This window comes from Senegalimassilia anaerobia JC110, from assembly GCF_000236865.1.
GTDB classification, from domain to species: Bacteria; Actinomycetota; Coriobacteriia; order Coriobacteriales; family Eggerthellaceae; genus Senegalimassilia; species Senegalimassilia anaerobia.
The window spans coordinates 560,987-617,409 of the sequence record NZ_HE611015.1 but is presented as its reverse complement, the minus strand read 5'-3'; the positions used below and the strand labels follow the sequence as shown (position 1 = coordinate 617,409).

Annotated in this window: 50 protein-coding genes and 1 tRNA gene (1 of these 51 cut by a window edge); 42 read left to right on the top strand and 9 right to left on the bottom strand. The window is 64.1% G+C overall.

Going from position 1 to position 56,423, the window contains the following annotated elements; genetic code table 11:
* The 8 genes from SFHG_RS06025 to dxs all read left to right on the top strand — a co-directional run.
* On the top strand, positions 1–1,070 hold the 3' portion of the coding sequence (locus SFHG_RS06025; protein ID WP_202898117.1) for a M24 family metallopeptidase. The gene continues 88 nt to the left of window position 1, outside the view; only the last 1,070 of its 1,158 coding nucleotides appear in the window; its start codon lies beyond the left edge, outside the window; the stop codon is at positions 1,068–1,070.
* Positions 1,071–1,124: 54 nt separating this feature from the next.
* Positions 1,125–1,685, top strand: a complete 561-nt coding sequence (gene efp / locus SFHG_RS06020) for an elongation factor P (protein WP_042434932.1) — start codon at positions 1,125–1,127, stop codon at positions 1,683–1,685.
* A gap of 401 nt (positions 1,686–2,086) precedes the next feature.
* Positions 2,087–3,973 carry an acetyl-CoA carboxylase biotin carboxyl carrier protein gene (accB, locus tag SFHG_RS06015; RefSeq protein ID WP_042434928.1) on the top strand — a complete coding sequence of 629 codons (1,887 nt, stop codon included), beginning with the start codon at positions 2,087–2,089 and terminating at the stop codon, positions 3,971–3,973.
* Between the two features lies 1 nt (position 3,974).
* Positions 3,975–5,327 (top strand): acetyl-CoA carboxylase biotin carboxylase subunit, encoded by a 1,353-nt coding sequence (gene accC, locus SFHG_RS06010; RefSeq protein ID WP_042434925.1) that lies wholly within the window; start codon positions 3,975–3,977, stop codon positions 5,325–5,327.
* Positions 5,324–5,677 (top strand): Asp23/Gls24 family envelope stress response protein, encoded by a 354-nt coding sequence (locus SFHG_RS06005; RefSeq protein ID WP_042434922.1) that lies wholly within the window; start codon positions 5,324–5,326, stop codon positions 5,675–5,677. The genes accC and SFHG_RS06005 overlap by 4 nt, the downstream gene beginning before the upstream one ends.
* A gap of 32 nt (positions 5,678–5,709) precedes the next feature.
* Positions 5,710–6,180, top strand: coding sequence for a transcription antitermination factor NusB (gene nusB, locus SFHG_RS06000; RefSeq protein WP_042434919.1), 471 nt, complete (start codon positions 5,710–5,712; stop codon positions 6,178–6,180).
* Between the two features lie 12 nt (positions 6,181–6,192).
* Complete coding sequence (gene xseB / locus SFHG_RS05995) at positions 6,193–6,513, top strand: exodeoxyribonuclease VII small subunit (protein WP_042434916.1); 321 nt, start codon at positions 6,193–6,195, stop codon at positions 6,511–6,513.
* A gap of 45 nt (positions 6,514–6,558) precedes the next feature.
* The gene (gene dxs, locus SFHG_RS05990; protein ID WP_042434912.1) at positions 6,559–8,445 is read left to right on the top strand and encodes a 1-deoxy-D-xylulose-5-phosphate synthase; all 1,887 of its coding nucleotides are present in this window, start codon (positions 6,559–6,561) and stop codon (positions 8,443–8,445) included.
* A 176-nt stretch (positions 8,446–8,621) separates the two neighbouring features.
* Here the strand turns inward: dxs and SFHG_RS05985 are convergent, their stop codons facing one another.
* Positions 8,622–9,128: a GNAT family N-acetyltransferase gene (locus SFHG_RS05985; protein WP_042434910.1), complete on the bottom strand. Its 507-nt coding sequence runs from the start codon at positions 9,126–9,128 to the stop codon at positions 8,622–8,624.
* Between the two features lie 195 nt (positions 9,129–9,323).
* Between SFHG_RS05985 and SFHG_RS05980 the strand changes: the two genes are divergently transcribed.
* From SFHG_RS05980 to rpsA, 4 genes are all read left to right on the top strand, one after another.
* Entirely contained in the window at positions 9,324–10,598 is a 1,275-nt protein-coding gene (locus SFHG_RS05980; protein ID WP_042434908.1) for an ammonium transporter, read from the top strand.
* A 30-nt stretch (positions 10,599–10,628) separates the two neighbouring features.
* Positions 10,629–10,967 carry a P-II family nitrogen regulator gene (locus tag SFHG_RS05975; RefSeq protein ID WP_042434907.1) on the top strand — a complete coding sequence of 113 codons (339 nt, stop codon included), beginning with the start codon at positions 10,629–10,631 and terminating at the stop codon, positions 10,965–10,967.
* A 281-nt stretch (positions 10,968–11,248) separates the two neighbouring features.
* On the top strand, positions 11,249–11,668 hold the full coding sequence (locus SFHG_RS05970; RefSeq protein WP_042434906.1) for a Fur family transcriptional regulator: 420 nt from the start codon (positions 11,249–11,251) through the stop codon (positions 11,666–11,668).
* A 368-nt stretch (positions 11,669–12,036) separates the two neighbouring features.
* Positions 12,037–13,239: a 30S ribosomal protein S1 gene (rpsA, locus tag SFHG_RS05965; protein WP_042434903.1), complete on the top strand. Its 1,203-nt coding sequence runs from the start codon at positions 12,037–12,039 to the stop codon at positions 13,237–13,239.
* A 435-nt stretch (positions 13,240–13,674) separates the two neighbouring features.
* Here the strand turns inward: rpsA and SFHG_RS05960 are convergent, their stop codons facing one another.
* Positions 13,675–15,843: an acyltransferase family protein gene (locus SFHG_RS05960; protein WP_081468953.1), complete on the bottom strand. Its 2,169-nt coding sequence runs from the start codon at positions 15,841–15,843 to the stop codon at positions 13,675–13,677.
* A 187-nt stretch (positions 15,844–16,030) separates the two neighbouring features.
* Between SFHG_RS05960 and coaE the strand changes: the two genes are divergently transcribed.
* Together coaE and uvrB are read left to right on the top strand one after the other, a co-directional pair.
* Positions 16,031–16,639, top strand: coding sequence for a dephospho-CoA kinase (coaE, locus tag SFHG_RS05955; protein ID WP_238318279.1), 609 nt, complete (start codon positions 16,031–16,033; stop codon positions 16,637–16,639).
* A 237-nt stretch (positions 16,640–16,876) separates the two neighbouring features.
* Positions 16,877–19,000 carry an excinuclease ABC subunit UvrB gene (uvrB, locus tag SFHG_RS05950; protein ID WP_272941449.1) on the top strand — a complete coding sequence of 708 codons (2,124 nt, stop codon included), beginning with the start codon at positions 16,877–16,879 and terminating at the stop codon, positions 18,998–19,000.
* 332 nt (positions 19,001–19,332) lie between these two features.
* Here uvrB and larE read toward each other — a convergent pair whose 3' ends face one another.
* Both larE and SFHG_RS05940 read right to left on the bottom strand, forming a co-directional pair.
* Positions 19,333–20,172 carry an ATP-dependent sacrificial sulfur transferase LarE gene (gene larE, locus SFHG_RS05945; RefSeq protein ID WP_042434897.1) on the bottom strand — a complete coding sequence of 280 codons (840 nt, stop codon included), beginning with the start codon at positions 20,170–20,172 and terminating at the stop codon, positions 19,333–19,335.
* Between the two features lie 89 nt (positions 20,173–20,261).
* Complete coding sequence (locus tag SFHG_RS05940) at positions 20,262–21,134, bottom strand: glycoside hydrolase family 25 protein (protein WP_081468952.1); 873 nt, start codon at positions 21,132–21,134, stop codon at positions 20,262–20,264.
* 516 nt (positions 21,135–21,650) lie between these two features.
* Between SFHG_RS05940 and SFHG_RS05935 the strand changes: the two genes are divergently transcribed.
* The gene (locus SFHG_RS05935; RefSeq protein ID WP_042434894.1) at positions 21,651–22,067 is read left to right on the top strand and encodes an RrF2 family transcriptional regulator; all 417 of its coding nucleotides are present in this window, start codon (positions 21,651–21,653) and stop codon (positions 22,065–22,067) included.
* A 269-nt stretch (positions 22,068–22,336) separates the two neighbouring features.
* Here SFHG_RS05935 and SFHG_RS05930 read toward each other — a convergent pair whose 3' ends face one another.
* Positions 22,337–23,848: an ATP-binding protein gene (locus SFHG_RS05930; protein WP_042434891.1), complete on the bottom strand. Its 1,512-nt coding sequence runs from the start codon at positions 23,846–23,848 to the stop codon at positions 22,337–22,339.
* Between the two features lie 27 nt (positions 23,849–23,875).
* Positions 23,876–25,417: a vWA domain-containing protein gene (locus SFHG_RS05925; RefSeq protein ID WP_042434888.1), complete on the bottom strand. Its 1,542-nt coding sequence runs from the start codon at positions 25,415–25,417 to the stop codon at positions 23,876–23,878.
* 95 nt (positions 25,418–25,512) lie between these two features.
* Here SFHG_RS05925 and SFHG_RS05920 point away from each other — a divergent pair, with 95 nt between their 5' ends.
* On the top strand, positions 25,513–27,546 hold the full coding sequence (locus SFHG_RS05920; protein ID WP_202898115.1) for a leucine-rich repeat domain-containing protein: 2,034 nt from the start codon (positions 25,513–25,515) through the stop codon (positions 27,544–27,546).
* A 175-nt stretch (positions 27,547–27,721) separates the two neighbouring features.
* Positions 27,722–29,398 carry a DNA repair protein RecN gene (gene recN, locus SFHG_RS05915; RefSeq protein ID WP_042434886.1) on the top strand — a complete coding sequence of 559 codons (1,677 nt, stop codon included), beginning with the start codon at positions 27,722–27,724 and terminating at the stop codon, positions 29,396–29,398.
* Between the two features lie 415 nt (positions 29,399–29,813).
* Here the strand turns inward: recN and SFHG_RS05910 are convergent.
* Positions 29,814–29,888, bottom strand: a tRNA-Val gene (locus SFHG_RS05910).
* Between the two features lie 446 nt (positions 29,889–30,334).
* Here SFHG_RS05910 and cpaB (SFHG_RS05905) point away from each other — a divergent pair.
* From cpaB (SFHG_RS05905) to SFHG_RS05795, 22 genes are all read left to right on the top strand, one after another.
* On the top strand, positions 30,335–30,988 hold the full coding sequence (gene cpaB, locus SFHG_RS05905; RefSeq protein ID WP_042434883.1) for a Flp pilus assembly protein CpaB: 654 nt from the start codon (positions 30,335–30,337) through the stop codon (positions 30,986–30,988).
* Between the two features lie 32 nt (positions 30,989–31,020).
* The gene (locus SFHG_RS05900; protein WP_042434880.1) at positions 31,021–32,550 is read left to right on the top strand and encodes a CpaE/TadZ family protein; all 1,530 of its coding nucleotides are present in this window, start codon (positions 31,021–31,023) and stop codon (positions 32,548–32,550) included.
* A 2-nt stretch (positions 32,551–32,552) separates the two neighbouring features.
* Positions 32,553–33,881: a TadA family conjugal transfer-associated ATPase gene (locus tag SFHG_RS05895; RefSeq protein WP_042434877.1), complete on the top strand. Its 1,329-nt coding sequence runs from the start codon at positions 32,553–32,555 to the stop codon at positions 33,879–33,881.
* Positions 33,842–34,789, top strand: a complete 948-nt coding sequence (locus tag SFHG_RS05890) for a type II secretion system F family protein (protein ID WP_042434874.1) — start codon at positions 33,842–33,844, stop codon at positions 34,787–34,789. Before SFHG_RS05895 ends, SFHG_RS05890 begins: the two co-directional genes overlap by 40 nt.
* Positions 34,789–35,712, top strand: coding sequence for a type II secretion system F family protein (locus SFHG_RS05885; protein ID WP_148514769.1), 924 nt, complete (start codon positions 34,789–34,791; stop codon positions 35,710–35,712). The genes SFHG_RS05890 and SFHG_RS05885 overlap by 1 nt, the downstream gene beginning before the upstream one ends.
* Before the next feature lie 186 nt (positions 35,713–35,898).
* The gene (locus SFHG_RS05875; protein ID WP_042434871.1) at positions 35,899–36,135 is read left to right on the top strand and encodes a TadE/TadG family type IV pilus assembly protein; all 237 of its coding nucleotides are present in this window, start codon (positions 35,899–35,901) and stop codon (positions 36,133–36,135) included.
* A gap of 27 nt (positions 36,136–36,162) precedes the next feature.
* Positions 36,163–36,672, top strand: coding sequence for a TadE/TadG family type IV pilus assembly protein (locus SFHG_RS05870; protein ID WP_042434869.1), 510 nt, complete (start codon positions 36,163–36,165; stop codon positions 36,670–36,672).
* Positions 36,669–38,798: a hypothetical protein gene (locus SFHG_RS10415; RefSeq protein WP_052297821.1), complete on the top strand. Its 2,130-nt coding sequence runs from the start codon at positions 36,669–36,671 to the stop codon at positions 38,796–38,798. Before SFHG_RS05870 ends, SFHG_RS10415 begins: the two co-directional genes overlap by 4 nt.
* Positions 38,789–39,241: a hypothetical protein gene (locus SFHG_RS05860; protein ID WP_202898114.1), complete on the top strand. Its 453-nt coding sequence runs from the start codon at positions 38,789–38,791 to the stop codon at positions 39,239–39,241. The genes SFHG_RS10415 and SFHG_RS05860 overlap by 10 nt, the downstream gene beginning before the upstream one ends.
* A gap of 77 nt (positions 39,242–39,318) precedes the next feature.
* Positions 39,319–39,798 carry a hypothetical protein gene (locus SFHG_RS05855; protein ID WP_042434866.1) on the top strand — a complete coding sequence of 160 codons (480 nt, stop codon included), beginning with the start codon at positions 39,319–39,321 and terminating at the stop codon, positions 39,796–39,798.
* A 20-nt stretch (positions 39,799–39,818) separates the two neighbouring features.
* The gene (locus SFHG_RS05850; protein ID WP_202898113.1) at positions 39,819–40,124 is read left to right on the top strand and encodes a DUF192 domain-containing protein; all 306 of its coding nucleotides are present in this window, start codon (positions 39,819–39,821) and stop codon (positions 40,122–40,124) included.
* Positions 40,121–40,735 carry a hypothetical protein gene (locus SFHG_RS05845; protein ID WP_042434859.1) on the top strand — a complete coding sequence of 205 codons (615 nt, stop codon included), beginning with the start codon at positions 40,121–40,123 and terminating at the stop codon, positions 40,733–40,735. Before SFHG_RS05850 ends, SFHG_RS05845 begins: the two co-directional genes overlap by 4 nt.
* Entirely contained in the window at positions 40,732–41,622 is an 891-nt protein-coding gene (locus SFHG_RS05840; RefSeq protein WP_081468950.1) for a prepilin peptidase, read from the top strand. The genes SFHG_RS05845 and SFHG_RS05840 overlap by 4 nt, the downstream gene beginning before the upstream one ends.
* A gap of 95 nt (positions 41,623–41,717) precedes the next feature.
* Positions 41,718–41,966, top strand: coding sequence for a hypothetical protein (locus SFHG_RS05835; RefSeq protein WP_042434856.1), 249 nt, complete (start codon positions 41,718–41,720; stop codon positions 41,964–41,966).
* Positions 41,967–41,980: 14 nt separating this feature from the next.
* Positions 41,981–42,514 (top strand): TadE/TadG family type IV pilus assembly protein, encoded by a 534-nt coding sequence (locus SFHG_RS05830; RefSeq protein WP_262362167.1) that lies wholly within the window; start codon positions 41,981–41,983, stop codon positions 42,512–42,514.
* Positions 42,501–42,959 (top strand): pilus assembly protein, encoded by a 459-nt coding sequence (locus SFHG_RS05825; protein WP_148514763.1) that lies wholly within the window; start codon positions 42,501–42,503, stop codon positions 42,957–42,959. Before SFHG_RS05830 ends, SFHG_RS05825 begins: the two co-directional genes overlap by 14 nt.
* A complete protein-coding gene (locus SFHG_RS05820) occupies positions 42,956–43,543 on the top strand; it encodes a hypothetical protein (protein WP_042434847.1) in 588 nt (195 codons plus the stop codon). Before SFHG_RS05825 ends, SFHG_RS05820 begins: the two co-directional genes overlap by 4 nt.
* Positions 43,544–43,559: 16 nt before the next feature.
* Positions 43,560–44,417, top strand: coding sequence for a Flp pilus assembly protein CpaB (cpaB, locus tag SFHG_RS05815; protein ID WP_052297819.1), 858 nt, complete (start codon positions 43,560–43,562; stop codon positions 44,415–44,417).
* Positions 44,407–45,726: a TadA family conjugal transfer-associated ATPase gene (locus SFHG_RS05810; protein ID WP_202898112.1), complete on the top strand. Its 1,320-nt coding sequence runs from the start codon at positions 44,407–44,409 to the stop codon at positions 45,724–45,726. The genes cpaB (SFHG_RS05815) and SFHG_RS05810 overlap by 11 nt, the downstream gene beginning before the upstream one ends.
* A 13-nt stretch (positions 45,727–45,739) precedes the next feature.
* A complete protein-coding gene (locus tag SFHG_RS05805; RefSeq protein ID WP_042434841.1) occupies positions 45,740–46,657 on the top strand; it encodes a type II secretion system F family protein in 918 nt (305 codons plus the stop codon).
* Between the two features lie 29 nt (positions 46,658–46,686).
* A complete protein-coding gene (locus tag SFHG_RS05800; RefSeq protein WP_081468948.1) occupies positions 46,687–47,610 on the top strand; it encodes a type II secretion system F family protein in 924 nt (307 codons plus the stop codon).
* Positions 47,611–47,794: 184 nt separating this feature from the next.
* Positions 47,795–50,251 carry a hypothetical protein gene (locus tag SFHG_RS05795; protein WP_042434839.1) on the top strand — a complete coding sequence of 819 codons (2,457 nt, stop codon included), beginning with the start codon at positions 47,795–47,797 and terminating at the stop codon, positions 50,249–50,251.
* Positions 50,252–50,434: 183 nt separating this feature from the next.
* Here the strand turns inward: SFHG_RS05795 and SFHG_RS05790 are convergent, their stop codons facing one another.
* Together SFHG_RS05790 and thrC are read right to left on the bottom strand one after the other, a co-directional pair.
* Positions 50,435–50,785, bottom strand: a complete 351-nt coding sequence (locus tag SFHG_RS05790; protein ID WP_042434836.1) for a winged helix-turn-helix domain-containing protein — start codon at positions 50,783–50,785, stop codon at positions 50,435–50,437.
* Positions 50,786–50,816: 31 nt separating this feature from the next.
* A complete protein-coding gene (thrC, locus tag SFHG_RS05785) occupies positions 50,817–52,373 on the bottom strand; it encodes a threonine synthase (RefSeq protein WP_042434833.1) in 1,557 nt (518 codons plus the stop codon).
* A gap of 443 nt (positions 52,374–52,816) precedes the next feature.
* On the opposite strand from thrC, the gene SFHG_RS05780 reads away from it, so the two are divergent.
* The 3 genes from SFHG_RS05780 (at position 52,817) to feoB (ending at position 56,251) form a co-directional block, all read left to right on the top strand.
* Positions 52,817–53,107, top strand: coding sequence for a FeoA family protein (locus tag SFHG_RS05780; RefSeq protein WP_238318277.1), 291 nt, complete (start codon positions 52,817–52,819; stop codon positions 53,105–53,107).
* A gap of 130 nt (positions 53,108–53,237) precedes the next feature.
* Entirely contained in the window at positions 53,238–53,474 is a 237-nt protein-coding gene (locus SFHG_RS05775) for a FeoA family protein (RefSeq protein WP_042434827.1), read from the top strand.
* 182 nt (positions 53,475–53,656) lie between these two features.
* Positions 53,657–56,251: a ferrous iron transporter B gene (gene feoB, locus SFHG_RS05770; RefSeq protein WP_042434823.1), complete on the top strand. Its 2,595-nt coding sequence runs from the start codon at positions 53,657–53,659 to the stop codon at positions 56,249–56,251.
* Positions 56,252–56,423 lie beyond the last annotated feature (172 nt).

Below are 56,423 nucleotides of genomic sequence, written 5' to 3'. Positions count from 1 at the left end.
TACGCGACACGGCAAGCATCGAATGGCTGACAGCCTTTGATGGCGTTTTCGACGACGAACAGGCGCATGCGCTCCTGGTCACGCCGCATGACGCGGTGCTGCACACCGATTCCCGCTATAGCGGTGCGGCGCGAAAAGCGGCGCAGGGCGAAGGCGTTATCGTCGTCGATGACGCGCGTCGGGGCCATGGCGAATGGGTTGCCGACGTGTTCACGGCCCGTCACGCAAGCGCGCCCGCCGGATCGCCGGCGCCCGAGAGCATCGTGCTCGGCATCGAGGACTCCATGACGCTTGCGGCGTTCCGCGCGCTCGAGGGCGCCCTTGCCAAGGCGCCCGCGTCCCCGCAGCTGCTTGAGACCTCGGGCTTCGTCCGCTCGCTGCGCGCGGTCAAAGAGCCGTCGGAGGTTGCGCGCATGAAGGCGGCTCAGGCAATCACCGATGCGGCGTTCTCCTATATCGTCACGTACATGAAGCCGGGCATGACCGAACGGCAGGTGCAGATCGAGCTTGAGGACTGGATGCTGCGTCATGGTGCGTCCGGCCTGGCGTTCTCCTCCATCGTGGCCTGCGGCGCCAACGGCGCGAGCCCGCATGCCGTTCCGGGCGAGGCAAGGCTTGAGGCGGGGCAGTGCGTGGTCATGGACTTCGGCGCTCGCGCCTACGGGTATTGCTCGGATATGACCCGCACCGTGTTCGTCGGCCAGCCCGATGCGCGGATGCGCGCCGCCTACGAAACGCTGCGCGAGGCCAATGAGCGGGTGGAGGCCGCGATAAAGCCCGGCGTCACCGGCGCGCAGATGCACCAGATGGCCGAGGACGCCCTTGCCGCGGGCGGATTCGCCGGCAAGATGGGCCACGGGCTGGGTCATGGCGTGGGCATCGACATCCATGAGGAGCCCGTGCTGTCGCCTCGCAACAAGGAGCCGCTTGTCCCCGGAAACGTGGTCACGGTGGAACCGGGCATATATCTGGAGGGCGATTTCGGCATGCGTTTAGAGGATTTCGGCGTGGTTACCGAAACGGGATTCCAGGTTTTCACGCAATCTACGCATGACATGGTTATAATTTAAGGGTTGAACTAAAGGGGCGGCCTTGGTCGCCTGAACGGTTGAAAGGATCTACCAGTGGCTATCTCTACCGCCGATTTCAAGAACGGAATGTGCATCGTCAACAACGGCAAGATGTGCACCATCGTCGAGTTCCAGCATGTCAAGCCCGGCAAGGGCGGCGCCTTCGTCCGCACGAAGCTTCGCGACATCAAGACCGGTCGCGTGGTCGACTACACGTTCAACGCCGGCACGAAGTTCGACACCGTGCGTCTGGAAACCCGCAAGATGCAGTACCTGTACAACGACGGTTCCGATTTCTACTTCATGGATCCCAACACCTACGACCAGATGAGCATGCCCGCCGAGACTGTCGGCGACACCGCCAAGTGGCTCAAGGAGAACGACGAGGCCAGCCTGCTGTACGCTGGCGAGGAGCTCATCAGCATCGAGCCGCAGATGTTCGTCGAGCTGGAGTGCACGCACACCGAGCCCGGCTTCAAGGGCGACACCGCCACCAACACCACCAAGCCGGCAACCTTCGAGACCGGCGTTGAGCTGCAGGTGCCCACGTTCGTCGAGATCGGCGACGTGCTGCAGATCGACACCCGCGACGGCCGCGTCATCAAGCGCGTCTAGCTCGCATCGCATCGGCGATCGACGACCGCGGTTTTCGCCTCGAACGGCTTTTGCTGCGCGATTGAAGCATGGCAATAGGCGTTTGCGGAAGCCGGCATCCGCTCATGTTGGGCGAGCCAAAACACATGAATCAAGGTTCGTCGAGTGCGACGATATCTCCGAATGCGCCCGTTCAGGGCGCATTCGCTGTATTCGGGGCCGTTCCTTCTGGTGTGCGAAGGCCGCCGCCGTAAGCGGACCATCGCGGCTGCAGGGCTTGCGAAGCGCGCCGCCTGGGCGGCGTTTCTGTTTCTTGCCCGTGAATTCGCCGCGCGCGCACGGTATCGGCTCCGGTATCTTCTATAATCCTGGTTTCGATCAATACGGTCTGTATCACTTGAAAACGAAGGGGGTGCGAGTTCATGTCAAGGCTTCAGATCATGGATACCACTATCCGTGACGGCCAGCAAAGCCTGTGGGCCACGCGCATGAGCATCGGCGACATGCTGCCGATCCTGCCGAAGATGGATCGCGTCGGCTACTGGGCCATCGAGGCATGGGGCGGCGCGACGTTCGACTCGTGCATGCGCTTTTTGGATGAGAATCCGTGGGACCGCCTGCGTTCCATCAATGCGGCAACTCCGAACACGCCGCTGTCCATGCTCACCCGAGGCCAGAACCTGGTCGGCTACAAGCATTATTCCCGCGAGATCGTGAACCGCTTCATCAAGGCGTCCAAGCGCAACGGCGTGCACGTGTTCCGCGTGTTCGATGCGCTCAACGATATCCGCAACGTGGTGGATACCGCCGAGGCGGTCAACGAATGCGGCGGTCACTTCGAGGGCGCCATCTCCTACACCATCTCCCCGGTGCATACGCTTGACAGCTACCTTGAGTATGCGCAGCAGCTCAAAGAGCTCGGCGCCGACTCCATCTGCGTGAAGGATATGGCCGGCCTTATGACGCCGTATCGCGCCGAGCGCATCGTGAAGGCCCTCAATGCCGAGATCGGCCTGCCCGTGCATCTGCACTGCCACTATGTCGGCGGCATGGCCCCGGCCAACTACCTCAAGGCGGCCGAGGCGGGCGTGTCCATCGTCGACACCGCATCCGCTCCGCTGGCTTTCGGCAACTCCCAGCCCGCCGTCGAGATGATCGTGGCGGCGCTGCAGGAAAGCCGTTACGACACCGGCCTTGACCTGGACCTGCTCTTCGAGATCGCCGAATACTGGGAGGAAGTGCGCAAGCGCAGCCACTACAAGCGCGGCGTGTCCTCGCTTATCCATATGCAGGTGTATTCGCATCAGGTGCCCGGCGGCATGATGTCCAACCTCATGAGCCAGCTCGAGGTGCAGAACGCATCCGATCGTCTGCCCGAGGTCATGAAGGAGATCCCGCGCGTGCGCGCGGAGGTGGGCTATCCGCCGCTCGTCACGCCCATGTCGCAGATCGTGGGCACGCAGGCCGTGTTCAACGTGCTCACCGGCAAGCGCTGGGGCGTCGTGTCCAAGGAGATGAAGGACTACATCTGCGGCTACTACGGCAAGGCCCCGGGACGCATCGACCCCGAGATCATGAAGAAGGTCGCGGGCAATTCGCAGGTGCTGCCCGACGACGTGCCGCCGTCGAGCCTGGTCACCACCACCTATGACGAGGTCGCCGAAGAGGTCGGCGATCTGGCCCAAAGCGAAGAGGACGTGCTCATGTACGCCCTGTTCCCCAACGAGGCGCGCACCTTCCTGAGCAAGCACCGCGCATCCGAGAAAGTCGACTTCCTCATGCAGGAGGAGTCCAGCAATATCAAGGAGGACGATTACGTGGATATCAATCAGATTCGCGAATTGGTTCGCGTTGCCGAGGAAAGCGGCGTAGGCGAGATCGTGGTCGAGGACGGCGGTCAGCGCATCGCCGTGCGCATGCCCGGCGCTATGCCGGCAGCCGCACCGGTTGCAGCCGCTCCGGCGGTCGCCGCCGCACCCGCAGCTCCCGCAGCGGCACCTGCCGCTCCGGCCGCCGCTGCCGCCGAGCCCGAGCGTCCCGCCAACTGGTATGCCGTGAAGGCTCCCATGGTCGGCACGTTCTACGCTGCTCCCGCACCGGGCGAGCCCGCGTTCGTGAAGGTGGGCGACGAGGTTGCCGCCAACCAGACCCTGTGCATCGTCGAGGCCATGAAGCTCATGAACGAGATCACCGCCGAGGAGATGGGCACCGTCCGCGAGGTGTGCGTCAAGGACGCCGACCCCGTCGAGTTCGGCACCGTGCTGTTCTACATCGAGCCCCATTCCGTCCAGCCCGTCTCGGAGCAGTAACATGTTCAAGAAAGTACTCATCGCAAACCGCGGCGAGGTGGCCCTGCGCGTCATGCGCGCCTGCAAGGAGCTGGGCGTGAAGACCGTGGCGGTGTACTCTACCGAGGACGAGAACACCTATCCCGTGCAGTATGCCGACGAGAAGGTGTGCATCGGCCCCGCCCAGGCAACGAAAAGCTACCTGGTCATGTCCAATATCATCGCGGCGGCCACCATCACCGGCGCCGACGCCATCCACCCCGGCTACGGTTTCCTGGCGGAAAACGCCGACTTCGCCCGCGCGTGCGCCGACAACGACTTGGTGTTCATCGGCCCCTCCGCCGAGTGCATCGAGCGCATGGGCGACAAGTCATCCGCCCGTGAGACCATGAAGGCCTGCGGCGTGCCCACCGTCCCCGGTTCCGATGGCTGCATCGATACCGTGGAGGAGGCTCGCCGGTTCGCCGAGAGCGTGGGCTATCCTGTGCTCATCAAGGCGACCGCCGGCGGCGGCGGCAAGGGCATGCGCGAGGTCCACGACCCCGCCGACCTTGAGTCGCACTACAAGGCCGCCCGCGCCGAGGCCGGCGCCGCGTTCGGCAACGACGAGGTCTACCTGGAGAAGCTCGTGCTGCGTCCGCGTCACGTCGAGGTGCAGGTGCTCGCCGACGACTTCGGCAACAACGTGGCCCTGTGCGAGCGCGACTGCTCCGTGCAGCGTCGTCATCAGAAGCTCATCGAGGAGGCGCCTTCTCCGGCGCTGACCGACGAGCTGCGCCGCGCTATGGGCGTTGCGGCCATCAAGGCCGTGCGCGCCGTGGACTACCGCAATGCCGGCACCATCGAGTTTCTGCTGGACACCACGGGCAAGTTCTACTTCATGGAGATGAACACGCGCGTGCAGGTGGAGCATCCGGTATCCGAGCAGATCACGGGCACCGACATCATCAAAGAGCAGCTGCGCATCGCATCCGGCGAGCCCATGAGCTGCGCCGATAGGGCCCCGTTCACGCCGTTCGGCCATGCCATGGAGTTCCGCATCAACGCCGAGGATCCCGAGCACGGTTTCCGTCCGTGTCCCGGTACCATCACGCGCTTCGAGCCCCCGGCGGGCCCGGGCGTGCGCGTGGAGGCCTATGTGCATTCCGGCTCGAAGATCAGCCCGTTCTACGACTCCATGGTGGCCAAGCTCATCGTGTACGGCCAGGATCGCGAGGAGTGCCTGGCGCGCGGCCGCCGCGCCCTTGACGAGTTCGTCATCGAGGGCATCCCCACCACGCTGTCGTTCCATCGCCGCGTGCTGGATAACCAGGTGTTCTGCGCCGGCGAAGCAACCACGGACTTCATCGAAACCCAGATGGGAGATGTGTTATGAGCGATTTGACCGTTGACGGCATGGCGCTTGCGCCGGGCGTCGTCGAGACCATCGTCTCCATCGCCGTGGCAGATGTGGACGGCGTCGCCAGCGTTGGCAACGCCCCCGCGGCAAGCCGCGGCATCCGCGGCGTGCTCGGCGGCAAGCCCTCCACGTCCGGTATCGAGATCGCAGCGGACGAAAACGACAAGCTGCAGATCTCGGTGCGCATCGACGTTTATTATGGACACGTGCTGCCCGACGTGGCGGCTGCGGTCCGCCAGTCCGTGGCGGACGCCGTGGCTAGCCAGGTAGGCGCGCAGGTTGGATCGGTCGACGTCTACATCGACGGCGTCCAGTTCAACCGTTAGGAATAAGAAGAAGCACAGGGGATTATTTGCACATGGCATCGAAAAGACACGAGCGCACGACGGCACGTCGCGTCGCGCTGCAGGTTCTGTACACCGCTGAGATCAAGGGCGCATCCGCAGCTCAGATCGTGGCTGAAGGCGTCTTCCCGTCCGAGGAGGGCCCGCTTTCGGAATATGCTCAGGACCTGGTGCGCGGCGTCGAGCAGAACCGCATCGTCATCGACGGCAGCCTGAAGGCCGCTGCGGAGAATTGGTCGCTGGGCCGCATGCCCATCGTCGACCGCTCCATTCTGCGCTTGGCCGCCTACGAGATCATGTTTGTGGAGGATGTGCCCACCAGCGTCGCCATCAACGAGGCGGTGGAGCTGGCGAAGGATTTCGGCGGCGAGGATGATTCCCCGCGCTTCGTCAACGGCGTGCTGGGCCGCATCGCCAAGGACATCGACGATGGGGTCGCTGCGGCTCCCGCAGGCGATGACCCGGCGCAGCCCCTGGTGCTGTAAGGGCGCGATTCGGTGGCATTGGAATCGTACGGGTCCTTCGAGGAGCTCAAAAGCCGCCTGGATGAGATCGTCGAAGCGGTAAACGATAAGGATTTGCCCTTGGACCAGGCGCTTTCCCTGTATGAGGAAGCGGTTGGGCTGGGGCTTCGCGCAAGCGATCTGCTTGAGCAGGGCATCGACGAGGCCAGCGTCCAAGAGGCGCTGGCCTCCGAAGCCCCAGCAGGGCTTGCCGATGATTCGGCGCAACCCGCGGTATCTGCGGCGAGCGCGCATAAGGAAGGTCAAGCGGACGGCGGCGCGGCGCAGCAAGGCCAGGCCGCCGCTTCCGTCTAGGTCGCGCAAGGCGATCGGATGGCATGACAAAAGGAAAGGCGCAGCATGAGCGATAAGCGCATTCTGGACATAATCGCATCCCCTGCCGACCTGAAGCTCCTCAGCAATGAGGAGCTATCTATACTTGCGGGCGAGATTCGTCAGGAGATTGTGGCCACCACCTCGAAAACCGGTGGTCACGTCGCCTCATCTTTGGGCGCGGTCGAGATCATCCTGGCTCTGCACAGCCTGCTCGATTGCCCCAAGGATAAGATCGTATTCGATGTGGGGCATCAGGCGTATGCGCACAAGCTGGTCACCGGACGCTTGAAGGACTTCGGCACGCTTCGCACCTATGGCGGTCTCTCCGGCTTCCCCAAGCCCAGCGAGAGTCCCTACGACGTGCACTATTCCGGGCATGCATCCGACTCGCTTTCGGTGGCGCTCGGCTTGGCGGAGGCCCGTGATCTGGCGGGTGCCGACCAGAAGGTCGTCGCGCTCATCGGCGATGCGGCGCTTTCCGGTGGTATGGCCTTCGAGGCCTTGAACAATATCGGCCAGGCGCAAACGCCCATGGTCATCATTTTGAACGACAACGAGATGTCCATCTCGCACAACGTTGGCGCGCTCATGAAGCACTTGGGTTATATGCGCGCATCTTCGCAGTACCGTCAGGCGCGCGACAACGTGCAGGAGCACCTGGAGAGCAGCGGGCCGGTGGGCAAGGCCATCACCAACTTCGGCCGCAGCATGAAGGAATCGATGAAGCAGTTCGTCATTCCCCATTCCATGATCTTCGAGCAGCTGGGCATCGTATGCACGGCGCCGATCGACGGGCACAACATCGCGCAGTTGCGGGAAACGCTGCGAGCCGTGTTGAATGCCGACGGCCCGGTGCTCATGCATGTGGTCACGCGCAAAGGCCAAGGTTATATGCCCGCTGTGCGCAACCCCGAGAAGTTCCACGGCATCGCGCCCTACAACATCGCAACCGGCGAGGTCATCAAGTCGGGCAAGCCCTCCGCGCCGAAGTACACCAACGTGTTCGGCAAGGCATTGGTCGCCGAAGCGGAGAGCAATGCCGATATCGTGGCCATCACCGCTGCCATGAAGGGCGGCACCGGCCTAGATGAGTTCGCGGAGAAGTTCCCGGAGCGTTTCGTGGACACGGGCATTTGCGAGGAGCATGCCGTCGGTTTCGCCGGCGGCTTGGCGGCAAACGGCAAGAAACCCGTGGTGGCGCTGTATTCCACGTTCATGCAGCGCGCCATCGATCAGATGATCATCAACGTGGCGCTGCCGAAGCTCGATGTCGTCTTCGCCATCGACCGTGCCGGCATCGTCGGTGCCGACGGCCCCACGCACCATGGCGTGTTCGACCTGGTGTACGCCCGCATGGTGCCCAACATGCGCGTGCTGGCGCCTTCGAACGAGGCCGAGCTCGTGCATGCGTTGCATACGGCGCTTGCGATGGGCGGCCCGTTCGCCATCCGCTATCCGCGCGGCGAGGGCGAGGGCGTTCCGCTGCCCGAGGCTGCCGAGGTGCTGCCGGAAGGAAAGGGGCGTGTGGTACGCGAAGGCGATGACGTTGCCATTTTGGCGTTCGGCCGCATGGTCGGCCAGGCTTTGGGCGCTGCCGATACGCTTGCCGAGCAGGGGGTTTCCGCTCGCGTAGTGGACATGCGCTGGGTCAAGCCGCTGGATGTGCAGGCTATTCAAGCTGCCGCCGAAACGAAGCTGGTCGTCACGGTGGAGGAGGGCGTTATCGCAGGCGGCGTCGGTGAAGGCGTTCTCGGCGAGATGGCCCGCATGGGCTTGCACACCCCGGCTTTGAACCTAGGCATCCAGGATGCGTTCGTCACGCAAGGCGGGGTAGGGCAGCTGCTTCACGAACAAGGGCTTGATGCCGAGGGCATTGCTGCCAGCGTGCAAGAGCGCTATCGGGCATTGTAGCCCGCGGTTCCGCTAAGTTCGCGAACAACGAAAGGCCCCACGTCATTCGAGGTCCGTTCAAGCAAGTTGAGTCAGGTGCGCTTGCATTGCCGACAAGGTCGGCGAACGGAATCGAAGGCGTGGGGCCTTTTTCGCTGCAAGGCCATAAAGGCTTCACGGCAGATAGGCGAAAGCGCTTACGCTTCCTTTTCCATCACGTAATCATCCATGGCAAACCCGTTGCCGATATCGTTCTTGACGGATTCGATGGTGACGAATCCTTTGCCGTAGTAGGCTCGAATACCCAGGTCGTTCTGCTTGTTCACGGTCAGATACATGCTATGCAGATCGCGAGACCGGCATAAGTCGGTATAGAATCCGATGATCTGCGAAGCATAATGCTTGCCGCGCTCCTCGGCCAGCAGATACATCTTCGAAATGAAGTAGCGGCTGGTCTCGGGTTCCTCGCAGCCGCCGGTGTAGCCAACGGTTTTGCCGGCTTCGTCAATCACGAACCAGTATTCGTAGGCATGCTCGGTCATGTCTCGCTTGATGGCTTCCAGGCTTTGAAACTTTTCGACCATGTAATCGGTTTGCGCATCGCCGATGATCGCGGGCCAGTATTCGTGCCAAATCTCGTCGGCAAGCTTCGCCAGCTTTTCCTGATCTTCATCCGTTTCAACGGCAACGAATCGCACGCCCATAAGCTCGTTCCTTTCAACAAAGTTCGCCTGTTTCCACATTGTAACACCCGCGTCTCACGCTCGTTACAAAGCGTTTCCCAGAGCGTTAACAATGGCATATTGCGCAAAAGGCCAGGTCAATCAGTGGCAGTATCGAATGCGTAAGAGAAAGGTGCTCAGAGGGAATGGGTATCGGAAAGCGAAGGAGGTAACGTGATGTATGACACGGGTTCAACGGCATTCATGCTGGTATGCGCCATGCTCGTCTTGCTCATGACGCCAGGCTTGGCGTTTTTCTACGGAGGCCTGTCGCGTCGAAAGAACGTTGTGAATACGATGATCATGGTGTTCTCGGCCATCGGCATCGTGGCGATCACGTGGACGATCTGCGGCTGGTCGCTGGCGTACGGCGGGGACGGCTCAAGCCCGTTCTTCGGGGGCTTCGATCAGCTTGGCTTCCTGGGCGGCGTGACCGATATGCTCGCCGAGGCCGAGGCGGTTCCGGAGGATGCGGCGTATCCGACCATCATCGACTTCATCTTCCAAATGGCGTTCTGCATGATCACCACAGCCATTATCACGGGCTCTCTTGCCGGCCGTATGAAGTTCGGTGCGGTGTGCGCATTCGTGGCAGTGTGGACCATTGTGGTGTACCCGCCGCTTGCCCATATGGTTTGGGGCGGTGACGGGAGCCTTATCGGCGACACCATCGGCGCGCTCGACTTCGCAGGCGGCGATGTCGTGCACATCTCCTCTGGCTTGACCGGCCTTATCCTGTGCCTCATGCTCGGCAAGCGCAAGGGCTTCGGCATGATGAGCTACCGTCCGCATAACGTGCCCTTCGTGGCCCTGGGCGCAACCCTTCTATGGTTCGGATGGTTCGGTTTCAACGCCGGTTCCGAGTTCGTCGTCGATGGCGTTGCAGGTCTTGCCCTGATCAACACCGTGGTCGCCTCCGGCGCGGCGCTCGTATCCTGGATGATCGTCGAGCGTGTGAAGGTAGGCAAGCCCACGCTCGTCGGCGCCGCCACCGGCCTTGTCGCCGGCCTGGTCGTCATCACCCCGGCTGCTGGATTCGTCGAGCCTTGGGCCGCGATCATCATGGGCCTGATCGTTTCCCCGATCTGCTACTTCGCCATCTCGTTCTGCAAGGCCAAGATCGGCTACGATGACGCGCTCGACGCTTTCGGTTGTCATGCGGTCGGCGGTGTCGTGGGCGGTATCTGCACCGGCATCTTCTGCGTGCCCGAGCTGTCCTGGACCGACTTCGGCGGCCTTCTGTACACCGGCGATGTGAGCCTGCTATGCAGCCAGATTGCAGGTATCGCCATCACCATCGTGTTCGTCGGCATTCTCGATGTGGTGATCGCCTTCATCGTGAAGGCCTGTTTCAAGGGCAGCTTGCGCGTCAGCGAGGAGAAGGAAGCGCAGGGCCTCGACATTGCAGCCCACGGCGAATCCGCGTACCCTGCATACATCGGCTTGGACTAAGCTGCGGCTAGCATTGGAAGGAGTTGAACCATGAAGAAGATCACCGCTATCGTTCGCCCTGAAAAGCTCGAGCCGCTCAAGGATGCCCTGTTCGAGGCGAAGGTTTCGGGCATGACCATCTCGCAGGTGCAAGGCTGCGGGTCCCAGCATGGCTGGAAGGAGTATTACCGTGGCACCGAGGTGCTGTTGAACATGGTGCCGAAGGTGAAGTTCGAGATCATCTGCGACGATGCTGAGGTGGATGCGCTTATCGATGTGATCAGCGCCACCGCTCGAACCGGCAACGTGGGAGACGGCAAGATCTTCGTCTTCCCGGTCGACGAGGTGGTGCGCATTCGCACCGGCGAGCGAGGAGACGAGGCGATCTAGCCATCGGCGGCTGGTTGCGACCGCGATGCGCTCATAAGGAGCTAGAAGGCCTCCCATTGCTGGAAACGGGAGGCCTTCTTATGTGTGCGGGCCCATCGAGGGATCGCGGCGATTGCCGGATCGTTTAGAGCGCGAGGAGCCCTGTTCCAGGAAACGGGGGCAGGGATGCTTCTTTCTTCCGCAATACCCGATGGAATGGTTGTGAGCGAATTGCACAAGGTTTACTAGTGATATAAAATCCTATTAAGCATAAGCCTGGCAAGAAGGATAGGAGCAACGCGATGACTGCGAACGTTCAGGTTCCGAGCCCGCGTGGCTCGCGCAACACCAAGCAACGCGCGGTGGTGCTCGATGCGGTGCGCTCGCTGCACAACCATCCGACGTCGGCGGATATCTACGATGTGGTCCACCGCGATCACCCCAACGTGTCCCGCGCCACCGTGTACCGCAACTTGAGCGTGCTGTCCGAGCGCGGCGAGGTGTTGCGCATCCCCGTGCCCAACGCGGCGGACCGCTACGACTTCCGCTGCGATAACCACTTCCATGCGAAGTGCAGCCGTTGCGGGGGCGTCTTCGATATCGAGACCGAGGGGGTCGATCCCTTTGCGCGTATCGTGAACGATTACGGGTTCGAGGTAACGGGCTTCGACCTGGCGTTTTCCGGCGTGTGCCCTGATTGCCGCCGCAATAGCGGGGAATAGCGCGGAGTGCGTTGGCTCTCGTCCTCCAATCTGGGTGTTTAGGGGGGAGTTGAGCTCGAAGCGGCTGATCGTCGCGCAGCGCGCGGCCGGAGCGCAAGGCGGCGGTGCAAGAGCGTGAAGCGAAGGCTTGCCATTCCGCGTAGAAATCGTGCAGGGCGGAACGCTGTTGGAAAATAGTGGCTTGGATGCCGCATTGCGCGTGGTATACTCGATTGGCTTATGGGAAGGTCCCGTAAGCATTGGTAATGTAGGCCCCCGAGACATGTTTGTTGCACTGCTAAAAGGGAGCATCTCCTGCAAGCGAACATGGTTTATGTAGCAATCATTCATGACGAAGGGTCCCCGGCAAAGTATGGAAGGGGTCCGTTTTGACCGACATCAAGAACACGTCCGTCATCGACTTCGAGGACATCTCCGACGATCAGATGAACCAGATGATCGACGGCACGCTGACCGAGTTCGACGAGGGCGACCTGGTCAACGGCACGGTTGTCAAGATCGAGCATGACGAGGTGCTGGTGGACATCGGATTCAAGTCCGAGGGCGTTGTGCCCGTCCGCGAGCTGTCCATCCGCAAGGACGCCGATCCGTCCGAGATCGTCAATCTCGGCGACGAGATCGAGGCTCTGGTCCTGCAGAAGGAGGACAAGGACGGCCGTCTGATCCTGTCCAAGAAGCGTGCCGAGTACGAGCGCGCCTGGATCAGCGTTGAGGAGAAGTTCAAGGCTGGCGAGACCGTCACCGGCGAGGTTATCGAGGTTGTCAAGGGCGGCCTGATCCTGGACATCGGCCTGCGCGGCTTCCTGCCTGCGTCTTTGGTCGACCTGCGTCGCGTCAAGGACCTGGACATGTACCTGCACACCGAGATCGAGGCCCGCGTCATCGAGATGGACCGCAACCGCAACAACGTTGTCCTGTCCCGTCGCGTGCTGCTTGAGGAAGGCCGCAAGAACGAGCGCGCCGAGATCCTCTCCAAGCTGTCCAAGGGCATGCGCCTCAAGGGCACGGTTTCCAGCATCGTCGACTTCGGCGCCTTCGTTGACCTGGGCGGCATCGACGGTCTGGTCCACATCTCCGAGCTGTCCTGGAACCACGTTAACCATCCGTCCGAGGTCGTCAAGGTTGGCGACGAGGTCGAGGTCGAGGTTCTGGACGTCGATTTGCAGCGCGAGCGCATCTCCCTGGGCCTGAAGCAGACCACCGAGGATCCGTGGATCAAGCTGGTCGAGAGCTACCCGGTCGGCTCCATCGTCGACGGCAAGGTCACCAAGACCGTTCCGTTCGGCGCCTTCGTCGAGCTGGGCCAGTCCATCGAGGGCCTGGTGCACATCTCCGAGATGGCCATGCGCCACATCGACACGCCTGCTCAGGTCGTCAAGCCCGGCGACATGGTCAAGGTCAAGGTCATGGAGATCAACCCCGACCGTCGTCGCATCAGCCTGTCCATGAAGGCTGCTGCTGCTGAGATGGGCTTCGAGATCCCCGTGGACGAGTCCATCCAGGTTGAGGAGAAGCCGGCCAAGAAGCGCGAGAAGAAGGCTGACAAGCCCGCTGAGGAGCAGGCTGAATAAGCTGACCTAAGCCTCAAGCTTTAAGCTGAAGCATGAATCCTACAAGGCCCCCGGCATACGCCGGGGGCCTTGTTGCGTTTGAGGTTATCGAAGGATGCCCAAGGTTGGGACTGCGGGGTGACAAGGCATTCGGTTGGTGTCGTAGCTTTGATGCCTAATCTTTGCGCGGCAATAGGAATCCTTCTCTTAGGTGCGAAAATGCCGGTAAAGCTGCAGCGTATTTGTCGTCAACGCGGCGTCATCGTTTACGGATATCGTAAACCTCAAAGGTCAGAAAACAATTGTGACAAGCATGGCCCAAGTAGGGGTGTGCGTTAAGGGGTGTTGTTCTCGACGCTTGTCTCTCGACACAAATCGGGCCGCAATCGTGACGCGTTGATTCGCATGCGATTGCGGCCCGATCGTTCGAGTCGTGCGCCCGCTGATTAGATGCGCTTATTCCTGCGGGTGCTCCCCTAGGCTGTTGGCGATGTTGGTGGCAATGGAGGCAACAGCTGCCTGTTGCGCCGCGATGGCCTTCGAGGTTGCGGCTTCCATGGGTGTTTCCGCGTGTGCTACCTGGTCGCCTTCCTTGTGCTCGGGCAGAAGGCTTCCGATGGCATCGTGGACCATATCGATATAGGCTTGAGCGCCTTCCGAGGACAGATGCGTGCCGTCGCCGTCGAACCAGGTGCCATGCGATGCGCTCAGGCTGTACCAGTCGATTACCTGCACGTTGCCGTAACGCTCGGCGGCGCGGTCGAGCGCGGCGTTCGTCTCCGCCATCCAGCTTTGCGGGCTGCGGGTGTTCACGAAGAACACGTGCTTGTCTGTGCCCACCACGCCAAGCAGGTCGTCCAGCTGCTCGTCGGTGGCCTGTCCGTTCGTTCCCAGGGCGAACACCACCACGTCACCCACGATGTCCTGCTCGGCATAGGAGCGGTACACTTCCTCGCCGACGGTGAGCTGACGGTTCACGGCGGCATCGATGGCGCCGTAGGGGAACGTTTCGGTGAAGTTGGGGATGGCGCGAACCGATACCGAGTCGCCGATCATGAGCACGTCGAGCTTGGGCTTCTCGGCTGCTGCGGTGGTGCCCGACGTATCTGCAGGTAAGCCTGCGACATGCGCCGATTCGTCCTTCAGCAGATCGCCGCCCTCAAGAGCGGAGGTATCGGGTACGAAGATCAGCCCGCCGATGCAGACGATGGTGAGCACGGAGGCCGCCGCAGTGGGCAGGGCATGGGTGCGAAGCCAGTCGGCAAGCAGGATCTGCCCGCTGCGCACGTCGCCCACGAACTTCCCGATGGCGCCATGGCGGATGGGGTCTTCCACAAACTTGTAGGAGAACCATGAGATGGCGAAGATGACGGCGAGTTCCACCAGGTACATCCACCACGGGGTGCCTTCGATGTTGCTGCGCGGGTTCATGAGCAGGAGGATAGGGTAGTGCCACAGGTACATGCCGTAGGAGTGCAGGCCGATCCATACGAGCGGTTTTGCGGCGAACACCTTCGCCAACAGGCTAGACGGGTGCACGATGACGGCGATGATGACCATGGTGATCACGGAGGCGAGCAGGATGCCGCCGCGGTACATGAACGCCGACGTACCCTCGATGCCCGCCATCATGGCCACCAGGCCTATAAGCGCGATGCCGCCCACGGCGTCGAGCGCCAGCCGCACGTTGCGGTCCAAGTGGATCTCGTTGTTCGCGCCAAGTTGGTTCGATGGCCATACGAAGGCAAGCCATGCGCCGATGAGCAGGCTGAACGCGCGGGTATCGGTTCCGTAGTACACGCGGGAGGGGTCGGCGTCGGGGCTGAATAGAAGCGCCATCTCAAGGGCGGACGCCAGGGCGAGCACGAAGGTGGCGTTGCGCATATGGGTGCGCTTCACGCCGAACTTGTGCGCAAGGATAAGCACCACGGGCCAAACCACGTAGAACTGCTCCTCGATGGCCAGCGACCAGAAATGCGTGACGGGGCTGGGGGCGCCCAGGGCATCGAAGTAGGACACGTCGCGCAGGATGTACCACCAGTTGGTCACCCAGCAAAGCGCCGCCCACATGTCTTCGCGCAGCTTCGTGAGCAGGCTGTGATCGAATAACGTGCAGAGCACGGCGGTGACTATGATGACGAAGGCGATGGCCGGGAACAGGCGTTTCACGCGGCGTAGCCAGAACTGCGGCAGGTCGATGGTGCCCGTGGAATCCCATTCGATGAGCAGCAGGCTGGTAATCAGGTAGCCCGACAGCACGAAGAACACGGTGACGCCGAGCAAGCCGCCGGGCATCCAGGCCATGCCCATGTGATAGGCGATGACGCCGAGCACGGCAAGCGCGCGCAGGCCGTCGAGGGCGGGGATGTAACGTGATTTTTTCCGCTTAGGCTGTTCTACGCTGCCGGATGCGCGCGAGGTTCGCGGCGATGCGCCGTGCGCGCCGCCGTGGCGGCCGTTCGTTGCGGCGTTTGCCCGGCGGGCGTCGTGCGATGCGGCGGCAGAGCTGCTTGCGGCATGGCCGTGCACATTGGAACGGTGTTGCGTGTAAGAATCTGATGTGGGGCCTGCGTATGCGCTTCGCGAGCGGCTGCGTGCATGGCTCCCAGCCGGCGTTTCCGGCATGATAGTTCCCTTCTCATCTGCTGCGCTCCCTTAATCCGCAGCACATCGCCTCAGTATACCAGTGCCGCCTACCGTAACCTGTTGGCAAATGATGGCACGTGCCGTCCGTTTCGGCTGTGCGGTGCGTGTATCATATGAAGGAGATATGCGTGAAGGTAACGCTGCGATGCCGACAAAGGAGGCAGGCATGGGTATGAAGAAGCTGTTCGTCATCGGCGGCATGGGCGCCGGCAAGTCGACGGCCCGCAAGGTTCTGGCCGAGCAGGGAGTCCCGTACATCGACCTCGACAAGGTCGGTCACGACGTATTGCTGTGGGATACGGTCAAAGACGACCTGGTAGAGGCGTTCGGCGCCGATATCCTGGGCGCTGACGGCCAAATCGTGCGCTCGAAGGTGGCGGCGAAGGCCTTCGCCACGCCGGCGGAGACGCGCAAGCTCAACCGCATCACCATGCCGCGCATCGAGGAGGCGTTCACCGATCAGCTCGACGAGCTTGAGCGCCAGGGTAACAAGGCCGTGGTGGTGGAGTATTCCGTGTTCAAGAACCGCCAGGTGTCCATGGCCAACGGCGCCGATGTGGTTATCGCCGTGCTCGCCCCGCTCGACGACCGCATCGAGCGTGCCGTTGCAGGCGGCTGGGACGAGCAGGACGTGCGTCGCCGCATCGCCCGCCAGATCAGCGACGCGGACCGCATCGAGCAATCCGACGTGGTTTTCAACAACGACGGCACGCCCGAGCAGCTGCGCGAGCAGGTCGAGCAGTGGTGGCGTGAGTACAGCAAGACGCTTGACTAGGGCGGCATCGCGCTGATGGGCGCGATTGTTCGGAACGTTGCGGGCCCCTGCGGCGCGTCACCTGGTTTTGCCGGGCGCCGCGTGTTGCAGGGGCCTTTTGCGTTGCCATATATGTGAAGCGAAAACGTACACTTGTTCTTTTCCGTATGCCGTGATAGACTTCGGGCACTGATTCGAAGGAAGCGCCTGCGAAGGACGTGATTGCATATGAGCAGCCATCTGAAGAACATCGAGGGTATGGCAATGGAGGGCAAGTTGCCCGAAGTGCGCCTTGCGAACACGCCGTTTCGAGCGGTCAGCCCTTATGAGCCTTCAGGCGATCAGCCGCAAGCCATCAAGAAACTTGCACAGGGCGTTGAGGAGGGGCTGCGGTATCAAACGCTTCTGGGCGTCACGGGGTCGGGCAAAACGTTCACCATGGCGAAAACCATCGAGGCGGTGCAGCGCCCCACGCTTGTCATGGCGCCGAACAAGACGCTTGCCGCTCAGCTTGCAAGCGAGCTGAAGGAGTTCTTCCCCGACAACGCCGTGGTGTATTTCGTCAGCTACTACGATTATTACCAGCCCGAAGCGTACGTGCCCTCGTCGGACACGTTCATCGAGAAGGACGCCTCTATCAACGAGGAGGTGGAGAAGCTGCGCCATGCCGCCACCAGCGCGCTCCTTTCCAGGCGCGACGTGATCGTGGTGGCGTCGGTCAGCTGCATCTACGGTATCGGCAGCCCCATGGATTATGCGGGTATGGCCGTGTTCGTGGACAAGCAGAAGGAAATGGATCGCGATCAGATGATCCATGACCTTATCGACATCCAGTACGACCGCAACGACTACGAGCTGAAACGCGGCACGTTCCGCGTGCGCGGGGATAACCTCGATGTGTTCCCGCCGTACGCGGACAATCCAGTGCGCGTGGAGTTCTGGGGCGATGAGATAGAGCAGATTTCCGAGATCGACAACGTCACGGGCGAGGTGTTGCAAGCTTATGAGGCCCTGCCCATCTGGCCGGCCTCCCATTACGTGACGGCGCGCCCGAAGATGGAGCACGCTATCCAAACCATCCAAGAGGAGCTGCGCGAGCGTCTGCAGCAGTTTAAAGAGGAGGGCAAGCTGCTTGAGGCCCAGCGGCTGGAGATGCGTGTGAACTACGATCTTGAGATGCTGGAGACCATGGGCTTTTGCAGCGGCATCGAGAACTACTCCCGGCATTTGGACGGGCGCGAGCCCGGAGAGCCCCCGTACACGCTCATCGACTATTTCCCGGACGATTTCCTGTGCATCATCGACGAGAGCCATGTGACGGTGCCCCAAATCCGCGGCATGCATGAGGGCGACCGCAGCCGCAAGATCACCTTGACCGAGCATGGGTTCCGGCTACCCAGCTGTTTGGATAACCGTCCGCTGCGTTTCGACGAGTTCGAGGAGCGCGTGCCGCAGTTCATCTACGTGTCGGCAACGCCCGGCGATTACGAGCTGAAGGTCAGCCAGCGGCAGGTGGAGCAGATCATCCGTCCCACGGGCCTTCTGGACCCCGAGATCATCGTGCGCGGCAGTGCAAGCCAGATCGACGACATCATCGACGAGGCGAAGGAGCGCGCCGACCGCAACGAGCGTGTGCTCATAACCACGCTTACCAAGAAGATGGCAGAAGACTTGACCGACCACCTCTTGGACCGCGGTTTACGCGCCCGCTACATGCACAGCGACATCGGCACGCTTGAGCGCGTGGACATCCTGCGCGATCTGCGTTTGGGCAAGTTCGATGTGCTGGTGGGAATCAACCTGCTGCGCGAGGGCCTGGACTTGCCCGAGGTAACGTTGGTAGCCATCCTCGACGCCGACAAGGAGGGCTTCCTGCGAAACCAGCGCAGCCTGATCCAGACCATTGGCCGCGCTGCTCGTAACGCGAACGGCCAGGTGATCATGTATGCCGACAAAACCACTGACTCCATGGACCTGGCGATCTCCGAAACGCGGCGCCGTCGTAGCATCCAGATGGCCTATAACGAAGAGCACGGCATCACGCCCAAAACGGTCACGAAGGCGGTCGTGGACATCATGAGCTACGTGCATGGGGAAATGGGCGATGTGTCATCCGAGCAGGTGAACATGCAGCTTGCCGAGCTGTCGCGCGAAGAGGTGCTGCGCGTTATCTCCAGCATGGAGGAAGATATGGCGGAGGCGTCGCGCAATATGGACTTCGAAGAAGCGGCGCGCTTGCGAGACGAGGTGGTGCGCCTGCGCGCCGGCGTGGAGGGCGAAAGCGAGGCGGATGTGCTCAAGGACCTGAAGAAGAGCGCGCGCAAGGGCAGCGCCTTCGGCAATCGCAAGAACGCGGCGTACGGCAGCTCGCGTCGGTCGTAGAACCATGCTGTCCGTCGACCGTGGGTTGATGGGCACGGCGGTGACGGCTTGCTTGCTCAGCGCAGGGCGCTGGTGGCAACTCGCTTGCCGCGCATGCTATGGAGCGGGGCAATGGCGAGAGCGGTTGCATGGCATTTGTCGCGGCTACGGCTTGTGCGGCGCAGGGCGCTGGCAGTAGTCCCCCTTGCCGCACGTGCCCCGGCGTGGAGTAGTGGTGGGGTGTCTGCTTAGCATTTAGCTTAGCTGCGGCGGTAACTTGCGCTGCGCAGGAGGGGGTTGGCGTGTTTGAAGATGCCGCATACGGTTCGCAAGGCGCCGCCATTACCTTTTATCTATTCAGGAACGTTTTGGTTGAGGCTGCCGGTGCGATAGCCGTCGGCATCAACGGTCACGTAGGCGAACCCTGAATCGTGTATGCGCTCGGTCAGGTCGGTGGATATCAGTGCGTCCATAAGCGCCGCTCGCTGGTCGGGTGCCACTTCGATGCGTGCAAGGTCCCCATGGGCGCGGCAGCGTATCTGGGGAAAGCCTGCGTCCATAAGCGCATCCTCGGCATGCTCGACGGATCGAAGCTTGTCGGCGGTGATGGCCTCGTTGTAGGGGATGCGGCTTGCAAGGCACGCGTAAGAGGGTTTGTCCCAGGTTGGAAGGCCAAGCTTGTGGGATAGGGCGCGAACATCGCTTTTCGATAAACCTGCTGCCAGCAAGGGGCTGTCCACCTTCAGCTCGCCAAGAGCTTTAAGCCCAGGGCGGTAATCGCCCAGATCGCTGGTGTTGGTTCCTTCGGCCACGTAGGGTATTCCCAGGCGCGCGGCTTGATCCATGATGCGAGCGAACAATGCGCTTTTGCAGAGGTAGCATCGATCTGCGGGGTTTTCGGCGAAGCCGGGTATGGTCAAGGCGTCGACGTCCATCACCACATGGCGGATGCCCCGTTTGGCGCAAAAATCGCTGGCTTCGCGAACCTCTCGTGCGGGAATCATCTGCGCGCGGGCGGTGATGGCGACGGTGTTGTCGCCTAGCACATCGGCGGCAACGCTTAGCAGCAGGGTGGAGTCCACTCCGCCGGAAAACGCTACGGCAACCGCTCCCAGTTTTGCCAGATGCTCTTTCAGCGCGTCGTGCTTCTTGGAAAGCTCGGCGGGAAGCGGAGCGGGGGTGTCGGTGCTCATGGGGGACCTTTCGCGTTGCAGGTGGTTTCATTACACACGCTAGCACATGAAGTTAGCTTCAGGTTTTGCCGAGCTGCGAGATTTCGCGTTTAGAGCATATCGGTGAAGCGCAGGTTCATGTCGACGGGGGTGGAGATGCCGGCAACGCTGCCGGTGTTGCTGTACTGCCACAGCGCGAAATCGAACTGCCCGGAGGGCTGCAGCGCGTTGTATTCGGCGAACCAGACGGGGCGATCGCCTAGGCTATCCAGGTTCATGCGGGCGATATCCACTTTGTTGCCATACACCATGGAGCGGTAACCTGCTTGCTCGATGCGTTGGCAGAACGCCAGCGCAGCTGCGGTGAGGGTGTCCCGGTCCACGTTATTGCCGCGTGCGTTCACCGTCGTATCCTTCTCGTGGTCGAAGGTTATGGGAAGGTCGAGCTTGCGGCCGCCAAGCTGGTCAAGCACGAAGTCGGCCTCTTCCTGCGCCTCCTCGGCGCTGGTGGCTTGCGAGTAAATGTACACGCCGGTCTGCAAGCCGGCATCTGCTGCTCCTGCAAGGTTCTCATTCAGGCGGCCGTCCGCGAACAGACCGCCCTCGGTGGTGCCGCGGTAGCCGGCTCGCACAAAGGCGAACTGGATTCCATCGCTTGCAACCTGCTCCCAGTCGATGGCGCCTTGCATTTCGGACACGTCGATTCCCGTCTGCGACTTCTCGACCCCGTTTTCAGAGTATGAGAACCTGCCGTTTTGCTGGGAGAGCCCCGAGAAGTCATACGGGCTGACGTAGGGTTGCTTTGTGTTGGCCGAACGGGAGTTTTCTTCTTGCGACGAGCCGTTGAGCAGCGCCGATGTTGCGTTGCATGCCGACACGCCGACGGCAATGAGCGCAAGCGCGAACGCAAGGATGACGAACGGCTTGCGGGCGCCGGCGTGACGGCGCGGGCGCTGCTGAGGGCGGGCCGATCCGGGCCTCATGGATGCGTTGCGCGTCGACGGAGAGGTGCGGGATCGCACGCATGCATTTCGCGCCGATGGTGAGCTTTGAGGCCGCGTGGATGCGTTACGCGTTGGCGAAGAGGTGCGGGGCCGTGCAGGGTCGCTGCTCATTGATGATGAGACGCGGGGCTTCGTGGGCGTGTTGCGCGTTGATGATGGGATTCGGGCGGGTTGCCCATTGCGGTTTCTGCTATTCATAGGCGCTATGGTAGCAAACGGCGTGGGGCCCGGGGCGCCCGTCCATGGTTTGAACGTGGGGTTTTCAAATGCCGCTCATAGTGATTTCCCGCCGCTGACGCACGTTAACGGCGTTAATCCAATTGATACTAACTTACTTCTAATATGGTCGTCTCATAATTGGTTTTCAGCCTGATACGCACGCTCTCGCAGGTGTTTTCGTGCGTGATTTCGGGATGCTTGCGCATGTGCGCAAGCAAGCGGGTGTTCGTCTCGTTGGGGAAGCGGGGCGCGACAAGGTGAGGATGGGACGCTACGATGATGGTTTCGACAAGGGGACGGTACGCCCTCAGGCTTATGATCGATATCGCCAAGCAGGGGGAGGCGGGCGCGCTTGTCACTATGAGGCAAGCCGCGCAACGTCAGGGGCTTTCCGTCAAGTATTTGGAGCAGCTGGGCGGCGCTCTCGTGCGCGCCGGGGTGCTGAAGAGCATTCGCGGCGTGAGCGGCGGATATTATCTGGCCAAGCCCGCCGATCAGATCCGCATCGGCGACGTGCTGCGCGCTACGGAGGGTTCCTGCATGCCGGTCGCATGCGTGGACGATGAGGGCAAATGCGATCTTGCGGGCTGCTGCGAGGCGCGCGGCTTCTGGCGGGGGATGGGCAATGCCATCAACGCCTATATCGACCGTATCACGCTTGCCGATGTGCTGGAAGGCAACGTGGAGGCATAGCCGATTCCAGGTGGTGCGATTCATCATCGGAAACCGGTGCCGGCAAACGCGACGGGCTGCAGCTTGCAAGCTGCAGCCCGTCGTTTTCGTTCAACCATGTCCTTTGGCTATGCGTGCGCGAGAAGCCATGGTTGGGTTGTCGCGCACGCGTCTCGCTACATGAAGGAGCTTTCGGCAGGGTGTCGGCGATGGCAGGCTGCCGATGCCCGGCCCGGAAGCGCGGCGACGGGCTGCGATGTAACGTTTGCGGCCCGTCGCCATTGTTGGCGCTATTCCTCGTCGAGCGCGGTCTGCTTGATGCGGGCCGCCAGGTCGGCGCCGCGGTCGCCGAACAGAAGCGCGCTGTTGTGCTTGAAGAAGCGCTCGCTTCCGTGGGCGTTGATGAACGCCATGCTGTAGCGGTTTGCGGAGAGGTCGGTGATGAGCAGCAGCATCTCCTGGCCCTCGCCAAACGCTTGCTCGGCGAACGCCAATGCGCGGTCAAGGGCCTGCTCGCCCTGCTCAACGCGGCTCTCAAGCCCGCCGAGCATCTTGGAGAACGCTTCCTTGACCTGGTCGAACGTAAGGGCCCCGGTTTGCGCTCCCAGGTGCTGCGCCTGTTGGAGCATGTCGATTGCGCGCTCGTAGGAGCGATACTTCTGCTCGGACAGAAGCCCGCTTGCGCGGTCGGTGCGCAGCAGACGGCGCACCTCGGCTTCCTGCGCGCGCACCTCCTCGGCGGCATCGGCGGCGCCGGCGGCGTCAAGCTTGTCGCGCATGGCTGCAAGGCGCGGGTGCGCGAACTCCACGGCGCCCTCCTCGAGCACCGCCTCGCGCAGCACGCCCGCAAGCGCGTCGGAGAGCAAGCCCACTACCGATACGCGCTCATCGAAAGGCGCGGCCTGGGCGCGCTCGACCACTTCGGGGCCGGCCGTGCCTGCAAGCACGCGGTCCACCTGGTAGTCGGCGCGATACTTCGTGAACAGGTCGTAGTACACGGCGAAACGCTTGGCGATCTGGGGCGCCTGCACGTATTGGCCGATGAGCACCTCGTCGACGGGCAGGTCCTGCGCCTCGTAGAGCCTGATGGCGCTCGACAGGTCGTCCCAGCCGCGGGCCGTGACGAATTCCTTGCCGTCGGGCGTGGTCTCCAGGTGGTAGAAGTGGTCCTGTTCGACGTCAAGGTAGGTGATGACCGCCGGATGCACGCCGTGGCCGAGCGCATAATCGCGCCATGCCTGGAAGTCCGGCTCCACGTCGAGGCGCTTCAAGCGGTCCCACGTTGCCAGGTCGAAGTCGCGCGCCGTGCGGTTGTATTCGGGCGGGTTGCCCGCCGTCACCACGATCCAGCCCTCGGGGACCTTGTGGCGGCCGAACACCTTGTACTGCAGGAACTGCAGCATGGCCGGCGTGAGCGTTTCCGATACGCAGTTGATCTCGTCAAGGAACAGGATGCCCTCGCGATGCCCCGTCTGCTCGATGGCGTCGTAAACCGCGGCGATGATCTCGCTCATGGTGTATTCGGACACGTCGTAGGTTTTCCCGCCGTATTCCTTCTGGGCGATGAACGGCAGGCCCAACGCGCTTTGGCGCGTGTGATGGGTCATGGAGTAGGAAACGAAGCCCACCTCAAGCTCTTGTGCGATCTGCTCGACGATGGCGGTTTTGCCGATGCCGGGCGCGCCCAGCAGGAAGATGGGGCGCTGGCGCTGCGGCGGCAGGGCGTAGCCGCCGAACTCGTCTTTGGCGAAATACGCCTGCATGGTGTACTTGATCTGCTGTTTCGCCTGTTGGATGTCCATGGCTGCTCCTTGCTCGATGGGGTGGTGCTAGGCCAGGTCGCCGGCCTGCTCGGTAAACGTTTCGTCGAGGACGGCCTTCATGGCCCAGGGCGGCACCGGCGCGCTTGCGTCGGCGGTTTCGGCGTCGGGGAACACGAAGGCGGTATCGAAGGACGGCTTGTGGGCAGGGTAGGTGCCTTGGCCGTCGGTGAAGTAGAGAAGGCCGCCGAGGTTTTGGAACTCGCCTCGTTCAAGCGCGTCTTCGACATAGGCGAACACGGGTCGGAAATCGGTTCCGCCCAGGCCTTTGATCTGTACGTTTTCTAGGAAATCGTCCAGTTCGTCCAAGCTGTGGATGCAGTCGACGGCCGTTACGGCGGCGTCGCATTGCACCAGATGCACGTTCATGCGGGTGAAAAAGCCCGTCTCGTTGGACAGGATGGAATATGTGCGCTCAAGGAAGCGCCTGACCAGCCCGTCTTTGGTGGATGCGGAGGTGTCGATGGCTATGACGAAATCGCGGATGCGCCGCTCCTCGACGTATTCCAAAGGCTCGATCAGCGGCAGGTTGCCGTAGCGCGAAAGGCCGTAGCAATAATAGACGTAGTCGAACTCGTCGTCGTTGACGCGCACATGCTCGCCCATGCGCGCGAACTTGCGCAAGAAAGCGGTGAAGTCCTGCCGGCGGCGCGTGACCGAGCGCAGGTTCATGGAAAGGTTCGACCCTTCCACGCCCCAAAGCTTGATATAGGAGTCAAGCTGCACGCCCATCTCAAGCGCTGCGTTCTTCCACTGGTCGCGCGAGCGATCGAGGTTGACGGTGTCGGCGAAGCGGTTGGCTTGCACGCCGCGGGCCTGCTCGGGCGCCTCCTTCTCGGTGATGTCGTCGAGCGACAGGCCGCGGTGGGCCTTGTGATTGGGCTTGGCCTTGCGTGCCTCGTCGGGCATGGGCATGTCCGTGCCGTTCTTGCCCGCCTCGCCGGCGGCGGGGGCGGGGGAGTCGGCGGCGTTTTCCTGCTTTTCGCCCGTTTGGGCCTGACGGCGCGCGGCTTCCTCGGCCGCCATGCGGTGCCAGGGTTCGTGATCGTCGGCGACGAAGGGAGCGGCCAGCTGCGCGAGCTGCTGGTCGTCCATTCCCTTGTCGGCGAAATAGCGGTAGAGCGCCTCGGCCGTGAGTTGCGGGCATTCCGCCTGAAGCTGAGCGAGCGCCGCCGTTTGACGCGCGGCGCGCGGGCTTGCCGTGGCCGGCAGCGCCAGCTGGGTGATGACCGCTTCGACGGCTATGTCGCATGCGGCATCCCAGCGCGCGGCGTCCATGTTCGGGTTGGGGAAGGGGTGCAGAAACACGTCGTGCAGCATGATGTGCAGGTATGTGCGCGCAAGCTCCTCCGGGCTTGACGCGAAGGTGCGCGCCACGTCGGCCGGGCTGTAGCGCAGGTACGTGCCATCGGTGGCAATGGTCTGCCCAGGTTGCGCCAGCAGCTTGAGATGGGCGAACGCGGCGTTCATGAAGCGCAAGCTGACCAGCAGCTTGTTGCGGGTGAGCTCAAGGGCTTGCTGGGCAAGCCGACCTGAGGCGTTATATGCCATTGAGGGCCTCCCGTCGCTTGATTTCGTCGCTTCGCGCAGTGTAGCATGGGCGGCAAAGCGGGTAAACACAGGGCCTTGATATGGGAGGTGCTTCGATGGCAGCGGCTGAGGAGATGGTGTTCGCAACGCAGGGCGCGAAAGCGCAGGAGGTGGTGGCGCGCGCCCTTGCGGCGCCGGTGAGCCTTGCGGCCGATCAGGTGCGCGAGGTGAGCCCGGGGCGTTCGCAGGCGGGCGAGGTGTGGTCGCCGCAGCTGCTGCCGTATCAATCATGGGAAGGCGGCTCCGCGCGCGCCGGGAAGGTGGACGGCGATGCCGACGGCGATCTGCTGGCGGCGGGATCGCTTGGCATGGGCGTGGACGACGATGCCCGCGCGCGCTTGCTTGCCATGGCGGCCCGGCAAGAGGGCGTGGGCGGCTCCGCGGCCGTGGACGTGCCCGACGAGCAGGACGCGCCGGCGGTATCGGTTCAGCGCGAGGAGACGGGCTATGCCCTGGTCGGCTTCGATCTGCGTGCGCTTGCGCAAGCTGCAGGAGCGCAATCCGGGCTTGCCGTGGTGCTCCCCTCGTTCGTGGACGGCATTCCCGTGGTGCGCATCGCGCCCGGTGCGTTCGCGCGTCGCCTGGTGCGCGGCGTGGGCGTCGACGTGCTGGTGGTGCCCGATACGGTGCAGCGCATCGGCGCCGGCGCCTTCTCGGCCTTGCCCGGACGTCATATCCATCTGGGGGCGGGCGTGCGCGCCGGCGGCGCCCAGGCCTGCGACCTCTCCGGCGTCACGCCGCCGCTCGAGCGCCGCACCTATTCGGTGAGCGGGGAGAACGAGCATTATCAAGCGCAGGATGGCAGCCTGCTTTCCGCTGATGGGAAGATGCTTTTGTTCTGCGCCCCGCCCTATGAGGAGCGCTATGCCCTTCCCGACGGCGTGGAGGTGGTCGGCGAGACGGCGTTCGCGCAGGGTTGCGAGCCGCCGCATGTGGTGTCGGCGCCGGCGTGTCTGCAGCATGTTCGGGCCAAGCAATGGGATGCTGCGCTGTGGATGTGCCCGGTCGGGTGCGACGGTGCGCGCCGCCTGCGCCGCCGAGGCGTGCGCGTGTGCGGCCCTGACGCCATCGAGGCGGACGGCTGCTGGTTCGACTGCCGCGATGGCGCGGCCCTGCTGGTGGCGGGTCTGCAGCCTCCGAAGTCCGCATCGAAGCGCTTCGCCAGCGTGGCGGCGCGTGCGCGCGCCGCGGCGGCCAGCGACGAGGGCGTCGCCGTGGATGCGAAGCAGGCGGCGGCGCGCGCCGAGGCCAACGATTGCGGCGGGCTTGTGTCGGGCGGCAGGTTGGGGCCGGTCGGCCAGGGGCCGTCGGCGGCGGTGCTCGCGCAGCCCCAGGTCGTCGAAACGCTGGCTTTGCCTGCCCAGGTGCGGGGCGCGGAATTGACGCGCATCGCCCCGAGCGCGCTGCCGTATGCGCCGAAGACCCTGATCATCCCCGCAACGGTTCGCGAAGTGGGAGACGGCAACGCGTGTCGTGGAACGAAACGCCTGGTGCTTCCCGAGGGCCTTGAGCGCGTGGGCGCGCACAGCTTCTGCTCGCGTACGCTCGAAGGGCCCGTGGCCCTGCCGAAGTCGCTTCGGTCGGTGGGCGAGGGCAGCTTCGAGTTCTCCGTGTGCCGGCTGGCGTGGTCGGGCGTGGCAGTGCATGTGCCCGCCGACCAGCTGCTGAGCTGCTTCACCCTTGATGCCGAGCCCGGGTGCGACCCGTTCGACCTGCCTCGCTACGACGAGGTGCTCAGGTCGGGAAAGAACGTGCCGGACCGTTTAGGGGCGCTGCTGCATCGCCTGGAGCGGCCCGTGGGGCTGGATGTGCAGATGCAGGCCGCCTTCGCCGATGAAGTGCGCGCCGCGGGGCGCGAGGCGCTCGTGCGCATCGCCCGGGAGGGCAGCCTGGAGATGGTGCGTCAGCTGGCCGATCTAGGGCTTATGGAGGATAAACGCTTCGACGCGCAGATCGAGCTGCTGCGCCAGGGCAACCGCATGGACTGCGTGGCTTTCCTCATGGAGCGGCGGCATCGCAGCGGCGCGCAGGCTGACGAGACCGGCGAGCGGGACGCGTCTGCAAGCTTGAGGAGCAAGTTCGCCCTTTAGAGGGGACGGGTGTGCAAGGTTTTCGGGGGTATGGGGAGGTTTCCTGCCGACTTATGTCGGATACCCCGAAAAGCCTCCGCGTGCGCGCTTGTTGCGCGGCAAGGCTGGTATACTGTGCCATATAGAACAGCCGTACGTGTTGCGGCCGCATGATCCGCACGCAGAAGGAACCGCCATGATCGACGAGATGCAAGTTAAGAACTTGGCGCTGATAAAGCAGGCCTCCCTTGTCCCCGCGCAGGGCCTGACCGTGCTCACGGGCGAGACGGGCGCCGGCAAAACGGCGTTGCTGTCGGCGCTCAAGCTGCTGATGGGCTCCCGCGCGGACAAGGATTCCGTGCGCGATGGCCAGGACGGCTTGGAGGTCAGCGGGCGTTTCTTCGGGCTTTCCCGCGCGTCCTCGGATGGCGATGAGCCGCGCGAAGACGAAGATGAGCTGGTGGCCGTGCGCCGCGTGGGCGCCGATGGGCGCTCGCGCGTCACGCTTGATGGCCGCATGGCAAGCGTGCGGGAGCTGGCGGGCACGGTGTCGCCTTCCATCGATTTATGCGGCCAGCACGACCAGCAGCAGCTTTTGAAGCCGGCGGCGCACGTGGGGATGCTCGACGCATGGGCCGGGCAGGACGTGGCCGAGGCGCTTTGCGCGTATCGGGAGGCGTTCGTCGAGGCGTCGCGGGCGGCGGCGGAGCTTGCCCGGGTCCGCGATGCCGGAGCCGCCTCGTCGGCGAAGCTCGATGAGGCGCGCTTCGTGCTGCAGCGCATCGATGCCGTGGACCCGCGCGAGGGCGAATACGAGGAGCTTTCGGCCAAGCTTGCCCGAGCCGAGCACGCTGAAACGCTTGCGACGTCGGCGTATCGCGCGCATCAGGCGCTCGGGGGCGACGAGGGCGCCATCGATTTGCTGGGCAGCGCCGCGGCGGCCTTGGACGAGGGATCCCGCTACGATCCTGAGCTCGGCAAGCTTGCGGAATCCCTGCGCGAGGCGGGGTATGTGCTGGAGGATGTTTCGCGCACGGCCCGGGACTATCGCGATGGGGTGGAATTCGACCCTGAGGAACTGGAGCGGGGGCAAGAGCGCATGGCGGCCTTGCAGGGGCTCATGCGCGCGTACGGGCCGCGCATGGCCGATGTGCTTGCAGCGCGCGACGAGGCGGCCGACCTTGTGTCGTTGGTGGACGATGCCGAGGAGCGCGAGCGTGTCGCGCAGCGGGCGGTCGATGCTGCCGAACGGGCATTGGCGGCGGCGGCGCGAACCCTCGACGATGCGCGCAGCGAAGCTGCGCCAAGGTTCTCCCAGGCGGTGTCGGCGCAGATGCAGCGACTGGAGATGGGCACGGCGCAGCTTGTGTGCGAGCAGCGTGCGCTGCCGCGTGCATCGTGGACCCGTTCCGGTGCGTCGGAGGTGGAGTTCATGTTCCAGCCCGGCGCCGGCATGCAGGCCCGCCCGCTTGCCCGCATAGCCTCGGGCGGCGAGGTCAGCCGCGTCATGCTGGCCATAAAGGTGGTGCTTGGCCAGGCCGACAGCGTTGATACGTTGGTGTTCGACGAGGTGGATGCCGGCGTAGGCGGCTCCGTGGCCGTGGCGTTGGCCGAGGTCCTGGCAGACCTTGCCCGCAGCCATCAGGTCATCGTGGTGACGCACTTGGCCCAGGTCGCCGTGCATGGCGATGTGCACTATGCGGTCACCAAGATAGCCGGCGACGACGGGATGCCCCAGACCTGTCTGCGACAGCTGTCCGCCGACGAGCGGCCCGCCGAGATCGCCCGTATGCTCTCCGGCGACGCCACGGAGGCATCGCTTGCCCATGCGCGCGAGATGCTCGGGGCTGTGAAGGGCGCGCAAGGGGAATAAGGAACGGTGCGCTTGCCCCGTGGAGCCTCGTCGCATCCGATCGGGGTTTTCCGGGCCGCCAAATGGAAATCGCATAGCTTGAGGGCCGTCGGCTGAGCCGGCGGCCCTTTTGGGTTTGCGTGAAGGAATCGGGCCTGTGGCGCGTAGGGCGGATTCTCATCCGGATGCCGGCGCATCCCGGGTCCATAAAACGGAAGGCGCGTCCGTATCCCGGTGTTGCTCAGCCGGGCTTTTAGTGCGAAAGCGCGCTGGTTTTCGGACGCCGGCGCAGGTCAGCGTACATTTTTATGGGTACGGCATATTGACGGAAGGCTTGCGTGGCCGATTGCCGCGAGTTTGTCGGGCGCTTGCTTGCCCGAGATTTCCCGGAAAAAGAAAAGGTCAGACGAGAATAACGTCTGACCTGCGATTTTAATGGTGGCCGGTACAGGATTTGAACCTGTGACCTTGTGCTTGTAAGGCACCTGCGCTCCCGCTGCGCCAACCGGCCGGTTGATGTCCCCGAATGGGTGACGCCTATTGTCGCATAAGAAGCCCGCTTTCGCAAATACTGCACAACCCGTCGATGCCGCTGGGCCTGCCCGAGCTTGCCCTCCGCGTCGGCGGGTTTTTGCGTTGAAGGCATCTTGTTGAGCCATATGGCCAGCGTCGCCGCGCGGGTCCACGAATGCGCGAGAAGGTTGTCTGCTGCAAGGCTGTTCATAGTGCGGGGTTCGTGAACGTGGAGAAGCTGTCCGCTGCAGGGCATCACGGTGCGGGTTCGGCAGTTACCGGGTCCGGTTCCTTCTGCAAGCGTTTGGGGGCGGGCAAGAGGATTCCGCATGACCTCGGATCGGACGGGCTTGCAAGGTTGTGACGACAAGAGACGGCGTTGCCGGCAAGGGTTTCGCAAGATGGCGTTCCCATACTGGATGCTGCGAAGCGAAGGAGGTGCGCATGAGACGGAACAAGACCGCTGCGGCGGGTGCGATATGCGGTGTGCTGTGCGCGTTGTGCGTGCTCGGATATACCCAGTCGGTGCGCGGCGAGGCGGAGCGCGCCCGGGCCGACGCCTTGGCCCGCTACGGCGGCGATCAGGTGGAGGTTTGCGTGGCGAAGCGCGACATAGCCGCAGGTGAAACAGTAGATTCAGGGGCTATTGAGACGCGTTTGTGGGTTGCCGACCTCTTGCCGCCCGAAGCGGTGCGGCAAACATCGGAGGTTGTGGGGTCGAAGGCGTCTTCCACGGTGCTTTCCGGAGAGGTCCTTTCCGCAAGAAGGTTCGGCGCGGCATCGGCGGCGATAGACGTGCCCGACGGCAAGGTTGCGATCAGCGTGCCGGCCAAGGACGTGCAGGCGGTGGGCGGCGCGGTGTCGGCGGGCTCATCGGTGGACGTGTATGCCACGGGAAGCGCGGCCACCCAAGCATTGGCGCGGGGCGTGAGCGTGTTGGCCACCAGCGCCGGAACGGACGATCGGCAGGCATCGGGGTCGGCCTCGAAGGTGACGTGGGTGACGCTTGCCGTCGACCCGAACCAGGTGGAGGAGCTTGTGTCGGCGGCTCAAAAAACCGAGCTGTACCTGACCTTGCCCGGCGCGGATGCGAGGTGAGAGCGGTTTTAAAGCAAGCGGAAGGAGAAGGGATGTCCATGCCGTTGGTGGCGCTGTGCGCCGATGAGGAATGCTTCCGGCATCCGGAGCTGTTGGGCCTTGAAGGGGAGAACCTGCTTGCGCAGCAGTGGCTCATGCCGTTCACGTCCGCCGAAGCGGCACGTGCGGCGTTGCGTGATGCGGCGAGCGTGCAGGAGGTGTGGGTGGTCTCCTGCACGGACGTGGCGCCCATCAACCTTGCGGCGGCGTTGAAGCGCGATCGCGTCGATAGGCGCGTGTGCATGTTGACGGCGCAGGAATCGGGATCGCTGCGGTCCAGGACGACCGCGGCGGGCGTGGATGCGTCGTTGACCAGGCAGGCCTTCGTCGAGCGATACGCGCAGTGCAAGCAGGCGGCCATGCGGGCGATCGAGCTGCAGGCGGGGATCGGCCCTGGGGCCGGTTGCGCGCCTGCGGGGGAGGCGGCAGCGCCGCAGCAGGCGGCGTTCGGCAACGCGCCTTCGGCCGCTTCTCCGTACGGAACGGCCGCAATGCCTACGGCTGGCTTTTCGGGGACGTTTGAGGGTGCGGCGGCGCCCGCGGTAACAATGGCTACGTCTGCGGGGGTCCGGCCGGGAGAATCGTATGCGCCGGCGAACGCCCAGACAGGCCTTGTCGCCCCATCGGCGACGAAGGCCTTTGCCGCAACCGCTTCTCCTTATGGGACCGCATCGGGGCTGGGGGCTTCTGGAAGCTCCTCGGCTTCGGCGGCGAACGCGCAGCACCCTGCGGCGAAGGGCTTTTTGCTGCCGGTGGTGAGCGGCAGCGGGGGCGCGGGCAAAAGCGCGGTCGCGTTGCTTGCGGCGCATGCGGCCCAGGGGCTGGGCCTGCGCACGCTGCTGCTCGACTTCGACCTGCAGTTCGGCGACATGGCGCAGCTCATGGGCGTGAAGAAGCCCCTGCGCATCGACGAGGTGCTTGCCCGGCCTGAGCGTCTGGCCCAGCTTGCCTGCGAGGGGAAGGTTCCTGCGCTGCTGGCCGCTCCGGAGCATGTGGACGCCGCCGAGGCGGTGGTGGCGCAGGCGCCGGCGCTTCTGGATGCCGTGCGAGAGCGCTTCGACGTGATCGTGGCGAACACGGGCGGCGCGTGGGCCGAGCAGCATGCGGTGCTGTTGGAGCGCAGCTCGAAGGCCCTGTTCTTGGTCGATCAGCGAGCCACCTCGGTGCATGCGACGCAGCGCGCGCTCGACCTGTGCGCCCGCTGCGGCATAGCCGTCAACCCGTTCCTGTTCACGCTGAACGGCTGCGGCAAGGGGGCGCCGCTATCGTCGATGGACGTATCGTGCGCGTTGAAGGGGGCTCATGTGCATGAGCTGCCCGACGGCGGCGCCGATGTGGAGGAGCTTCTGGCGGCGGGGCTGGTGGTCGACCTGATCGATTCGCGCAACGACCTGTTCGAGGGCGTCGAGGGGCTTATGGCCGAGATATTGCCCGGCGTATCGGCTGCGGCGGGGTCTTCGCGCGAGGGGCCGGGCATGCCCTTCCTGCGCGGAAAGCGCTCGCGCAAGCGCAAGAAGGCCTGATCATGACGCTGGCCGAGCGTGCGCAGGCGTTGGGTGCGGGCGGCGGCGAAGGTCATGCGCCCACGGCGACGCTTGCGCGCCTGAAAGAGGATGTGCGCCTGTTCGTGTCGGTGGACGACATAGCGGCGTTGATGGCGTTCGAGCCGGCGCGGGCGCGAAGCGAGCTTTTAGGGGCGTGCCGCCAGGCGTTCGCGCTGCCCGTGTGGCAGGGGGCTGATGCCTTGCGTCGATCCAGGCTGTCCGAGCAGCTGATCGACGAGGTGTTCGGCTTCGGCCCATTGCAACCGTTGCTGGCCGATCCGACCATCACCGAGATCATGGTGAACGGCCCCGGCGACGTGTTCTTCGAGCGGCAAGGGCGCCTTGTGCGCAGCGACCGGGCGTTTTCGAGCCAAGCCCAGCTTCGGGCGCTTATCGATCGCGTGCTCGGGCCGCTCGGCAGGCGTGTGGACGAGTCGTCGCCGATGGTGAACGCCCGCATGCCCGAAGGCCATCGCGTGCACGTGGTCATCCCGCCGCTTGCGCCGGACGGGCCCATCGTCACCATCCGCAAGTTCACCCAGCGCGTGATAACGCTGCAGGAGATGGAGCGTTTCGGCTCGATCGACGGGCATTTGCGGCGCTTTCTGGAATGGGCGGTGCTTGCGCGCAAGAACGTGGTGGTGGCAGGCGGTACGGGCAGCGGCAAGACCACGTTGCTCAACGCGCTGTCGTGCTGCATTCCCGCAGGCGAGCGCATCGTGACCATCGAGGATACGGCCGAGCTGCGCTTTCTCGAGCATCCCCATGTGGTGCGCTTGGAGGCGCGCCCGCGCAACGCCGAGGGGGCGGGCGAGGTGACCATCCGCGAGCTGGTGATCAACGCGTTGCGCATGCGCCCCGACCGCATCGTGGTAGGCGAGTGCCGCGGCGCGGAGGCGGTGGACATGCTCACCGCCATGAACACCGGGCACGACGGGTCGCTCACCACGCTGCACGCCAACTCCCCGCGCGACGTGCTTTCCCGCGTGGTGACCATGGTCCGCTACGGCGTCGATCTGCCCGTGGACGTGATCGAGGCGAACGCGGCAAGCGCGTTCGATGTGGTGGTGCAGACGTCGCGGGCGCTCAGCGGCAGGCGATGCGTGACCCATGTGTCGGAGCTTGTGTACGACCAAAGGGCGCGTGCCTGCAGCGTGAAGACGTTGTTCGAGCGGCGTTCTCCCGAAGAAGCGGGGTCGTGGCAGGCCCTGCCCGATTGGGTGGACGACCTGCCCGAAACCATAGGGCTTGATGGGGAGGAGGTATTGGAATGGAAGCATCTGGCGTGTTCGGGGCGGCAGCAGCCATAGCCGCATTTGCCGGTGGTGCGCTTTGCGCGCAGGCCGTGTTACGGCGTACCCGGCGCCGTAGGGCGGGCGAAGGCGGAATCGGGCAGCATCTTGCACGCAACGGCGTGCGCTGCGCCGACGGGGTTGCGCGCCGCTTGCTTTCCGTGCCCAAGGTAGCCGCTCTTGCGGGTGACGCCCAGGCGGCGTTGCAAGGCCGCGGGGTGGTTTGCACGCCGCGGAGCCTGTGTTCGCTTGCCGTTGCGGCGGCAGCGGCGCTGGCGGTTTGCGTGGGGCTGGTATCCGCCTCGCCGTTTGCCGGCGTCGCCGTGGCGGTTCTGGCTTGCGCCGTGGCGGTGGCGCGCGTCCACGGGTGGCGCGATCGCCAGGAGGAGGCGTTGCGCGAGGCGGTGCCCGATGCGCTTCATGCCATGGGTTCGTGCTTTCAGGCGGGCTTTTCGCTGCTGCAGACGTTTCAGCAGCTGGCGGGCGAGATAAAGGGGCCGCTGGGGAAGAGGTTCGCGGCTTGCGCTCATCTGCTCGAGACGGGCCATGGCTCGAGCGAGGCCTTAAGGGCGCTGCGCGCGGGCGGGAAAAGGTCGGAGCTTGCCTTCGTGGCGGTGGCGCTCGACGTGCAGCACCAAGCGGGCGGCAGCATGCGTCCGGTGCTCGAGGCGGCGCGCGAGACGGTCGAAGGGGAGCTGGCCCTGCGCCGTGCGTTGCGGGTGCAGACGGCTCAGGCGCGGCTGTCGGCGCGCGTGGTCACGGTGATGCCGTTCGCTTTGGTCGCCGTGTTCTCGCTGGTGAGCAAAGGGTTTTTGGACCCGTTCCTGCAAAGCCCGCTGGGGTTGGGCCTGTTGGGATTGGCGTGCACGATGGAGGTTGCGGGCGTGCTCGCGGTGCGCCGCATGTTGAACGTGGAGGTGTCGTGATGGTGTATGCGATGGCGCTGCCTGCGATCGCGGCCGTTCTAGGCGCGGCGTCGGGTGCGTGCATTGGCTGGACGGGCGCGCAATCGATTCGCCGAGCCCGCGCGGCAAGGGCCCGCGCGCCTGATGACGGGCGGGCGAAAGGCGGTGCGCAGGCGAGCGCATGTCTTTCGTATCTGGAGGGTTTGAGCAGGCGATTGGCATTGCGGGCCACTCGCTCGGTGCTGCCTGTCGGCGCATTGCGCGGTGCGCATGCGCGCTTCGAGGAGCAGGTGGGCAAGGCCGGTCTTGGCGGGACGGTGTCGGCCCAGGCGTGTTGCGAGGGAGCGGTGCGCCTTGCTGCGGCGGGTGCGGCGGCGGGAGCGTTGTTGGGCTGCGCGGCATCGAACGAGCTTGCGGTAGTTGGTTGCGTGACGGGCGGTATCGCAGGCGCGACCGCGCCGGGACGTGCGGTGCGCGGGGCCCGGCGTCAGCGCGCTCAGGCGCTGGAGCGCAGCATGTCGGAGATGTTGGAAGTGGTGGCGCTCGGCGTGCGCAGCGGGCTTTCGTTCGATCGCAGCCTGCAGCTGTACACGGGGCATTTCGATGATGGGCTGGCGCGCGAGTGCGCCGTGGCGCAAAGGTCGTGGGAAGCGGGGCTTGCGACCCGTCAAGACGCTTTGCGCGCTTTGGCGCAAGGGTACGATAACCCGCTGTTCTCGCGCACGGTGTCGGCCGTCATCCGCTCGCTGCGGTTCGGCACCTCGCTTGGCGAGGTTCTGGAGCAGGCGGCGGAACAGGCGCGTGCGGCGCGAAAGGCGCAGGTGGAGGAGCGGGTCGCCAAGGCGCCTGTGAAGATGATGATCCCCACGGGGACGCTGATCCTTCCCGCCATGCTGCTCTTGGTGCTCGGGCCCGTGTTGTTGGAGCTTATGGAAGGGATGTAGGCATGATTCGAGCGGTTATGGATGCATATCGGCGAGCGCTGGCGAAGGCCGCGTGCAAGGTGGCCCGCCTTCGGCACGGCGAGGACGGGTAGGGAACGACCGAATACGCGATCTTGGTCGGCGTGCTGGTGGTGATAGCCATCATCGCGATAACGGTTTTCCGGCCGAAGCTGCAGGAGCTGTGGGATGCGATCGCCGACGGCATCAACAGCCTGTAGGCGAATCGCGGCGCGCGATTGCGCGGGTCAGGCGACGGTCGAGTTCGCGCTGGTCGCCGTGGCGTTTCTGTCGGTCGTGCTTGGGATGGGCGCGCTTTGGCGCAGCGTTTCGGCGGGCACGTTCGTGGAGCATGCGCTGTCGTGCGCCTCCCATTGCGTGACGGGCTCGTTGCCTGGGGCGCTGGCGGACACGGTGCTGTACTAGCTTTCGGATTCGCAAGGAGGTGAGGGATTGGGCGTTTCGCGCGCAAGCGAGCGCGGGCAGGCGACCGTGGAGGCTGCGTTCCTCATCCCGGTCCTGTTCACGGTGCTGTTGCTGTCCGTGCAGCCCGGCATGGTCCTGTACGACCGGATGGTCATGCAGGCGGCGGCAAGCGATGCGTGCAGGCTTGCCGCCGTCAAGACCGATGCCGTAGGTGATTCGTCGCAGGCCGTGGAGGCGTTCGTCCGCCATAGGCTGGGCGCCATCCCGCCCGTCCCCTGCTTTCACGTGCACGAGGGAGGTTGCAGCTGGAAGGTGTCCGTGCAAGGGGACGAGCGTTCCGAGAAGGTGAGCGTGGAGGTTGTCGGCAAGGTCAAGCCGCTGCCGTTTTTGGGCGCGGGCGCCGTGCTGCTCGGTATGACGGACGGCGATGGGCTGTTGACGGTGAAGGTCCGTTGCGAGCGGGCGACGCAGCCCGAGTGGGTTGCGGGCAGCCCGCAGGGGCTTGACCCTGAGGCTTGGATAGGAGCTTGGCTATGAGCGTGCCGCGCAGAATGGCGCAGGCGTTTTCCCTGCGGGATGAGGACGGGATGACCACGGTCGGCATGGTGGTGTCGCTTCTGCTGGCGTTGTCGATGATCTTCTCGTCGGCTCAGGTGTACCGAATCCAATCCGTGTCATCGCGTGTGCAGTCGGTGGCAGATGCCGGTGCGCTTGCGGCGGGCAACGTGGTCGCGGAGTTCATGGTGGCGGTGTGCGTGTGCGATTCCGTGGCCCTGTCCTTGTCGCTGACCAGCTTGACGTCCACAGGTTTGGGGATCGTCGCATGTTGCGTTCCCGGCGGGCAGGGCGTGGGCGCCAAGCTGCTCGAAGCCGGTGCGCGCGTGGCCGATGCCCGAGATTCGTTCTCGAAGACCGCTTCCGAGGGCTTGACGCGCGTTCAGAAGGCCCTCCCGTTTTTGGCGGCGGCCAGCGCGGCATCGGTTGCGCAGGGGAACGGCTCGAACGGGTCCGATTACACGGCGCTTGCCCTGCTGGTCCCCGATTCCGCCGAGGATATCCGGGTGCCGCAGGAAGACGCGCGCGCCAAGCAGGCTCGAGAAGATGCGATCGGCCAGGCTGAGGAGGTCAAGGAGCTGGCACGGCGGGCCGAGGAGGCGGCCTTGCGGGCCCAAGACGCCAAGCAGCGAGCGTTCGATCACGACTGCGGTGCCCGTCCCGGTTGGTGCATGGCCGAGCGCGCCGAAACCCTGGCGCATATGATGGGCGCGCAAAATCCGGTGTTCTCAAGCGTGGACGCCTGGTCGTTTTCCGTGGCGCTTCGCAGGGCACAGGCGTATTACCCGGCGCGCTTGGCGGTCGAACGCCCCGATGACGGCAGCGTTCAGGCCCAGGCCCAATCGGCGCTGCGCAAGCGCTTTTACACCTATGCCGCGAAGGAGGTGGCGCGTGGATACGTTCGGGAGGGCGATTCGTTCGAGGCCTTGTTCCCTCATCTTCCCGCCAACACCGCGCAGATGCGGGAGACCGAGCTGTTCGCGCAGGCGGTGTACCCGGTCAGCGTGACGGACGCCTCCCCGACCTTGCACGCGTGGGACGGTTGCCCGAAGGCGGCGGGGTCCACGTCGCGGGCCTCCCTTCGCGATATGGAAGCGGGCGCATGGGAGACGTGCTCGGAATGCGGCTTCACGGCGGCAAGCCTGGGCAAGGTGGCGGCAGCCTCCACGTCGATAGGAAACGGCTTCGAGCATCACTACGAGCAGGTGGCGCTTGCCGCCGAGGAGTATCAAAAGGCCCTTGAGGAGGGCGCCCCGGCGAAGCGGGAGGCGAAAAGCCGCGTATCCAAGCTGCTCGACCAGCTGCGCGACGCGTGCTCGAGCGTGGGATCGTTCCGCATCGATGCGGATCCGCCCGGGGGCAAGGGGGTGGTTTGCCTTGCGGTGAATACGGGCCCCGATGCCCCCGACAAGGGGTTCGAATCCGCGTTCGTGCAGGCCAGCGGCCAGCTGGGGTGCCGCGTGGCGATATCGGCGGCAACGCTGGTGGCCGATCCGTCCGGCGAGGGGCGAAGCGTCATCGCCTCTTTGACCGACGGCCTGGCATCGGATTCGGCGCTTGCGGGCGTGTTGGGCGCTGCAGCGGGCGTTTGGTCGGGGGCGCTGAGCGCCTATGCCGATGGGCAGTCGGCGTTGGATGCGGCTGTGCGCGAGGGCTTGGGGGGCTTGCCCCTGGTAAGCGCCTCCGGATTAGGGGATTGGGCCGCCGATGCGCTTTCGGATGCGTTTCGCACCGTAGGGCTTCAGCCGGCGAACCTGGATGCGCTGCGCCCGGCGACGGTGAACACGGCGCATGTCGCGCAGGCCGGCGATAGCGCGTTTTGCGCTCGCTTGCTCGAGGTGAAGCGGCAGGCGGTCGAGCATCCGCTCATGTCCAACGACGTGTTCTCGTCGGTGGTGGGCGCTGTTCGCAGGGACGTGCTGCAGCGTTTCGACGCTTGGGGCGATTCGGTGGAAGTAGCGACCATCAGCATAGGCGGCGCCCAGGTGCCCGTAACGGTGGCGCTGCCCCCGGCGGTGAAAGGGCTCGCCTCGGATGCCATCGGGGCTGCGGCCGACAAGCTTCTGTCCGTGTATGCGAGCGTGACGGGATTGAGGCAATGGGATTGATGGTTGATCGGATATGCGCCGTCGGCAGGTCGTCGGGGCAGATGACGGTGGAGTTCGTGGCGGCGCTGCCCGTGCTTTTGGCGGTGGCGGCCATCTCGGTCAACGCCCTGGCGTTTTTCGGCTGGTGCGCGGCGTTCGATGACGATTTCCGCGATTCGGTCCGGGTCTATGCCGCTTCGCCGGCGTACGGGCAGGGCGTGGGCGATACTTGCGCGCTCATCGAGCGGGCGCTCGATGAACGGTTGGACGCGGAAAACGTCTCGGTAAGCGTTTCGGCGCATGGCGTCTCAGCGGGGCATACATCGTTTTCGGCCACGCTCGAGTACATGCCCACGTTGTTCGGTCTGGGGTTGAAGTCGGAGGTGATGGGAGTGGCGCTGCCGAAGCTGTCGCATACCGAGGAGCTGGTGGTGGATTGCTACAAGCCCGGGGTGCTGTTGTGAGCGGCGGCCGTGGGTATGCGGCGTGCGGCGGTGATCGGGCGCCAAGACGGTCGGCGCGCGCGGGGCGCGGCGGTTGTGTGCGGGCGCGGCTTGTCCGTGCGGTGCTCATCGTTGCCGCGGGGATCGTGCTTCTTGCCGGTGCCGGCGGCGCGCAAGCCCAGGCGGCATGGTGGACGGCGTCCGAGTCGGCTTCCTTTGCAGGCTTCGATGCGGTCATGGGCAGGGTCGATGACGGCTTTTCCTGCTTGCCCTCGGATGTCCCCGAGACGTTCAGGGACGAGCTGTTTTCGGTGGCGGGCAAGCGCGGGCTGCGATGCGATGTCGGGTCGCACCTGGTGGGATTCGAGCATGCGGGCAGCGCTCCCGATGCGCTGCGGGAGGTGCAGGATGCGCTTGAGCGCGGCGGATGGAGGACGACGGCGGCAGGCCAGGGCTTATGCGCGACGTTCTCGAAAGACTGCGGCGCTTGTCGTTGGGCGTTTGTGCAGTGTGTGCAGATGCCGCAGGGGACGAGCGTGGTCGTGCAGTGGTCCGAATGCGAGAAGGAGGTGCGTTAGTGAAGGGAAGGGATGCGCCGATGAGGTTAGCGGTCGGCTTCGGGACGCGCGTGCGCGGCTTGCTGGGGGCGAAGCGCTCGAAGGGCGTCGTCATGCTGGCGCCGTGCAACGACGTTCACACCTTCGGCATGGCCGAGCTGATCGACATCGCATTCCTGGACGAGCAAGGGCGGGTGTTGGAGTCGTATCGGGCCGTCGGGCCGCGCAGGCGTATCAGATGCCGTAAAGCGGTGGCCGTTTTAGAGCGATTCTCCGTGAACGACCCGCCCTGGTTTTCAGCGGGGGAGCATGTGGAGATGACGAGAAAGGATGGTGCAGGGAAATGAGGGTATGCCCGGTTTGCCACGCAAGGGCGTTCGACGATGCCGAGGTCTGCTACGGCTGCATGCATCGGTTCAGCGGCAAAGAGCCGGTGGCTGCTCCGATGCCAGGCAACGCGCATAAGGGAGAGGCCGTCGGGTCGCTGTCCCAGGAGACGCAGATGCGTGCTCAGGCGCCGAGTTCTGGTGCGAACGCGGCTTCTTGGGCCGATGCGCGGCAGGCGGCTTTGATGAAGGGACGCTCGGCGGAGCAACTGCAGCGGCCGTTGCCCGATGATGGCGTTTCCGGAATCGAGCAGCGCCTGGATGGAGAACCTTGCGGGAGCGCTCCTGTCATCGCCAGGAACGTGAGCGTTTCCGCCGGCGGTGCCGACATCGTGGTGCGCATCGAGTTGGTAGGGGCTGCGGAAGCGAATGCGGCTGCGGAGGACGATGCGGCTCGTCAGGCGGCTCAGGCCACCGCTTGCCAGCTGTTACGCCGAGGTAGGCCGATACGGGGATCGGTCGGCGCCCGCCCGGCCGATGTGCAGCGAGGAGCATCGGCCGGGCAAGGGGCTGAGCAGGCAAGATCGACCCATCCGCGTCATGCTGCCGAATTGCAGGCGGTAAGCGCATGACGGGGTATGCGCTTACCGTGTTGACCTTATGCGCGGCAGTCGGGGCGGTGGCGGGGGCGTTCGCGATCCCTCGAATCGCCGACATGCTGCTGAGCAGGGCATATTGGCGCTCTTATACCTGGTGGTATCGTTGTTTGGATGATTTTGCGCATTATCGCGACGCCTGTCCTGGCCGGCTTCCCCGTCAAAACGAGAGGGGGACGGCAGGCGCCGTGGGCATCTGGCTTGCGGATTGCCGCTCCCAGGCTTTGAAGGGGGCGCTCACGCACGAGCGCGCCGAAGAGCTTCGGGAGGCAGGCATCGATGTTGGAAAGGGCGCCTCAACGCGAAGCGAGGTCCAGCAGCAACGGCGCTGCTCGTTCTCCCCGCGGTCGTGGCAGCGAGCGGTGCTCGCCGCCGCCATGGCGTTGTGGTTCGCGGCCCAGCCGCTGTCCGGCGTCCCGTGGCACCAAGGCGCTTTGCTTTGCGTATGCGGCGTGGCCATGGCGTCGGGGGTGGTGTGCGACCTGCGGGCAAGGATGATCCCGCTTGAGTGCTGTGCGGCGTTGCTGGTCGCAGGAGGCGCTTATCAACTTCTTCGCCATGGGTCCATCGGCATCGCGGAAGGCGCCGTTGCCGCGGCAGCGGTTCTGGCGGTGTGCTGGACGGCGAACCGCATTGCGCGAAAAAGCGGCGGATCGGTGGGCTTCGGCGATATTCGCTGTATGACGGCGCTTGCCTTCGCGTGCGGTCCCGCGACGCTTCTGGGCGCGGCGGCTTGCTATGTGTCGGCGTGCACGTTCTCGATTGTCGGGATGCTGATGCATCGGCTTGGACGTCGCGACGGCATTCCCATGGCGCCGTTTTTGTCCATATGGCTGGCGGTGGGGACGACGGTGCTCGGATGAGGGCGGGATCTGGAAAGGAGGTGGTGCCTTTGGGCTGGTTCGGCGTCGGTTCGATTCGATGACAAGGAAAAGGCAGCGAATGGGAAGGTTTGGATATGGGTATGGACATGAACGGCGTTGCCCTGAGGGGCTTTGCGGACAAGGCTCGCGCTCTGGCGTATCGCGGCGAGGAAGACGGCGGATCGGAGATTGTGCAGGTGGTCATCGCGCTCGGCTTCGCCGTGGGCTTGGGAGCGGCGCTCATGATCTTACAGACGCAGGTCAACACGGCGATCACGTCCGCTGGCAACTCGGTCACGAACATGTTCAAGAGCGTGACGAGCGGCGCGGTGGGAAGCAGGTAGCTGCGCTTGCGTGCCTGGCCGGCAGCCGGGCACGGGTCGATGGGGCGAGCGCCGTCACGTTCGTGATGGCGCTGCCCTTGCTGATGGGCCTGCTGTGCGCCGTCGCGGATATCGGAAGGGCGGCGTATCTGGGGATGGAAGCGGATGTCGCGGCCCAGGCCGCCTGCCGCTATGCGGCTCAGCGCGTCGCGCAAGGGGATAAGGGTCCGGACGGGGCGTTTGCTCTTTCGGCGGCGCTCGAGCAGGCTCCCGGGCTTGCGGGCGAGGGAGTTTCCTGCTCGATCGAGGTCGACTGCTCGCCCGTGCGGACGAAGGAGGTCGAGCGCAAGACGTTCGATCCGCAGGCGGATCGCTTCGAAGCGCGACCGGTCGGGTTCGCTTGCCGGCAGGTGGACGTGAGGATGCGCGTGAGCGCCCGATGCTTGACTCCCGTCGGCGAGGTGGCGCTCTCCGCGGCGGGCGCGGTCGACGGGCTGCAGCTGTCATCGGCGGCGAGCAGGACGGTTTCGGTGGATGCGGATGCGGAGGTGGGGCATGGTCGTCGATGAACGGGGGAGCGAGAGCGTGCAGTTCTCCTTCGCCGCGGTGCTGCTCATCGTCGTGGCGTTCGGCATCATGCAGGTGGCCATGATGAACGCGGCCGCCATCATGCTGTCCTCCGAGCTTACCCAGGCGTGCATGCGCATCGACGTGTCAGGTCTGAGGACGGCATCGGATAGGGAGTCGTTCGTCGCCGAGCAGATTCTCGATGAGTCTGCGCAGCTGCGCCGTAGCGATTTGACGGTGTCGGGGGTGCGGGTGGAATCGAACGCGCGCGAGGATGCGTTTTCCGCAAGCGGCGTCTCAAGCCGCACGGCCCTCACTTCCGTTTCCTACGACGTGTCCTATAAGGCGCCGATCTCGCTGGCGGGGTTTCGTGAAGGCGGAAGGCTGTCGCGTCATGTCACGTGCGCGGTGGTCGATGAGCGGGTGACGGAGGTGAGCCTTGCATGAGCCGATATCGGGGGGAGAGGGGCAACGTTGCCCCGCTTGCCGTGGCGTTGTGCCTGGTATTGGTGATGACGCTGGGCTTTTTGGCGGATTGCGCCCTGCTTTACGGCGCAAAGGCCCGTCAGGAACAGGCATTGGATGCCGCAAGGTCGGCCTGCATGGATGCCAGCCAAGCCGCCGCCGCGAAATACGGCGATGATGCAGGCGCGATTCTTGCCGACCTGATCGTGGAGCAGGTTAGGGCGCAAGGGGTGGAAGGGGCGATAAGCGTGTGGTTCTACGAGGCACCTGCTCAGGCAGTCGCCAAAAGCGAGCGGATTTGGGTGGTGGGCATGCAGGTGGAGGAGGCGAAAGCCCTTCCGTTTGCCACAAGCTCCGCCCCCGATGCGAAGGTGGCTTCGAGCCGGGTGTTCAGCGCGCGCCCGTATGCGGCGCAGCAAGTTTGGCGGCCTGATGCCCGCATATGCGGCGTGCATTGTTTTGGCGATGGCTGCGGCGCAGGCCAGGGGCGGTTTTCGGCGATAAGCGCGCTTGAGGGGTTCCCTCGGGAGATAGCCGAGGAGGCTCAAGCCCGTTTAGGTGGATAGCGAAAGGGGGACGACCATGTCGGTCGGAAGGAATACGGGGCGCGTCTCGCGGCAGACGCTGTCGGGGCGGTTGCGCTCCGGCGGGCGTTCGGGGGCGGCGTCTGGAAGGACGGCCGGGCAGCAGGACGAGGGCGAGCAGCGTCCGATCGACGATGCCGTCCGCTCGATGGATTCCGCAGCTGCGCGTTTCAAACAGATGTCGGCGGTGACCGCGGCGGCGGTGGCCGTTGCGGTCGTGGCGGTGGGATACGGGTTATGGCAGGCTGGGGTGTCCCATGCGGCGGTCGATCAAGCGACGAAGGGCGCTCGCAGCGTGGTCGTCACCACGCGCGACGTTGCGGCCGGCGATCCGTTCGGCGCGGATGCGGTGCAGCTTGTGGAGGTCCCTCAGGCCTTCCGCCAAGATGATGCGCTCGGCGCCGACGCCCTTGACGGTGCGGGCGGCGTGGCAGGTGCCCGGGCGTTGGTGTCCATTCCGGCGAACACGCAGCTATCGCCTCAGATGATCGCCGGCAGCGCGGCGGATGGCAGGTTGGCCGCGCAGCTCGCCGCGGGCATGGAGGCGGTGTCCCTGTCGGTCAACGACGAGACGGGCGTGGCCGGGCAGGTCCAGCCGTTCGACGAGGTTCGCGTGGTGTGCGTCACCGATGCCGCCGGCGGCGCGGTCAGCTTGGACGAGCTTTGCGCTTCGGCGCGGGTGATGTCGGTGGGCGGCGATGGCGCTGGCGAGGGTGCGGCGTATAGCGCCATCACGTTGGAGTTGACGCCGGAGCAGGCGGACGCCGTCCGCCGCGCGCAGGCGTCGGGCACTATCAGCGTCCAGCTCGTTGCGGGCGGCATGTTGTCGGGGGGTATGGTCGAGCATGATGGATAGGGGGACCGAGCTTGCCCTGAAGCGGGCGGTTCGCGAAGGCCTTGCGACGAGGTTACAGGGTGATTTCGATCCCGTGGAGGTGGAATCGGCCATTCAGTCGCTTGTGCAAGAGGCCGTGCGGGCGTGGAACCTGGGCCTTGCAGAGCCCGATGTCGCTCGCTTGTGCCGTTCGGTCGGCGACGATTTCCTTCGCTACGGCCCTTTGCAAGGGCTGTTGGAGGACCCTGGGATCACCGAGATCATCGTCAACGGCGGTGGCGTGGCGATCGATGCCGGAGTTGCAAGGTTTTTGGAGCCGCATGTGTTCGTGGAGCGCGCAGGGCGATTGGAGCCGTGCCCGTACGTTCGGTTCGACGACGCCGACCATCTCCGTCGCATCATCGACAAGATCGCCGAGCAGGCGGGCATGCGCTGCGATGAGGCGCATGCCATGGGCTGCGCCATGCTGCCGGGCGGCAAGGCGCGAGCGACCTACATCGTGCCTCCGCTTGCCCCGGACGGCCCCGCGCTCAACCTTCGCCTGTTCGGCGATGACGTCATGAGCATCGAGGATCTGACGGCGCGAGGCGCCCTCAGCCCCGTGATGGCAGAGTTTTTAGGCTCGGCGGTGCGCGCTCGGTGCCCTGTGGTCATATCCGGAGGCACCGGGTCGGGAAAGACGACCATGCTCGGCGCGCTTTCCGGGTTCATTCCCGACGATGAGCGCGTTTTGACCATCGAGGATACGCCTGAGCTGCGGTTGCGTGCTGCGCACGTCGAGCGGATGCAGACGCGCGAGGCGAACATCGAAGGCGAAGGGGCCGTTGGCATGCGCGAGCTGGTGGCGCTCTCGTTGCGTCGGCGCCCCGATCGCATCATCGTGGGCGAATGTCGCGGGGCGGAGGCTTACGAGATGCTGCAGGCGATGCAGACCGACCACCCCGGCTCGATGACCACCGTGCATGCCAACGACCCGGGGAATGCGCTGAGCCGCCTGCGCACCATGGTGGGTTATGCCAACGCCGATTTGGGTCGCGACGTCATCGTGCAGCAGATCTCGGAGTCGCTTGCGGGGGGTTTGACCGTCCATGTGGAGCGCATGCGCGACGGAGGGCGGCGCGTTACCAGCATCGTGGCGGTCGACCAGATGTCCGAGGGCGCGACGGTCATCCCCCGCGCCGAGCTGTTCCGGTTCGACCCGCGCGGGGTGGATGCGTTCGGCCGCATCACGGGAGCTTGGCGCGCGTGCGGCGTTCAGCCGCAGCGCATCAAGCAGCGCATGCTCGCGGCAGGGGTGAGGTTCGATCCGTCTTGGTTTTTCGGGTCATAGGAAGGCGATGGCTATGAAGGGATTCTTCTCCGGGGCGCTTGCCTTCGGCGTGCTTTTGGCGGCAGCGGCGGTGGCGTGCACCGCCCTGTCCTTGAGGTTGCGGCAAAGGGCCGAGGAAAGCGACGCTCGGGCGTCGGACCGGGCGTTGTACGAGCTGGGCAAACGCGATGCCGAGTCGGCGAAGGCGGATGCCGAAGGACCGCTTGGCAGGATGCTGCGCGATGCGGGTATCGAGGCATCTCCGGTTTCATGGACGCTGTGCTTGGGCACCGTGGGCGCGTTCGCGGCATTTTTCGGCATGCGGATAAGCGGCCCGCTCGGTGCGATGCTGGGCATGGGGCTGGTCGCCATCGCCGCGGCGCTGTACGTGCTGCGCGCACGGGCGAAACGGCGCGAGCTGCTTTCCCGGCAGTTCGTGCGGCTCGTTCCTCAGCTGTCGGCCAGCGTGAAAAGCTCGCTGACTCTTGAGCGCGCGCTGCGGGTCTCGGCCGACCATGCTCCGGAGCCGTTGCGCTCGGAGCTGATGGCGGTGCTCGCGCGCGTTTCCTACGGCATGCCGTTGGTGCAGGCGCTTGCCCGCATGGCGCAGAGCACAGGCGACGCCGATGTCGCGGCGTTGGCGTCGGCCATGCGCATCCAGCAGCGTTTCGGTGGGTCGATGGGCGCGGTTCTCGATCTGATCGCGGAGCACGCCCAGGGCCGCGCCCTCATGCAGCAGGAGCTGCGCAGCGAACTTGCGGGAACGCGCATGGCCACGGTGGTGGTGGCGTGCGCCATGCCTGCGATCTTCGCGTTCATGTTCGCCACAAACCCGGCTTTTTCCCTGTTCTATCGGGAAAACCCGCTGGGGTGGGCCGTGCTTGCGGGCGCTGCGCTCATGGAGGTGGCGGGTATTGCGGCGTGCCGTCGGATCACAAGGTTCTCGTATTAGGCGCGCTTGCGCCGGGTAGGGGGTGATACATGCGAAGTCTGACGTTTTGCGCGATCTGCCTGCTGGCGGTTGCTGCGGGGTTGGCGGTTTACGAGGCGCTCAACGCTTGGGTCGGGGTGAAGGCGCGTGGGCTTATGCCGGCATGGGCAAGATCCGATCAGGCAGGCGGCTCGTCGAGGGGTCGGGCTCATGCGGGTGCGGCTCGCTTGTGGTCGCGTGCTGTGGAGGCGCTTGCGGGTTTCGCCCCGCTTTCAATGAGGGAGCGGGAGCGGTCAAGGGAACGGCTTCGATGCGCGGGCATCGCTTTGGAGCCCGAAACCTGGCGTTGCGTGTGCTTTGCCGCGGTTTCGGGCTGCGTGGTCATCGCCGTTGCGGCGTGCATCGCGTTTCGTGCAGCGCCGGCGGTTTTCGTTTTCGTCGTTTGCGGAGCGGGGCTAGCGGGTTGCGGAGGCTTGCAGCTGTATCTGCGATCGAAGCGCCAAGCGCGCCGCGCCGCCATCGATGCCGGATTGCCCGACGCCATGGAACTGCTTGGCGTGGCGATAGCTGCCGGATCTCCGGTGGAACAGTGCTTCCGCCAAGTCGCCGAGAGCTTGAGCGGCCCGCTTGCCGATGAGTTCCGCCTGGTGGACCAAGAGGTCAACCTGTTGGGGCATTCCCGTGCGAAGGCGCTTTCCAATCTTGCGCAGCGCTGCGCAAGCCAGGAGGTCACCGCGTTCGCCGCTCAGCTGACTCAGGCCATAGAGCAGGGCGCATCGGTGGCGCAAGGGCTTGCCAATCAAGCTGCGCTTGCCCGTGCGCGCGCACAAGCGGCGGCGCTCGAGCATATCAGGAAAATGCCGACGAAGCTTGATGTGGTGCTGTCCGTTTGCTTTTTGCCGCCTACCACGTTGCTGGTGCTCGTTCCCACGGTGGTCGATCTGCTGGCGTTTCTAGGAGGTGGGCTGGCTTGAGGTCGTTTCGATGGGCGCCGCAGGAAGGAGGGGCGGGGCGATGGTGAGGAAGAGGCGTAAAACCGCGATGCGCCGTCGGCGGCGCTGCGTTCCTGCATCGGGTAATGCGGCGACGGGGGATGGACGCGTGTTCACGCGCCGCGGTTTCGTGTTCGGTTTAGGGGCGGTTGCTGTTGGACTGATTATGTACAACCCCCGAATGGCGTTTGCCGATGAGCCTTGGTGGGACGGGTCCTTGATCTTCCGCGGATATGGTGCGCGTTATGCCAGCAGGTTTTGGAACGAGGTCGGTTCGGTGCAAGCGGGGGCAGGCGCCGAACAGGCGGGGAATATGTACACCGGTTTGCAGGTATCGGCGAAAACGCCTTGGGTTGAATGGGATATCTCCTCACGGCAGTTCATCAGGGTGGCTACTAAGATCACCATGGCATGCGATTTCACGACGGAGCTGTATTACCACATGAGAGGCAAGCTCGAGATAGCATGCGGAAGCTATAACGAGCTGAATCCCTCGTATAACCTATGGCATACGGATTCGGGCGATGATACGCGTTTCATCCTGTTCCATACCGTCGATGGTGCGCCTAAAGGGGGCGTGGAAGAGGGGTCGAAGGTCGTTGTCATCGACAACGAGGCAGGAGCTGGCATCCATAGAGACGGTTACCATGTGTGGACCGATTACCGCGGGTATCCAGGATCGGATTATTCGGTATGGATCCGGCGCACCGACCGCGATGCGATGCATGGGTTTCAGCTGAGGTCGTGGTTTTGGAACTATTACTACTATGGGAAGGACTGGTACTACCAGCGTGCCGACGATCCCCCTATCGGCTTTTCCACGAAGTGGGTCAAGCAGCGTGCGAAACGGGTGGGCATTGCGAGTGAGGCGCAATGGGCCGGTCGCGTGCTCGTTATCTCCCCGGCAACGGTGCCGTCGCTGCAGTTGGGCGTCGACGGGCCTCGGACCGGCCAGGGATGCGGCGTGTTCGCCGCTGCGTCATCCACGAGGCGCCATTGGATAGCGGCGGAGCATGAAGATGAGCATCTTGCCGGGACGTTTCGCTTCGTGCCCGTTTGCGCCGGCGACGGATCGCTTTCATTAGGCCAGGCTGGCGGCGGGCCGCGTTTCGACGCAAGCGCGGCGGAGCTCCAGCATCGTGCGGAGGCCGATCGCGCGCAGGCGGTGTGGGTGCATGGGCGAGGGCCGCGCCAATGGCTTTTCAGCGATTGCTCCGGCATGGCGCTGGATCGCGTGGGGGCTTCGCAGGAAAACGGCGCGCGCGTGCAGTTCCATTCAAACGGCTATGCCGATGGGGAGTGGGGCAACGAATCGCATATGTGGCATCTCGAAGATGCTCGTTTCGGCACGGAGGACGGCGGCCTGTTCGACCTTGAGGGCGCTGCAGACGGCTCGACGGTTACCGTGGGCGTTTCGCTTGGCGTTCCCGACCCCCGGACCGCGTTCAGGCCCGGAGGCGCATCGGCCGATGCGAAGGGCATTCGATACGAATACCTGTGGTTTGCCGATGACGGTCAGGGAGAAGCTGTCTCCGAGATTCCCGAGGTCACGGGCCGTGCATGCGTGTCGTTTGGCGGCGGGCGCCTGCGGCTTGATGCGCAACCGGCGGCGAACGTGGTGGGAACGCGCGGGCGTGCCGGGGCTTTGCGTGCTTTGAACCTATCGGCCGAAGGAAGCGGGCTGGGGCTTGTCGCACGAATCGTCTCGTCCGGAGCGTGGCGCGATGCCTCGCAAGAGGGAGCCGAGGCGCAGGGTCTCAGCATAAAGCTCGGCGGGGATGCCGCATCGCGCTTTCATGTGCGCTATCGTGTGTGCGGGAAGGATGGGAGCTGGTCCGAGTGGGTCCAAGATGGGCAGGAGGCTTCCTGTGGCGGGATGCCGCTTCATGGCGTAAGCGCCCGAATCGTGCCAGCGGGGCTTCTTGAGGAGACGGGGCGGACGCTTCAGATCGGCGAGCATTTGGCGGGAAAGCGGCTGGCGTGCATCGTGCGCGCGACTACCGCGTACCTGGACGCCGCGTATCTTGGGTGTGCCGTTTCAAAGCCTTTGCGAGTAGTGAACCCCTTCACCACGGTGCGTTATTTCGTGGATGGCGAACGAGAGCCTTGCTGGTCCGAACGCGTCGACGAGTCGTCCTCGTACTGCGTCGCCCCCGATGCGCGCACCGCCGCGTTGAAGCCCGGGTGCGAGAAGGTTGAAGGGTGGTTCGCCGATGCCGCGTGCACCGTTCCGTTCGCGGATGGGACGGTGGTGCAGGGGGCGACGTTGGACCTGTTCGGACGCAATATCGCCGAGGTCCGCTATGCATTGACGGATATGGCGCGGCAATTGTTCTCTGAGCGGCGGTGCTTCGCCGATAAGCAGCTTGAAGCCGAGGTGGACGGCGAATCCATGCTGCCGCCTGTGCAAAAGGTGGCCTACGGGGAGGTGCTGTCGTTTTCGCGGCGTCCCAGCGTATGGTACGAGGCCGAGGGGCGTGCAAGGGAGGCGATCGGCGTTATCGGCGCATATGCCGATGCTTCTGCATCCCAGCCGCCGGCGCCGAAGCTGAAGGTGACGTGCTCTATGACGGCATATCTCGGATGGGCCTTGCCGAGATACGAGGGCATTTGGGTTTCGTAGGCGTGGAATACGAATCGAGCCGCCATCGGTTGGCGGCTCGATCTGGGGTGCGGTGCGCGCTGGGGCGCATGACAAGATGCGCGGTAGCGCCGCACCGCAAAATGCGAGATAAGGCCGATTTGCTTTCCCCGCACGTTATCGTTGAAAAACCTCGAGGTGATGCGTAGGGCGAGCGGCTATCGGCTACTGGCCATCAACCTGCTTCTCGAAGCTGTCCTCGGCTTGCGCTTGAAGCTGCTCCTCGATGGCCTGGTAGGCGGCAAGGATCTGCTCGCAGTCTTCGGTCAGTCGGCTTCCATGGGCGCCATCGCGGTAAAGAAGCTGCACGTCAAGGGCTGCTTCCGTGTCTTTGATGATGCGCCATGCCTTGCTATATGCCATGCCCATGCTCTTGGCTGCGGCGTTTAAGGAGCCGGTGTCTCGCACGCCGATGCACAGGCTGGCGATGCCGCGGCCGAACACCGAGTTGCTATCCGTGTTGGGATTGACCACGGAAAGCCTGACGATCGGTTTAAGCTTGGATAGTTTGCTCATGAATGGTCCTTCGGTTCCCCCTCGTGTGCTGCTATTCGTTGTCCAAGGCAGCGAGAAACCGCTCCGTCGCGCTCTCGATGTCCTCGGTGGTGCCGTCGATGACTTCGGTGAACTTGATGGGCAGACCGTCGAGTTCCGCCAGGCCGCGCGGCACGTCGTGGTGGCCCGATTCGTCGGCGACCAGGTCGTTGAGGCCGCAGCCGGAAAGTGCGGCAACGTTTTCCGGCAGGGGCTGGCCGGGCTGCATATCGTGCAAGGCGCGGTACACGTTGTTGCCGAACTTGGCCCAGTGGGCGGTGCTGGCGATGAGCACGGGGTTTTCGCCGCGCAGGTTCTGTGCGGCGCGGTATGCCACGGCGGTATGCGGGTCGAGCAGGTAGTCGTGCTTGTCGAGCACCTCCTTGATGGTGCGCAGGCACTCGGCGTTGTCCACGCTATCGGCGGCGAAGTGCTTGCGAACGGCCTTGAACGTGTCCTCGTCCACGCGGAAGCAGCGCTGCTGCTTCAAGTCTGCCATCCAGCCGGCGATCGCTTCGGGGTTGCGGCCCGTCAGCTCGAACAGCTGGCGCTCCAGGTTGGAGCTGACCAGGATGTCCATGGAAGGGGAGGGGGTCAGCACGAACGGGCGGTCGGACACGTCGTAGGTGCCGGTGTTGATGAAATCGGTGAGCACGCGGTTCTCGTTGCTGGCGCAGTACAGCATGTCGATGGGCACTCCCATGCGCTTGGCGTAGTACGCGGCAAGGATGTTGCCGAAGTTGCCGGTAGGCACGCAGACATCAAGCGGCGCGCCGGCTGCGAGCTTGCCGTCGGCGACCAGCTGCGAGTATGCGGACACGTAGTACACCACCTGCGGCAGCAGGCGGCCCCAGTTGATGGAATTCGCGCTAGAGAGCGAGACGCCGTGCTCGGAGAGCAGCTTCTCGGCGAAGGCCGCGTCGCCGAACACGTTCTTAGCGCCCGTTTGGCAATCGTCGAAGTTGCCGCGCACGCCCCACACGTTGACGTTCGATCCGCGCTGCGTGGCCATCTGGCGGTACTGGATGTCGCTCACCCCGCCGTCGGGATACATGACCGAGATGGAGACATGGGGCAGGTCGCGGAAGCCTTCGAGGGCGGCCTTGCCGGTGTCTCCCGACGTTGCCACCAGGATAAGGAAGTCGTGGTCGAGCTTGCCCTGCTCGCGCAGCTGGGCTGCCGATGCGCTGAAGAAGCGCGGCAGGCACTGCAGCGCCATGTCCTTGAAGGCGCTGGTGGGGCCGTGCCACAGCTCGAGGACGTGGGTGTCGGCATCAAGGGAGGTGATGGGGCAGATGCGCTCGTCATCGAAGTTGTCGCCATAGGCCTGGGCCATCAGCTCGTCGATCACCTGGGCGGGAAGATCGACGCCGAAGGCCTTGTAGATGCGCGCTGCGCGCTGCGCATAGGGCAGCTGAGCCAGCTCGCAGATCTCGTCGAGCGTAAGCTCGGGGATATGCTGCGGAACGTACAGTCCGCCGCCATCTGCCAGGCCGTTGATAACGGCTTCGGTGAACTCGACGGGTTGGTCGACGCATCCGCGCGTATCGATATAGCGATTCTCTTGCATGGGCTTGGCGCCTCCTTCGGCATTGCGAAAAGGGGGATTATTCACGGTACGCATAATATTCCTGCGAAAGTACAGATGGAAGATGAATTTCCCGTTCTTCAGACAAACGGTGGCGAATGACGTTTTCGGCAAATGAGATCGATGTCGGGACTCGTGCCGCCTAGCTGCAGAGGGCTCGCCCTCTTTTAGTGCGGGAAATACTTGCGAGCAGTTTCGACGGAGGCGGGTAGGAAGGGTGGCGGAGAGCAAGTTTGCAGTCGGAACGCTTTTCATGTCCGCTCGTCTGGCATCTTCAGCCGCGCTTTGCTCGTTCCGGAGTAAATGTGGTGAAACTTTGAAAAATTACCCGTAGCGTACAAAAAGTTGCCCAAGGCTTCCATGCAAAGTCAATTTGATGTAACATCTTTCTGTTGTATGCGTCTAACAAATGAAGGGAGAACATCATGGAGACTGCGATGACGAGCGCTGCGGTGAAGGCTGCGCGAGCTTCTAGCGTGTCCGTCCAGCAGATGCCGCTTTCCTTCCTGAAAGAGGGTGAGTCCGCGCATGTCGTCAAAGTGCGTGGGAGGGGCGACTTGCAGCATCATCTTGAGAATCTCGGCTTCGTGGAAGGAGCGGAGGTCAAGGTGGTGTCGGGCGTGGCGGGAGACCTGATCGTCTCCGTCAAAGGCGCGCAGGTGGCCATCGGCCGTCAAGCGGCGTCCCATATCATCACCTCCGCGGCAACGGCATAGCGGCCGATCCTCCGCCGCAGTAGGCGAATCCGGCCGCAGCGGGAAAACGCTGCGGCCGTTCGTGCGGCTGCGCTGCAGCCGCCAGTATAAGGGCATGGAGAGAAGCATAAGAAAGCGAGGATAGGGCTAGATGGCCGAGATTCAGGGCAAAACGCTGCGCGATGTGCAGGTCGGCGAATCTGCTACGGTGCGCCGCCTTAGCGGAGAGGGCGCGCTCAAGCGTCACATCATGGACATGGGCATCACGAAAGGCGTCGGGGTGTACGTGCGTAAGGTGGCGCCGCTTGGAGATCCCATTGAGGTGACGGTTCGCGGTTACGAGCTGTCGCTGCGCAAAAGCGAGGCGGAGTGCATCCTCGTCGACTAGCATGTACGCCGGCGTAACAGCCGGCGCATCGACCGTCGACGGGCAGTGGCGCGAGTGCGCCGTTTTTTACCGGAACGAGTTACCGTAACCTAACTCAAAATGACTTCTGAGCTGGGACGATGTGAAACATCGAAACCCAGAACAGCGCAAGAAGCCGAATCGATTCGCAAGAAAGGTAGATCATGGGAATCTGCATTGCCCTTGCCGGCAACCCGAACTGCGGCAAGACGACGATGTTCAACGACCTGACGGGCGCCAACCAGTACGTTGGCAACTGGCCGGGCGTGACCGTCGAGAAGAAGGAGGGCAAGTACACGCGCGACAAGGACGTGACCATCACGGACTTGCCGGGCATCTACTCGCTGTCCCCGTATTCGCCCGAGGAGATCGTGGCGCGCGATTATCTGCTCGAAGGCGGCCCCGACGCCGTCATCAACTTGGTCGACGCCACCAACCTTGAGCGTAACCTGTATCTGACCAGCCAGATCCTGAACCTGGGTATCCCGGTCGTGATCGCGCTGAACATGATGGACCTGGTGGAGAAGAACGGCGACAAGATTGACGTCGACGGCCTGTCCCGCGAGCTGGGCTGCCCCATCGTCCCCACCTCGGCGCTGAAGGGCCGCGGCATGGAGGACGTCGTCAAGGCCGCCATCGATGCCGCTCGGGCCGAGAAAGCCCCCGCGTCGCAGATGAAGTTCGACGCTGCCGTCGAGGAGGCGCTCGTCAAGATCGAGGGCGTGCTCGGCGATAAGGTGTCCCCCAACGCGGCTCGTTGGTACGCTATCAAGCTGTTCGAGGCCGAGGACAAGACCATCGCCGACCTCAAGCTGTCCCAGGCCGACTTGGACGCCATCTCAGCCATCCGCACCTCCATCGAGGACAAGCTCGACGACGATGCTGAATCCATCATCACCGCCGAGCGTTACGACGCCATCAGCCACGTTATGGGCAAGACCGTCAAGCGCACGCGCACGGGCCTGACCACCTCGCAGAAGATCGACCGCGTGGTCACCAACCGCTGGCTTGGCCTGCCCATCTTCATCGTCATCATGTTCTTCGTGTACTGGCTGGCGGTCTCCGTCGGCGGTGGCGTGGTGACCGACTGGGCCAACGACGGCATCTCCGGCGACGGCTGGCTCTACACCGGCAACGCCGCGTTCGACGAGGCCACCGAGGAATACGAGGACGCGCATTCCCAGGTTGTGACCTATGTCGAGAACATCTTGGGCGAGGACGAGGAGTCCGAGCTGCCTTCCGATGCATCGCAGGAAGTGCTCGACGCCTTAGCCGCCGAGGAGCCTGAGGCGCCTGAAGACGACGCCGATGCGGACGCCGTGGCCGAATATGAGGATGCCATGGCTGAATATGAGGAGGCGCAGGCCATCGTCGCCGACTTCGACGAGCAGGCGCAAGCCTCGCACGCCGTGGCCACCATGGAGGTTGAGGACGAGGATGGCAACGTGGAGGAGCAGTCCATCACGTTCGCCGATTACCAGAAGGCGCTTGAGGTCGAGGAGCCCGATCCGTCCGACGGCACGTGGGGCCTGTGGATCCCGGGTCTTGGCGCCATCATCGCCGATGCCATGGAAGCGGCAGACGTCGCGCCGTGGCTGCAGTCCCTCGTCAATGACGGCATCGTCTCCGGCGTCGGCGCCGTCATCGGCTTCATCCCGCAGATGGTCATCCTGTTCCTGCTGCTGGGCATCTTGGAGCTGTGCGGCTACATGTCCCGCGTCGCGTTCATCATGGACCGCATCTTCCGCAAGTTCGGCCTGTCCGGTAAATCGTTCATCCCGATGCTCATCGCTTCCGGCTGCGGCGTGCCCGCCGTCATGTCCACCAAGACTATCGAGAACGAGATGGACCGTCGCATGACCATCATGACCACCACGATGATCCCGTGCGGCGCGAAGATGCCCATCATCGCGCTCGTGTTCGGCGCTCTGGCGTCCGGTGATTCGTCTGCAACGTGGTACGTGGCCCCCATGTTCTACTTCCTGGGCGTCATCGCCATCATCCTGTCCGGTATCATGCTGAAGAAGACCAAGCTGTTCGCCGGCGAGGCAACCCCGTTCGTCATGGAGCTGCCCGAGTACCATATGCCTACGGTGAAGTCCATCCTGCTGTCCATGTGGGAGCGCGTGAAGGGCTACATCATCAAGGCAGGTACCATCATCTTCCTGTCCACCATCGTCATCTGGTTCCTCATGAACTTCGGCGATGCGGGCGAGGGCTTCGGCCTGCTCGACCCCGATGCCCCCGACTACATGGAGCACAGCCTCATGGCCGGCTTGGGCAACCTGCTTGCCTGGATCTTCGCTCCGCTGGGCTTTGACAACTGGCAGGCTACGGCGACCGCCGTCACCGGCTTGGTGGCCAAGGAGAACGTCGTGGCAACCGTGGGCATCATCACGCAGCTGGCCGATTACGGCGAGGCTGACCCGCAGCTGTGGTTCGGCTTCCTGCAGATGCTCGGCGGCTCCACCGCTGCCGTGGTCGCCTTCTGCGCGTTCAACCTGCTGTGCGCTCCGTGCTTCGCCGCCATGGGCACCATCCGCCAGCAGCAGAACTCCCCGAAGTGGTTCTGGATCACCATCGGCTACCTGTGCGGTTTCGCCTGGTGCGTGGGCACCATGCTCTACCAGTTCGTCGGCCTTGCGACCGGCGAGGTCGAGTTCAACGTGTTCACCGTGGTGGCCATCGTCATCGCAGCCGCCATGCTGTTCCAGATTTTCCGCCCCATGCCCAAGCGTGAGGAGAAGCAGGAGAAGTAGCGCCGCGCCCATCTTGCAAGACCGGTATCGGGCCAGAAAACCATCGATGACGGTTTTGCGAAGACGTGAGCTGCTTTAAGCGGGACGCCGCCTTTGGGTGGCGTCCCGCTGTTGTTCGTAGTATTATCCAAGGGAAACATTTTTCGCGCGCCGGCATAGGCGTGCAGCTTAG

Excerpts from the sequence above, each read along its gene's own strand:
- accB (WP_042434928.1), top strand. The coding sequence starts at position 2,087 with ATGTCAAGGCTTCAGATCATGGATACCACTATCCGTGACGGCCAGCAA.
- accC (WP_042434925.1), top strand. The coding sequence starts at position 3,975 with ATGTTCAAGAAAGTACTCATCGCAAACCGCGGCGAGGTGGCCCTGCGC.
- SFHG_RS06005 (WP_042434922.1), top strand. The coding sequence starts at position 5,324 with ATGAGCGATTTGACCGTTGACGGCATGGCGCTTGCGCCGGGCGTCGTC.
- nusB (WP_042434919.1), top strand. The coding sequence starts at position 5,710 with ATGGCATCGAAAAGACACGAGCGCACGACGGCACGTCGCGTCGCGCTG.
- dxs (WP_042434912.1), top strand. The coding sequence starts at position 6,559 with ATGAGCGATAAGCGCATTCTGGACATAATCGCATCCCCTGCCGACCTG.
- SFHG_RS05985 (WP_042434910.1), bottom strand. The coding sequence starts at position 9,128 with ATGGGCGTGCGATTCGTTGCCGTTGAAACGGATGAAGATCAGGAAAAG.
- SFHG_RS05980 (WP_042434908.1), top strand. The coding sequence starts at position 9,324 with ATGTATGACACGGGTTCAACGGCATTCATGCTGGTATGCGCCATGCTC.
- SFHG_RS05975 (WP_042434907.1), top strand. The coding sequence starts at position 10,629 with ATGAAGAAGATCACCGCTATCGTTCGCCCTGAAAAGCTCGAGCCGCTC.
- SFHG_RS05970 (WP_042434906.1), top strand. The coding sequence starts at position 11,249 with ATGACTGCGAACGTTCAGGTTCCGAGCCCGCGTGGCTCGCGCAACACC.
- SFHG_RS05960 (WP_081468953.1), bottom strand. The coding sequence starts at position 15,843 with ATGCCGGAAACGCCGGCTGGGAGCCATGCACGCAGCCGCTCGCGAAGC.
- coaE (WP_238318279.1), top strand. The coding sequence starts at position 16,031 with ATGGGTATGAAGAAGCTGTTCGTCATCGGCGGCATGGGCGCCGGCAAG.
- uvrB (WP_272941449.1), top strand. The coding sequence starts at position 16,877 with ATGGCAATGGAGGGCAAGTTGCCCGAAGTGCGCCTTGCGAACACGCCG.
- larE (WP_042434897.1), bottom strand. The coding sequence starts at position 20,172 with ATGAGCACCGACACCCCCGCTCCGCTTCCCGCCGAGCTTTCCAAGAAG.
- SFHG_RS05940 (WP_081468952.1), bottom strand. The coding sequence starts at position 21,134 with ATGAGGCCCGGATCGGCCCGCCCTCAGCAGCGCCCGCGCCGTCACGCC.
- SFHG_RS05935 (WP_042434894.1), top strand. The coding sequence starts at position 21,651 with ATGATGGTTTCGACAAGGGGACGGTACGCCCTCAGGCTTATGATCGAT.
- SFHG_RS05930 (WP_042434891.1), bottom strand. The coding sequence starts at position 23,848 with ATGGACATCCAACAGGCGAAACAGCAGATCAAGTACACCATGCAGGCG.
- SFHG_RS05925 (WP_042434888.1), bottom strand. The coding sequence starts at position 25,417 with ATGGCATATAACGCCTCAGGTCGGCTTGCCCAGCAAGCCCTTGAGCTC.
- SFHG_RS05920 (WP_202898115.1), top strand. The coding sequence starts at position 25,513 with ATGGCAGCGGCTGAGGAGATGGTGTTCGCAACGCAGGGCGCGAAAGCG.
- recN (WP_042434886.1), top strand. The coding sequence starts at position 27,722 with ATGATCGACGAGATGCAAGTTAAGAACTTGGCGCTGATAAAGCAGGCC.
- cpaB (WP_042434883.1), top strand. The coding sequence starts at position 30,335 with ATGAGACGGAACAAGACCGCTGCGGCGGGTGCGATATGCGGTGTGCTG.
- SFHG_RS05900 (WP_042434880.1), top strand. The coding sequence starts at position 31,021 with ATGTCCATGCCGTTGGTGGCGCTGTGCGCCGATGAGGAATGCTTCCGG.
- SFHG_RS05895 (WP_042434877.1), top strand. The coding sequence starts at position 32,553 with ATGACGCTGGCCGAGCGTGCGCAGGCGTTGGGTGCGGGCGGCGGCGAA.
- SFHG_RS05890 (WP_042434874.1), top strand. The coding sequence starts at position 33,842 with ATGGAAGCATCTGGCGTGTTCGGGGCGGCAGCAGCCATAGCCGCATTT.
- SFHG_RS05885 (WP_148514769.1), top strand. The coding sequence starts at position 34,789 with ATGGTGTATGCGATGGCGCTGCCTGCGATCGCGGCCGTTCTAGGCGCG.
- SFHG_RS05875 (WP_042434871.1), top strand. The coding sequence starts at position 35,899 with ATGCGATCGCCGACGGCATCAACAGCCTGTAGGCGAATCGCGGCGCGC.
- SFHG_RS10415 (WP_052297821.1), top strand. The coding sequence starts at position 36,669 with ATGAGCGTGCCGCGCAGAATGGCGCAGGCGTTTTCCCTGCGGGATGAG.
- SFHG_RS05860 (WP_202898114.1), top strand. The coding sequence starts at position 38,789 with ATGGGATTGATGGTTGATCGGATATGCGCCGTCGGCAGGTCGTCGGGG.
- SFHG_RS05850 (WP_202898113.1), top strand. The coding sequence starts at position 39,819 with ATGAGGTTAGCGGTCGGCTTCGGGACGCGCGTGCGCGGCTTGCTGGGG.
- SFHG_RS05845 (WP_042434859.1), top strand. The coding sequence starts at position 40,121 with ATGAGGGTATGCCCGGTTTGCCACGCAAGGGCGTTCGACGATGCCGAG.
- SFHG_RS05840 (WP_081468950.1), top strand. The coding sequence starts at position 40,732 with ATGACGGGGTATGCGCTTACCGTGTTGACCTTATGCGCGGCAGTCGGG.
- SFHG_RS05835 (WP_042434856.1), top strand. The coding sequence starts at position 41,718 with ATGGGTATGGACATGAACGGCGTTGCCCTGAGGGGCTTTGCGGACAAG.
- SFHG_RS05825 (WP_148514763.1), top strand. The coding sequence starts at position 42,501 with ATGGTCGTCGATGAACGGGGGAGCGAGAGCGTGCAGTTCTCCTTCGCC.
- SFHG_RS05820 (WP_042434847.1), top strand. The coding sequence starts at position 42,956 with ATGAGCCGATATCGGGGGGAGAGGGGCAACGTTGCCCCGCTTGCCGTG.
- cpaB (WP_052297819.1), top strand. The coding sequence starts at position 43,560 with ATGTCGGTCGGAAGGAATACGGGGCGCGTCTCGCGGCAGACGCTGTCG.
- SFHG_RS05810 (WP_202898112.1), top strand. The coding sequence starts at position 44,407 with ATGATGGATAGGGGGACCGAGCTTGCCCTGAAGCGGGCGGTTCGCGAA.
- SFHG_RS05805 (WP_042434841.1), top strand. The coding sequence starts at position 45,740 with ATGAAGGGATTCTTCTCCGGGGCGCTTGCCTTCGGCGTGCTTTTGGCG.
- SFHG_RS05800 (WP_081468948.1), top strand. The coding sequence starts at position 46,687 with ATGCGAAGTCTGACGTTTTGCGCGATCTGCCTGCTGGCGGTTGCTGCG.
- SFHG_RS05795 (WP_042434839.1), top strand. The coding sequence starts at position 47,795 with ATGTACAACCCCCGAATGGCGTTTGCCGATGAGCCTTGGTGGGACGGG.
- SFHG_RS05790 (WP_042434836.1), bottom strand. The coding sequence starts at position 50,785 with ATGAGCAAACTATCCAAGCTTAAACCGATCGTCAGGCTTTCCGTGGTC.
- thrC (WP_042434833.1), bottom strand. The coding sequence starts at position 52,373 with ATGCAAGAGAATCGCTATATCGATACGCGCGGATGCGTCGACCAACCC.
- SFHG_RS05780 (WP_238318277.1), top strand. The coding sequence starts at position 52,817 with ATGGAGACTGCGATGACGAGCGCTGCGGTGAAGGCTGCGCGAGCTTCT.
- SFHG_RS05775 (WP_042434827.1), top strand. The coding sequence starts at position 53,238 with ATGGCCGAGATTCAGGGCAAAACGCTGCGCGATGTGCAGGTCGGCGAA.
- feoB (WP_042434823.1), top strand. The coding sequence starts at position 53,657 with ATGGGAATCTGCATTGCCCTTGCCGGCAACCCGAACTGCGGCAAGACG.